Origin of the sequence: Bartonella sp. 220B (assembly GCF_026930205.1) — a bacterium.
Classification (GTDB): Bacteria; Pseudomonadota; Alphaproteobacteria; order Rhizobiales; family Rhizobiaceae; genus Bartonella.
Map to the genome: position 1 here is coordinate 1 of NZ_JANHOI010000005.1, position 57,671 is coordinate 57,671.

Below are 57,671 nucleotides of genomic sequence, written 5' to 3' on the forward strand. Positions count from 1 at the left end.
GCGTGACAAGGAAATAAGAGAGCATGAACAGTCAAAATATCCGCATTCGCTTGAAAGCATTTGACCACAGAATTCTTGATGCATCGACACGCGAGATTGTGTCGACTGCTAAGCGTACTGGTGCAAATGTCCGTGGTCCTATTCCGCTGCCAACGCGGATTGAGAAGTTTACAGTCAATCGTGGGCCGCACATCGATAAGAAGAGTCGTGAGCAGTTTGAAATGCGTACACATAAGCGTCTTCTTGATATTGTTGATCCAACACCGCAAACAGTGGATGCGCTTATGAAGCTCGATCTTTCTGCTGGTGTGGATGTAGAGATTAAGCTCTGAGGTTTGAGGACAGAAGGAACAGACCCGATGCGTTCAGGTGTAATAGCACAGAAGCTGGGCATGACCCGTATTTATAATGAAGCTGGTGAGCATGTGCCGGTAACAGTACTTCGTTTGGAGAATTGTCAAGTTATTGCTCAGCGTACAGTTGAGAAGAATGGTTATACTGCTGTTCAATTAGGTGTAGGCTTTGCCAAGGTTAAGAATACTACGCAAGCTCTTCGTGGACATTTTGCTAAGGCTTCAGTTGAGCCAAAAGCCAAAATAGCGGAGTTTCGTGTAAGTCCCGACAATCTTCTTGATGTCGGTACTGAGATTACCGTGGAACATTTTGTTCCAGGGCAGAGGGTTGATGTGACAGGTACGAGTATCGGTAAAGGTTTTGCTGGTGTTATGAAGCGGCATAATTTTGGTGGACACCGTGCTTCTCATGGTAATTCAATCACGCATCGTGCTCATGGTTCGACAGGACAGTGTCAGGATCCGGGTAAGGTGTTTAAAGGTAAAAAAATGGCTGGCCATATGGGACAGGTTCGTGTAACAACACAGAATATTGAGGTTGTTTCTACGGATGTTGAACGCGGTTTGCTTTTAGTGCGTGGTGCTGTTTCTGGCTCTAAGGGCGCTTGGATTTTGGTGCGGGATGCCGTAAAAAGACGTCTTCCTGATAATGCGCCTAAGCCTGCTGGTATTCGCCGTTTTGCGAAAGAGAAAACAGAAATGGTTGCTCCAGTGATGGAAACCTCTGAAACTGAGGGAGCCGAATGATGGATCTTGTAGTTAAAACCCTTGATGGTAATGAAGCTGGTAAATTAAAGGTTTCTGAGGGTATTTTTGGTCTTGTTCCGCGTGAGGATATTTTGCAACGTGTTGTTCGTTGGCAGCTTGCGCGTCGTCAGCAGGGAACGCATCAATCGCAGGGGCGATCTGATGTGTCACGAACAGGGGCGAAGATGTTTAAGCAAAAGGGAACAGGGCGTGCTCGTCACTCATCTGCTCGTGCGCCGCAGTTCCGAGGTGGTGGTAAAGCGCATGGTCCGGTCTTTCGTAGTCATGCATGCGATCTTCCTAAAAAGGTTCGTGCACTTGGAGTGCGTCTTGCATTATCAGCAAAATTAAAGGCAAATGATTTAATTGTTGTTGATGATCTGAGTGTTAAAGATGCTAAAACAAAGATGCTTGTTTCCAGTTTTTCTAAGCTTGGATTTAATAATGCTCTCTTAGTTGGTGGCAAAGAGATTGATATTAATTTTTCTCGCGCAGCATCTAATATTCCTAATATTGATGTTTTACCAATTCAGGGGATTAATGTTTATGATATTTTGCGTCGCAGCAAACTTGTTTTATCAAAAGCAGCTGTTGAGGCTCTTGAGGAGCGTTTTAAATGACAGATCTTCGCCATTATGATGTAATTGTTAGTCCAGTTATTACTGAAAAGTCGACTATGATTTCTGAGTATAATCAAGTTGCTTTTAATGTCGCGCCGAAAGCGACAAAACCTGAAATTAAAGCTGCTGTTGAAGCGCTTTTTAGCGTTAAAGTTAAAGCGGTTAACACGATAGTCCGCAAGGGTAAAGTGAAGCGTTTCAAGGGTGTTGTTGGTCGGCAGAGTGATGTCAAAAAAGCGATCGTGACACTGGCCAGTGGTCAGTCTATCGACGTTTCGACAGGTCTTTAAAGAGGCTCGGAGATAAGAATAATGGCACTTAAGCATTTTAATCCAACTACAGCCGGGCAGCGTCAACTTGTTATTGTAGATCGTTCTTGCCTTTATAAAGGTAAACCTGTAAAAGTGTTAACTGAAGGTTTATCGTCGAAGGGTGGGCGTAATAATCGCGGCCGAGTTACTGCTCGTTTTCAAGGTGGTGGACATAAGCGTAGCTATCGGTTTGTTGATTTTAAGCGTTTTAAACGTGATATGACTGCAAAAGTAGAGCGTTTGGAATATGATCCAAATCGGACTGCTTTTATTGCGTTAATTCGCTATGAGGATGGACAATTAGGCTATATTATTGCGCCACAGCGTCTTGGTGTTGGCGATTCGGTTATAGCTGGTTCAAATGTTGATGTTAAGCCAGGGAATGCTATGCCACTTGGTAATATGCCGGTGGGTACAATTATTCATAATGTTGAAATGAAACCCGGCAAGGGTGGTCAAATTGCTCGTTCAGCTGGTACTTATGCGCAATTGGTTGGACGAGATCAGGGGATGGCTATTCTTCGTCTGAATTCTGGAGAACAGCGTTTGGTATCTAGTAGTTGTTTTGCAACTGTTGGTGCTGTTTCAAATCCTGATCATGGGAATATTAGTGATGGTAAGGCAGGTCGGTCACGTTGGCGTGGTAAACGCCCACATGTTCGTGGTGTTGCTATGAACCCAGTTGATCATCCACATGGTGGTGGTGAAGGTCGTACATCAGGGGGACGTCATCCAGTGTCTCCTTGGGGTAAACCTACGAAAGGCAAGCGTACGCGCTCCAATAAAGCCACTGATAAGTTTATTATGCGTACGCGTCATCAGCGCAAGAAATGAGAAAGGTAGTCTGAAGTGGTTCGTTCAGTTTGGAAAGGTCCGTTTGTTGACGGCTATCTTCTTGGAAAAGCAGAAAAGGTTCGTGCAAGTGGGCGCAATGAAGTTATTAAAATATGGAGTCGTCGCTCTACTATTTTACCACAATTTGTTGGCTTAACTTTTGGTGTTTACAACGGCAATAAGCATATTCCTGTTTCTGTTTCTGAAGAGATGGTTGGGCATAAATTTGGTGAGTTCGCTCCCACCCGGACTTATTATGGGCATGGTGCAGACAAGAAAGCGAAGAGGAAGTAGGAATGGGAAAAGCTAAAGTTCCGCGCCAGCTTAAGGGTAATGAAGCAAAAGCCGTTACGCGGACAATTCGTGTTAGTCCGCAAAAGCTTAATTTAGTTGCTGCGATGATTCGTGGTAAGAAAGTGAATATGGCACTCGCTGATTTGACGTTTTCACGTAAACGTATTGCTGGGACTGTGAAAAAAACTCTTGAATCAGCGATTGCAAATGCAGAGAATAACCACGATCTTGATATTGATTCGCTCGTTGTTGCAGAAGCCTATGTTGGTAAGTCGATAGTAATGAAGCGTTTCCATGTTCGTGGTCGTGGACGTGCCAGTCGGATTGAACGTCCGTTTTCGCATCTTACTATTATTGTTCGTGAAGTTACCGAAAAAGTGGAGGCCGCATAATGGGTCAGAAGATCAATCCAATAGGACTTCGTCTTGGAGTTAATCGGACCTGGGATTCCCGTTGGTATGCTGATAGTGGTGAGTATGGACGTCTTCTTCATGAAGATTTAAAGATTCGCTTATATGTGCTTGAAGAGTTAAAACAAGCAGCTATTTCTAAGGTTGTTATCGAGCGTCCTCATAAGAAATGTCGTGTGACGATTCATTCAGCTCGTCCGGGTTTAATTATTGGTAAAAAGGGTGCTGATATCGAGAAGCTTCGTCGTAAGCTTTCAGAAATGACAAATGCTGAGACGTCGTTGAATATTGTGGAAATTCGTAAGCCAGAAATTGATGCTACGATTATTGCACAGTCAATTGCTCAGCAGTTAGAGCGTCGTGTTGCTTTTCGGCGTGCAATGAAGCGGGCAGTTCAATCAGCTATGCGTCTAGGAGCCGAAGGAATTCGTATCAACTGTTCTGGTCGTCTTGGTGGAGCTGAAATTGCTCGTATGGAATGGTATCGTGAAGGTCGTGTTCCACTTCATACCTTGCGTTCTGATGTTGATTACGGTACAGCAGAAGCTAAGACTGCTTATGGTATTTGTGGTGTTAAGGTGTGGGTCTTTAAGGGTGAGATTCTCGAGCATGATCCGATGGCTTCAGAGCGTCGTGCTACGGAGGCTGATCATTCTGGTTCTTCATCGAATCGTCGCCGCGAAAGTGCTTAGTTTTTGTGATTGAACTAGAATTTGGAGTAGAGAGCAATGTTGCAGCCAAAGCGCACAAAGTTCCGTAAACAGTTCAAAGGCCGTATTCACGGTGTTTCGAAAGGTGGTACGGATTTGAATTTCGGTGCTTACGGTTTGAAGGCTGTTGAGCCGGAGAGAATTACTGCCCGCCAAATTGAGGCAGCGCGTCGTGCGATTACGCGTTATATGAAGCGTTCTGGTCGTGTGTGGATTCGTATTTTTCCGGATCTTCCGGTTACATCTAAGCCGACCGAGGTCCGTATGGGTAAGGGTAAGGGAAGCGTTGATTATTGGGCTACGCGTGTTGCACCTGGACGTGTCATGTTTGAGCTTGATGGGATTCCTGAAGATGTAGCGCGTGAAGCATTAAGATTAGGTGCTGCAAAATTGCCTATTAAAACGCGTTTCGTACAGCGTATTGCTGAATAAAGAGGTTAAGCGATGAGAGCCACAGAATTACGGGCGCAAACGCTCGACCAAATGAAAAATGAATTGGCTAAGTTAAAGAAAGAGCAGTTTAATTTGCGCTTTCAGAAGGCAACAGGTCAATTAGAAAAGACTGCACGTGTTAGGCAGGTTCGTCGTGATATTGCGCGTGTTAAAACTTTTCTTCGTCAGAAGATAAACGAAAGTAAGGTTTAAGGAAAGAAGAGATGCCTAAACGCATTTTGCAGGGTGTTGTCGTTAGTGACAAGAGCGATAAGACTGTCGTTGTTAAAGTGGAGCGCCGTTATTCTCATCCACTTCTTAAAAAGACTGTTCGGCAGTCTAAGAAATATAAGGCGCATGACGAGAACAACCAGTTCAAGATTGGGGATCGAATTTCTATTCAGGAATCTAAACCAATTTCGAAAGATAAACGTTGGATTGTTATTAAAAGCAGTGTAGCGTAGTTCATTAGGTTTATTGTTGTAAAATTTGACAGTGGATTTGTTTCCATTGGTAAATTTAGGGCAATAGATTTATCGTTATTTGGCAGGCGAATCCGGGGTGTTAGAGACATGACCGGGTATAAATGTTAAGAGAAGGTGGCCAGTCATGATTCAGATGCAAACAAACCTCGACGTTGCCGATAATTCTGGTGCCCGTCGTGTCATGTGCATCAAGGTGTTAGGCGGTTCAAAGCGAAAATATGCTTCGGTCGGCGACATTATTGTTGTTTCGGTTAAGGATGCTATTCCTCGTGGCCGTGTTAAAAAAGGTGATGTGATGAAAGCTGTGGTGGTTCGTACTGCTAAGGATATTCGTCGCGCAGATGGCAGTGTTATTCGTTTTGATGGGAATGCTGCTGTTTTAGTGGATAATAAGAAAGAGCCGATCGGTACACGTATCTTTGGACCAGTTCCTCGCGAACTTCGCGGTAGGAATCATATGAAGATCATTTCGCTCGCTCCTGAAGTCTTATAAGGAGTGTGTGTTATGCAAAAGATTCGAAAAGGTGATAAAGTCGTTGTTTTATCCGGTAAGGATAAAGGGTGTAGTGGTGAAGTAATTAAGGTAAATCCAAAGGAGAATAAGGCTTTTGTTCGCGGGGTTAATATGATTAAACGTCATCAACGTCAAACGCAAAAGCAGGAAGCTGGAATTGTTTCTAAGGAAGCTCCAATTCATCTCTCTAATTTGGCGATTGCTGACCCTAAAGATGGTAAGCCTACGCGTGTAGGTTTTCGTATGAATGCAGATGGTAATAAAGTTCGTTTTGCCAAGCGTTCGGGAGAATTGATTAATGGCTGAGGAAAAACAAACGCCGCGTATGAAGGTGCATTATTTTGAAGTGGTTCGTAAAATCCTTCAGGAAAAGTTTAATTACAAAAATGTGATGCAAATTCCACGGGTTGATAAAATTGTAATTAATATGGGAATTGGCGAAGCAACGGCCGATTCTAAAAAGCCTTCTATTGCTGCTGAGGATTTGGGGTTGATAACAGGTCAGAAAGCTGTTGTTACCCGTGCGCGTAACTCTATTGCGACCTTTAAGGTTCGTGAAGGAATGCCACTTGGAGCTAAAGTTACATTGCGTAAAGATCGTATGTTTGAGTTTTTAGATCGTCTTGTTACGATTGCGCTTCCACGGGTTCGTGATTTTCGTGGTCTGAATCCAAAAAGCTTTGATGGTCGTGGCAATTTTGCTATGGGTATTAAAGAGCACATTGTGTTTCCAGAAATCAACTATGACAAAGTTGATCAAATTTGGGGCATGAATATTATCGTTTGTACGACAGCAAAAACGGATGATGAGGCGCGCGAGTTGTTGCGTGCTTTTAATTTTCCTTTTCGTTCGTAACGGCAAACGTAGCGAGGTAAGGTTATGGCCAAAGTCAGTGCCGTTGAAAAGAATAAGCGTCGTGAACTGATGGTAAAGCGTTATGCTGCGCGTCGTGCACGCTTGAAAGCAATAGTTATGGATCAGAAGGTTTCTCTCGAAGAGCGTTTTAAAGCTTCTGTTCAATTGGCAGAGTTGCCACGTAATTCTGCAAAAGTTCGCGTCCGTAATCGCTGTGAAGTTTCAGGGCGTCCACGGGCTTATTATCGTAAATTAAAAATGTCGCGAATTGCATTGCGTGAACTTGGTTCAGTGGGCCATATTCCAGGCATTGTTAAGTCGAGTTGGTAAGAGGAGATTATTTAATGTCTATGTCAGATCCTCTTGGTGATATGCTCACGCGTATTCGTAATGCACTTGGTCGTAAAAAAAGCAAAGTGGTTACGCCTGCGTCTAAGCTTCGTGCACGTGTTCTTGATGTTCTTCAGTCTGAAGGTTATATTCGCGGATATAATCAAATCGATTTAGGTGATGGGAAGTCTGAAATTGAAATCGAGTTGAAGTATTTTGAAGGATTAGCGGCTATTCGTGAAGTTGCACGGGTTTCAAAACCTGGTCGACGTGTCTATGTTTCTGCTAAGTCGATTCCTCAAGTGGCAAATGGTCTTGGTATTTCGATTTTATCAACTCCTAAGGGCGTTATGGCGGATCATGAGGCACGTGAACAAAATGTCGGTGGAGAGCTCCTTTGTCGTGTTTTCTAATGAGTGTTAAGAAAACAGAAAAAATGTAGGTTAGAACAATGTCTCGTATTGGTAAAAAGCCCATTTCAATTCCTTCTGGGGTTACCGCAACTGTTGAAGGACAGCTGGTTAAGGCAAAAGGTCCGAAAGGTGAACTGAGCTACGTCGTTAATGATGAAGTTTTAGTGAAGTTTGAGGAAAATTTTATATCTGTTTCGCCACGGGATCAGTCAAAAGATGCACGCTCTAAATGGGGTATGTCGCGTTCAATGATTGAAAATATTTTTTGTGGTGTAAAAGATGGTTTTGAAAAGCGACTAGAGATCAACGGGGTTGGTTATCGTGCCGCTTTGCAGGGTAAAGATGTTCAGCTATCGTTGGGTTTTTCTCACGATGTGATTTATAAAGTTCCAGCTGGGATTACTGTAACGATTCCTAAACCTACAGAAATTGTGATTTCTGGAATTGATAAACAGCAAGTTGGGCAAGTTGCAGCAGAAATTCGCGAATATCGTAGGCCTGAGCCTTACAAAGGTAAAGGCATTAAACATGCAGATGAGCGCATCTTTCGTAAAGAAGGTAAGAAGAAGTAAGGATTTTGTATTATGGTTTCATCTAAGGACATTATCCAACGTCGTGCGCGGCGTGTGCGGCGTAGAATCAAAATGGTTTCTAGTGATCGTCCGCGGCTTAGCGTTTATCGTTCAAATCAGAATATCTATGCTCAAATTATTGATGATTTGCGTGGGTGTACGCTTGTTTCCGCATCTACCCTTGAAGGAGATTTGAAAAAAACGTTAAAAAGTGGTGCTGATAAAGAGGCGGCTTTTGCTGTTGGTAAATTAATTGCTGAGCGTGCAAAACAAGCTGGTGTTAATCAGGTAGTTTTTGACCGTGGGGCATATGTTTACCATGGAAGAGTAAAAGCTTTGGCTGAAGCTGCTCGTGAAGGTGGTTTAAACTTTTAAAATGCCTTATTTTTATTTATAAGGTAGTTAAGATATTTCGTATAAGTTTCTATGATTTATGGTGGAACTTTGTTGGAGTGCTTCCGGAAAAGAATAAAGGAATGAGGAATGGCACAGAAAGAACGTGGTGAGCGAGAAGAACGTGAGAATGAATTGGTTGATAGACTTGTTCATATTAATCGTGTTGCTAAAGTTGTAAAGGGTGGGCGACGTTTTGGTTTTGCCGCTCTTGTTGTTGTTGGAGATCAAAAAGGTCGTGTGGGCTTTGGCCATGGTAAAGCACGTGAAGTACCAGAGGCTGTGCGTAAAGCTACAGAAGCAGCAAAGCGCGGAATGATTTATGTTCCGCTTCGCTCTGGGCGTACATTGCATCATGATCTTGAAGGTCGTCACGGGGCTGGTCGTGTTTTGTTGCGTTCAGCTTCTGCTGGTACTGGTATTATTGCTGGTGGACCGATGCGTGCTATTTTTGAAACTCTTGGTATGCAAGATGTTGTTGCAAAATCATTGGGGTCATCCAATCCTTATAATATGGTGCGTGCAACATTTGATGCTTTAGCACATCAAATGCATCCTAGAGATATTGCAGCTCAACGTGGCATCAAATATTCAACTTTACAGGCACGTCGTCGGCATTTAGTCGATGTGGAAGGGTAGTTTCTGAGATTATCAGAAAAGGAATTAGAAAATGGTTCAGAAAAAATCTCAGAGTGGCAAAACTGTGACGGTAGAACAAGTTGGGAGTCCGATTCGGAATTCGCAGATTCAGCGTGCGACTTTGAAGGGGCTTGGATTAAATAAAATGCGGAGACGGCGTGTTTTAGAAGATACACTTTGTGTGCGAGGTATGATTGCTCGTGTTCGGCATCTTGTTCGCGTTATAGATGAAGATTAGAGGTTGCGGGAGTATAAAATATGAAACTCAATGAACTGCATGATCGCGAAGGCGCAACAAGAGATCGCAAACGTCTTGGACGTGGTATTGGTTCAGGTACTGGTAAAACTGGTGGTCGTGGTGTAAAGGGACAAAAATCACGTTCTGGTGTTTCACTTAATGGTTTTGAAGGTGGGCAAATGCCTATCTATCGTCGTTTGCCGAAACGTGGATTTAGGAATTTTTTTGCAAAAACTTACAACGAAGTTTCACTGGGACGTATTCAGTCGGCAGTTGATGCAGGGAAATTAAATATTGAAAAGCCTATTGATATTATTGCCTTGAAAGAAGCTGGTATTATTCGTCGTATGAAAGATGGCGTGCGTCTTCTTTCTGGTGGTGAATTGAAAGCAAAGATTATCGTTCATGTTTCTGGTGCTTCTGAAGCTGCTCGTGCTAAGGTTGAAAAAGCTGGGGGGCAGGTTACTTTTCTTGAATCTGCTCAGTGAGCTTATTTTGATATGAATGATATTCTAAGGAGATTCGTATGCTTTCTTTAGAATATCTTTTGTGGAGAGTTGTTTGAGTTCTGCATTTTTTTATGTATAACGATATGGATTTTAAAAGCTATATTTCTGTGCTTTAAAGAACTGGAGTGTGGATGGGAGAGGTTTTATGGCATCAGCAGCAGAGCAATTTGCTTCCAATATAAACTTTAGCACTTTTTCACGTGCAACTGAATTGAAAAAGCGCATTTGGTTTACCCTCGCTGCGCTTCTTGTTTATCGCTTTGGTACTTATATCTCCCTCCCCGGTATTAATATTGATTCTTTACGGCAAACATTTGAACATCACGCCTCGGGTGTTTTGGGATTATTTAATATGTTTGCTGGAGGTGCTGTTAGCCGCATGGCAATTTTTGCACTGGGAATTATGCCTTATATATCGGCATCAATTATTGTGCAGTTGCTCACTTCAGTTATCCCTTCCTTGGAAACTCTCAAAAAAGAAGGGGAACTCGGTCGTAAGATTATTAATCAGTATACCCGTTATGTAACGGTAGTGTTGGCAATTCTACAGGCATTTGGTATCGCAGTTGCGCTTGAATCTGGTATAGGAACAGGACTTCAAATTGTTGTAGAGCCGGGTCTTATGTTTCGTATTTCTTCTGTTATTACCCTTGTTGGTGGAACAGTGTTTCTCATGTGGCTTGGTGAACAGATTACTTCACGTGGTGTTGGTAATGGGGTATCCCTTATTATTTTTACAGGTATTGTTGCTAATCTCCCTTCCACTTTTGCTCAGCTGTTGACTGCTCATAGTCAGGCTGATTTGTCAACTTTTTTGCTCATAGGAATTGTTCTTATCGCAGTTTCTGTTATTGGCATTATCGTTTTTGTAGAACGTGCACAACGGAGAATTCTTATTCAATATCCGAAACGTCAGGTTGGTAATCAAATTTTTCAAGGTGATATGTCGCATTTGCCTTTAAAATTGAATACTGCTGGTGTTATTCCACCAATTTTTGCTTCATCTTTATTATTGTTGCCTGCAACTGTTAATAATTTTTCTGACAAAATGCCCCAATGGGTTCAAGCTATCTCTTATTCTCTTGGTCATGGACAACCTCTTTATATGATTATTTATGCACTTTTGATGGCATTTTTTTGCTTTTTTTATACGGCAATTGTGTTTAATCCGAGTGATACAGCCGATCAATTAAAAAAACATTCTGGTTTTATTCCTGGTATTCGTCCTGGTGAACGTACGGCTGAATATATTGATTATGTTTTGACACGTATTACTGTTGTCGGGGCGATATATATTATTTTGGTCTGTCTATTGCCTGAATTTATGATATCTGCGTTACAGGTTCCTTTTTATCTTGGAGGAACGTCTTTGTTGATTGTTGTTACTGTTACGCTTGATACAGTCGCTCAAATTCAGGGGCATCTTGTTGCCCATCAATATGAAGGTTTGATTAAAAAATCGAAACTTCGTGGAGGCAGAAGGAATCGATGAGAATTATTCTTTTAGGACCTCCTGGGGCTGGAAAAGGTACACAAGCTAAAATGTTGACTGAGAGGTATCATATTCCTCAGTTGTCAACAGGTGATATGTTGCGTGAAGTGATTGCTAAAGAGACAGAAATTGGAAAAAAAGCAAAAGCTATTATGTGTTCTGGTGCTTTGGTTTCGGATAATATTGTTAATCAAATTGTCTCAGATCGAATTGATGAAAGTGATTGTATAAACGGTTTTGTTTTGGATGGGTATCCGCGGACTGTAGGACAGGCAGAAGCATTGCAAAGGATTTTGCAGTCAAAAAATATGCGACTTGATGCTGTTATCGAGTTGAGGGTTGATGAGGATGCGCTGATTGAGAGAATGAAGAAGCGCGTTGAGGAAACAATAGCTGCTGGTGAAAAAGTTCGTTTAGATGATAATTCTGTTGCATTTGCGAAGCGATTGGTGGAATATCGTGAAAAAACAGCTCCTTTATCAAAGTTTTATTCAGAAAGAGGATTGTTGAAGGTAATTGATGGGATGATTGGTATTGATGAAGTATCACGCGTAATTAAGGAGTTTCTTCAATAATATTTTTTAGAAATAAATGAAAAGTATTGACTTTTTTTGTAATATCTATCAAAAGAAACCTAATTTATTTCAGTAAGGTATTAAGATTCGGTGTGCGTTTGTATCGGATCGTTTTTTTTCTGTAAAGTGCATCAGGTGCTTTGCAGCTAGTGTCAATATAAATCAAGGAGAGTGGACGTGGCTCGTATTGCTGGCGTCAATATCCCGACAAATAAGCGTGTTATTGTTGCGCTTCAGTATATTCATGGGATTGGACCAAAATTTGCTCAAGAAATTACTAAAAAGGTTGGTATTCCTATAGGGCGCCGCGTTCATGAGCTTTCTGATGCAGAAGTGTTGCAAATTCGTGAGGCGATAGATCAGGGTTATCAAGTGGAGGGTGACCTTCGGCGTGAAGTTGCTATGAATGTTAAACGTCTGATGGATCTTGGTTGTTATCGTGGTTTGCGCCATCGTCGTTCTTTGCCTGTTCGTGGACAAAGGACGCATACAAATGCGCGTACTCGTAAGGGACCAGCTAAGGCAATTGCCGGTAAGAAAAAATAACAGTCTTTTAGAAAAAAAAGGATTTGTTTTTTTAAATGTTTTGTTTCTTGTTTATTCATTTTTAATGAAGACGAGGAAGGTGGAGCTGCTGGTATTACGGCAGTGAAGAGATCGTTGAAAGGAAGATTATGGCAAAGGAAGCCACACGTGTTCGTCGTCGCGAGCGCAAAAATATTTCATCGGGTGTTGTTCATATCAACTCAACATTTAACAATACAATGATTACGATTACGGATGCACAGGGTAATACAATTGCATGGTCGTCTGCTGGTGCTCAGGGGTTTAAAGGCTCACGTAAATCGACACCTTTTGCAGCTCAGGTGGCTGCTGAGGATTGTGCTAGAAAGGCGCAGGAGCATGGTATGCGTTCGTTAGAAGTTGAGGTTTGTGGTCCGGGATCGGGGCGTGAGTCCGCTTTGCGTGCATTGCAGTCTGTTGGTTTTGTTATTACTTCTATTCGTGATGTAACACCAATTCCTCATAATGGATGCCGTCCACGAAAAAGACGACGTGTTTAATTGGGTGTTTTTTTTGTTGTCAGAGATTTCTCTGATGTTCACATTGGCCGTTACGATTGAATGGTAGCGGAACTAAAGAACGGGAATAAAAATATGATCCAGAAAAACTGGCAGGAACTGATTAAGCCCAGTAAGGTTGAGTTTGCTGCGCATGATAATCCGAATGTTTTAAGTGTGATTGCGGAACCTCTTGAGCGTGGTTTTGGTTTAACGTTAGGAAATGCACTTCGGCGTGTGTTGTTATCATCACTTCGCGGTGCTGCAATTACCGCTGTGCAGATTGATGGTGTGTTACATGAATTTTCCTCAATTCCAGGTGTTCGTGAAGATGTGACAGATATTATTCTTAATATCAAAGAAATTGCACTTCGTATGGAGGAAGAAGGACCTAAGCGTGTTGTTATTTGTAAAGAAGGTCCTGGTGTTGTAAAAGCTGGAGATATCAATACCGTTGGAGATATGGAAATTCTGAATCCGGAGCATGTTATTTGCACTCTGGATGAAGATGCTGAGATTCGTATGGAATTTATTGTCAATACAGGGAAAGGTTATGTTCCTTCTGATCGCAATTGTGCTGATGATGCACGGATAGGTCTTATCCCTGTTGACAGCCTTTATTCACCAATTCGTAAAGTATCTTATAAAGTAGAGAATACGCGTGAAGGTCAAGTGCTGGATTATGATAAATTGACCCTTACCATTGAAACGAATGGTGCTGTTAATGGAGAAGATGCTGTTGCTTTTGCCGCACGTATTCTTCAGGATCAATTATCATTATTTGTTAATTTTGAAGAGCCACAGAAGGAAGTTGTTGAAGAACCTGATTCTGAACTTGCTTTTAATCCTGCACTTCTCAAGAAAGTCGATGAGCTAGAACTCTCAGTTCGTTCGGCAAATTGTCTTAAAAATGATAATATTGTCTACATTGGTGATCTTATCCAAAAAACAGAAGCTGAGATGCTTCGGACACCGAATTTTGGACGGAAGTCGTTAAACGAGATTAAAGAAGTTTTGGCATGTATGGGGTTGCATCTTGGTATGGAAATTTCCGCGTGGCCGCCTGAAAATATTGATGATCTTGCTAAACGTTATGAAGATCAGTATTAAAATTTAGAATTTAAAACTTAAGGAGAAGACTCATGCGCCATAGTAAGTCAGGTCGCAAGTTGAACCGGACCGCCAGTCACCGTAAAGCGATGTTTGCTAACATGGCGGTTTCGCTGATTGAGCATGAGCAGATTGTGACGACTCTACCAAAAGCGAAGGAAATTCGCCCTATTGTTGAAAAACTGGTTACACTCGGTAAACGTGGAAGCTTGCATGCACGTCGGCAAGCAATTGCAGCGCTTCATGATGCAAGTAAAGTTGCAAAATTATTCGATACACTTGCACCGCGTTATGTATCGCGCAATGGTGGATATTTGCGTATTATGAAAGCGGGCTTTCGTACCGGTGATAATGCTCCCATGGCTGTTATAGAGTTTGTTGATCGTGATGTCGAGGCAAAGGGTGCGATAGATCGTGTAGCCACAGAAAATGCTGCAAATGAAAAAGAAGTTTCTTCATAATAACACATTTTTTCTATTAAATTCTAGAGAGCCGCCTTCTAAGGGCGGTTTTTTTTATGATTCTTTTTTCTTAAAGGATAAATATGGGGGAAGATTATAAAATGATTATAAAATATTGAATTATTTTGTTTTTATAATATTTGCTGTTCAAATAGTTGTTTTTCTTCTTTATTTTAAATATTAATAAAAACTTTTAGCTTATGGAGGATAAGAGGAATCCTTATCTTATTAATATGAAAGTGGTTTAGTTTTTTAGGAGTGAGTTATGAAATATTCTCTTTTGGTGGGGCTTTTTTTTGTTATTATGATACAGATGTCCTCTCATTATGCGTGTGCTCAAATTCCGCAAACAAAAGAAGAAATCACTCTTTCATTTTCTCCTTTAGTTAAAAAGACTGTTCCATCTGTTGTAAATATTTATGCAGCGCGGCAAATCAGAGCGCGTTCTCCTTTTGAAGGAGATCCATTTTTTGAACAATTTTTTGGACGTTTCCAAAATAATCGTCCTTTGCGTAGACAATCATCATTAGGGTCAGGAGTGATTGTTGATGCGCGTGGTTTGATCGTTACCAATTACCACGTTATTAAGGATGCCGATGAAATTAAAGTTGCTCTTTCTGATGGACGGGAATTTGAAAGTAAGGTTAAGTTAAGAGATGAAGAAACAGATATTGCTGTTCTTGAAATTGATGCAAAGGGGGCATTGTTTCCTATTCTTCCTTTGGGAGATTCTGATGCAGTTGAAGTTGGTGATCTTGTTTTAGCAATAGGTAATCCTTTTGGTGTTGGTCAAACAGTTACAAGTGGTATTGTTTCAGCGCAAGCACGTACGCGAGTTGGTATTTCTGATTTTGATTTTTTCATTCAAACAGATGCTGCCATTAATCCGGGGAATTCTGGTGGAGCTTTAATTGATATGAAAGGGCAGTTGATCGGGATTAATACGGCTATCTATTCGCGTTCAGGTGGTTCTGTAGGGATTGGTTTTGCTATTCCATCAAATCTTGTAAAAGTGATGCTTGATACTGTTAAACGTGGTGAAAAATATTTTGTGCCGCCTTATATTGGTGCATCTTTTCAAAATGTTACACCTGATATTGCAGGTGGTTTAGGTTTAGAACGCCCCTATGGTGCTCTTATTATTGAAGTTATCAAAGATAGTCCTGCTGGAAAAGCTGGTTTGAAGGTAGGTGATGTTATTTTGAGTGTGCAGGGGGTGCGTGTTGATAGTCCAGATGGTCTTGGATATCGTTTGATGACAGCTGGTATTGGACAAAATCTTGTTTTAGAATATTTACGAAGTGGAAAAATTTTAAAAACACAAATAGCTGTTTCATCAATACCGGAATCTGCATTTTTGAAATCTGAAAAAATTATTGGTGAAAGCCCTCTTGCTGGTGCTGAGATATTGGATTTAACACCACAAAATAGTCGACGTTTTCATCTTCCTATATCTGCACGAGGAGTTGTGATTTCCAATCTTGATGAAATGAGCAATGCTGCTGGAATTTTTCGCCCAGGAGATATCTTGCGTGTTGTTAATGGACATAAGATTCAAACAGTTGGTCAGTTGAAAAAGATTCTTATGCAAGGTCGTCCAAATATTTGGCAATTAGAATATGAACGTGATGGCATGTACATTCGCCAGTTTATTCGCTGAGGTTTTTTTTGAATAAAGATTTTTTTACTTCGTCTTTTGATCGCCAAATTCATAAAAATCAACCACTTGCAGAAAGAATGCGTCCTCATTCTCTTCATGATGTTATAGGACAAAATCATTTGCTTGGAGAAAAGGGGGTGCTTTCACGTATGCTGGAAGCTAGTTCAATGCATTCTATGATTTTTTGGGGACCTCCAGGGACAGGAAAAACAACGGTTGCGCGCTTGTTAGCTCTTGAAACAAATTTTGCTTTTGAGCAAATTTCTGCTATTTTTACAGGGGTTTCTGAACTTAAAAAAAAATTTGAAGTTGCTCAGACTCGTTTTATGTCTGGAGTCCAGACGCTTTTATTCGTCGACGAAATTCATCGATTTAATCGTGCGCAACAGGATAGTTTTCTTCCTGTCATGGAAAATGGGACTATTATCCTTATAGGGGCAACAACCGAAAATCCTTCCTTTGAACTGAATGCGGCACTTCTTTCTCGTGCACGTGTTTTGACATTTCTGTCACATGACAATGAAAGTTTGCGTATGCTCTTGAAACGTGCTGAAGAAGTAGAAGGAAAACTTCTTCCTTTGGATGATGAGGCCAGAGATGTTTTGATTGGGATGTCTGATGGTGATGCACGAGCAGCGTTAACATTGGCAGAGGAAGTTTGGTGTATGGCTCAATCGGGAGAGATATTTGATGCTGTTGCGTTGCAAAAAATCATTCAACGTCGTGCTCCAATTTATGATAAAGGGCGAGAAGGTCACTATAATCTCATTTCAGCATTACATAAATCCGTTCGTGGGTCTGATCCTGATGCTGCGCTTTATTATTTAGCTCGTATGTTTGATGCTGGTGAAGACCCTCTCTATATTGGACGAAGGTTAGTTCGCATGGCTGTTGAAGATGTTGGTTTGGCAGATCCGCAAGCTCTTGTCGTTTGTAATGCTGCTAAGGATGCTTATGATTATTTGGGATCACCAGAGGGAGAATTAGCTTTGGCGCAAGCATGTCTTTATGTTGCGACTGCACCAAAATCAAATGCAACATATCTCGCTTATAAAGCAGCACTGCATTGTGCGCGTAAAAACGGCTCTTTGCCTCCTCCTCAACATATTCTTAATGCGCCTACAAAATTTATGAAGGAAGAAGGGTATGGACATGGTTATCGTTATGACCATGATGAACCAGATGCTTTTTCAGGACAGGAATATTTTCCCGAAAAACTTGGACGTCAGAGCTATTATAAACCACGGGAGTGTGGCTTTGAACGTGAGATTGCAAAGCGTCTTGAGTGGTGGAAGAAATTACGCCAAAAACGGGCTAACCAAAAGTAAAGTTTAAATTGTTTTTTTTCTAGAGCAAAGATATAACTATACTAAGTTTTCCCCTTTATATCGGCGGATTATGTGATAACATAAGAAATATGCTCTCTTTCTCTTATGGGGATGATGTTGGGGATACGATGTGGAAATGCAAATGGAAATAGTCTGTGAAAATCTAAACTCAAGACTTTAGTTCAGCTAAAATAACAGTGTACACTCAATACTGGATTATTGTGAATCGATCAAGGATATTATCGTGGATAAAGCAAAGGCTCTCGATGCAGCTCTCTCACAAATTGAACGTTCTTTCGGTAAAGGCTCTATTATGCGTCTTGGGCAAAAAGAGCAAGTCGTTGAAATTGAAACAATTCCAACGGGTTCACTCTCCTTAGATATTGCTTTGGGTGTTGGTGGGTTGCCTAAGGGGCGTATTGTTGAGATTTATGGACCAGAAAGTTCTGGAAAAACAACATTAGCTCTTCATGCTATTGCTGAGGCACAAAAAATTGGTGGAGTCTGTGCTTTTATTGATGCGGAGCATGCTCTTGATCCTATTTATGCGCGTAAGCTTGGTGTTGATTTAGAGAATTTGTTTATTTCTCAGCCGGATACTGGTGAGCAGGCATTGGAAATTACAGAAACATTGGTTCGTTCTGGTGCTGTTGATGTGCTTGTTGTTGATTCCGTAGCTGCTTTGACACCACGTGCGGAAATTGATGGTGAAATGGGAGATGCTTTACCTGGATTACAAGCACGATTAATGAGTAAAGCATTGCGAAAATTAACAGCAGCAATTTTTCGCTCTAATTGTATGGTTGTCTTTATTAATCAAATTCGCATGAAAATTGGTGTGATGTTTGGTTCTCCTGAAACAACAACAGGTGGAAACGCTTTAAAGTTTTATGCTTCTGTTCGTTTAGATATTCGTCGCATTGGATCTATTAAAGATAGAGATGCAATCGTTGGTAATCAGACGCGTGTTAAAGTGGTGAAGAATAAACTCGCACCTCCATTTAAACAGGTTGAGTTTGATATTATTTATGGTGAAGGCATTTCCAAAGTAGGTGAATTGATTGATTTAGGTGTTAAAGTTGGGATTGTGGAAAAATCTGGAGCGTGGTTTTCTTATAATTCTCAGCGTTTAGGACAGGGGCGTGAGAATGCAAAGCAGTTTTTACGTGAACATGCGGAAATAGCTACAGAAATTGAAGCAGCTTTACGGCAAAATGCTGGTTTGATTGCAATTGAGTTGTTAGAAAATGTGGGAACAGAAAATATAGAGAGCGACGAAACAATATGATGGAGTGCTTTGCGACAGTAACTCATTCATGTGAAATCTTTCTGTTTTTATTTTAAAATTTTAAGTATTGAAATTATTTATTTTTTGATTTTTTTGAAAAAATTCTACTTTTTAATTAAATTGACTCTGTGCGTGTAGCAAAGAGGATGTTTAATGGGAGGGATTGTGTTTTTATGATTTTGCGCTGTATTCTACAGGTATCAATATGAATAGTGTCAATAATATTCGTTCAACTTTTCTCGATTATTTTCGTATTAATGGACATACAATTCTTTCTTCTAGTCCGCTTGTTCCACGGAATGATCCTACACTTATGTTTACAAATGCAGGAATGGTGCAGTTTAAAAATGTTTTTACTGGATTTGAACAGCGTTCTTATAAACAAGCCGCAACGGCACAAAAATGTGTCCGAGCGGGTGGAAAACATAATGACCTCGATAATGTTGGCTATACGGCGCGCCATCATACTTTTTTTGAAATGTTAGGGAATTTTTCTTTTGGTGATTATTTCAAAGAAGAAGCCATTTTTTTATCTTGGAATCTTTTAACAAAGGAATTTCGTCTTCCAAAAGAGAAACTGTTAGTGACAGTTTATCATAGTGATGATGTTGCTGCTGAATTATGGCGTAAAATTTCAGGTCTTCCGGATGAAAAAATTGTTCGTATTGCGACAACTGATAATTTTTGGGCAATGGGGGATACAGGTCCTTGCGGTCCTTGTTCAGAGATTTTTTATGATCATGGTGATAAAATCTGGGGCGGACCACCTGGCAGTGCTGATGAAGATGGTGATCGCTTTATTGAGATTTGGAATCTTGTCTTTATGCAGTATGAACAGGTTTCTAAGGAAGAGCGTATTGAATTGCCTCATCCTTCTATTGATACAGGTATGGGGTTAGAGCGCATTGCTGCTGTTTTACAGGGGGTTCATGATAATTATGATATTGATCTTTTTCGCACATTAATACATACCTCACAAGAGATAACAGGCGTTAAGACAACGGGTAATTTTATTGTAAGCCACCGTGTGATTGCTGATCATCTTCGCTCTTGTGCATTTTTGATTGCTGATGGTGTTCTTCCTTCCAATGAAGGAAGAGGGTATGTTTTACGTCGTATTATGCGTCGTGCTATGCGTCATGCTCATCTTCTTGGCACTAAAGAACCCTTGATGTGGCGCCTTTTACCCGCTTTAATTCATGAAATGGGACAAGCTTATCCTGAATTGGTACGTGCTGAAACTTTGATTTCAGAAATTTTAAAGTTAGAAGAAATCCGTTTTCGGAAAACTCTTGAACGGGGACTTGGTTTGTTGAATGAAGCAAGTAGCAATCTTAAAGAAGGAGATTGTTTTAATGGTGAAATTGCCTTTAAACTTTATGATACCTATGGTTTTCCGCTCGATTTGACGCAAGATGCTCTTCGGTGTCGTGGGATATCCGTTGATGTTGATGCTTTTGATAAAGCAATGGAGCACCAAAAAGAGGAAGCGCGTGCTCATTGGTCTGGGTCTGGTGAAATGGTAACAGAAAAGATCTGGTTTTCTGTGCGTGAGAAAGTAGGAGTTACAGAATTTTTAGGTTACGAAACAGAAAAAGCTGAAGGTATTCTTACAGCTCTTGTACATGATGGTCATATTGTTAATCATATTTCTTCAGGGCAGAATGCTGTTCTTGTTGTGAATCAGACACCTTTTTATGGCGAGTCCGGTGGGCAGGTTGGTGATAGTGGTATCATTTCTGGTGAAAATTTTGTTTTTGAGGTGCATGATACTCAGAAAAAAGCTGATGGTGTTTTTGTTCATATTGGAGAAGTGAAGTCTGGTCAGGCAAAAACGTCTGATTGTGTAGAACTCATTGTTGATTCTGCTCGTCGTAGGAAAATTCGTGCGAACCATTCGGCTACCCATTTATTACATGAAGCTTTACGTCAAGTATTGGGGACTCATGTTACACAAAAAGGCTCTCTTGTCTTACCAGATCGGTTACGTTTTGATTTTTCTCATCCAAAATCCGTTTCTTCTGAAGAATTGAAAACAATAGAAGATTTAGCAAATGATATTGTTTTACAAAATAGTGAGGTAACAACACGCCTCATGCTTGTAGATGATGCAATTTCTGAAGGAGCAATGGCACTATTTGGAGAAAAATATGGTGATGAAGTACGCGTTGTCTCTATGGGAAACCAGCTTGAACAGACAGAATTAGAAAAGAAATGGTCAATTGAGCTTTGTGGTGGAACGCATGTAGAGAGAACAGGGGATATTGGTTTGATTCATATCATTTCTGAAAGTTCTGTAGCAGCAGGGGTTCGTCGTATTGAGGCTTTAACAGGTACAGCTGCGCGTCTTTATCTTACTTGCCAAGATGAGCGTATCCATAAAATTGCTCATCTTTTAAAAGCTTCTTCTGTTGATGTGGAAGAACGAGTTCAAATTTTACTTGATGATCGTCGCAAACTTGAAAAAGACTTGAATGATGTACGCAAGAAAACAGTGTTGAGTGGTGGGGCGGTCCAAAGTGGTCAAGAAGATGTTACCATTATCAATGGCATTTCTTTCATGGGATGTGTTGTTCAAAATATTTCACCACGAGATCTTAAGGCGTTAGTGGATTCTGGAAAAAAACAGATTGGATCTGGGATAGTTGCTTTTATTTCTGTTTCAGAAGATGGCAAGGGGAGTGCTGTTGTTGGTGTGACGAATGATTTAACAGATAAATTGAATGCTGTTGATTTGGTGCGTATTCTTTCGGGTGTTCTTGGTGGTCAAGGTGGTGGTGGACGTTCTGATATGGCGCAGGCTGGTGGTCCTGAAGGGAAGAAGGCAGTTGATGCACTTGCAGCGTTAAAGGCTTTTCTTAAAAGATAATTTCTGATTTCTTCTTTGTATTTTGTGGCTTTGATCTCTTTTAGAGAATTTTTTAATTGAAGCGGAATATTTATTGAAAGAAGGGGAATTCGTTTTACGAGGCCATAGCTTCGTGCAAAGGAATTACATTTTGATCATCTATCGTTGATTGATTGAATGGTAAACTACCAGTTTGTAAGAATTGATAGAAGCGACCACCCTTATCGATCAATTCTTGAAAGCTTCCTTTTTCAATTAAGTGACCATGTTCTAGAAATAGCACAATATCAGCATTGCGTATTGTTGAAAGGCGATGTGCTATAATAAAAGTGGTGCGGTTGTAGCTTATGCAATCGAGAGCATCTTTTACGCGCGCTTCTGTCTCGACATCAAGAGCGCTTGTTGCTTCGTCTAAAATAAGAATAGGTGCATTTTTTAAAACAGCACGTGCGATTGCTAATCGTTGCCTTTCTCCACCTGACAATTGGGTTCCTCGCTCTCCAACCATTGTGTTGTAACGATCAGTTTTTTTCAAAATAAAATCATGGGCGGCGGCTATTTTTGCTGCTTCATAGAGTTCCTTATCTGTTGCGTTTGTTCTTCCTATTGAGATATTATCGTAAATACTGCGATTGAAAAGGTTTGCGTCTTGAAACACTGTTGCTAAAGATTTACGTAAGGATTCTCGATTAACAGAGCGTATATTTATTCCATCGATAGAGATATGTCCAAATGTTGGGTCATATACACGCTGCAACAAATTGATTAATGTTGTTTTTCCAGCACCTGTTGGTCCTATAATAGCTACAGTTTGTCCTGTTTTCACTTCAAAGGAAATATCAAAAATACCTTGAGAAGAATTTGGAAATTTATAGGTAACATGATGAAATTCTATTGTTCCCTTAACATTTGGAAGAGAAGGAAGATTTTCAGGTTCGTTGATATGAAAAGTTGCGTCTTCCATGACAAAGAATTCTTGTAATTTTGCTTGTGAGCATACGGTTAAATTAATAAAATTGCTCATTTGATCTAGACGACTGATCATTAATTGTGCAAATCCGATAAAAGCAACGACTTCACCTACACGTAATTGACCTTTTGCTACAAAAAAAGCTCCAAGAAGAAGAACACAAACTATTGAAATGGTTGAAGCTATCCGGTTTAAGCCGCTCGCAAGAGCCCACCAATTGAGAACAGGGTTTTGTGCTTTAAGAAGACTTTTTGTATGTTGATGTAATATGGAAGTTTCTTCTTTTATTCGGTTGTAACTTTGTACAATGGAAACGTTGGAGATTGAATCGCTAATATGCTTAAAAACATTATGATGATAGCATTCTACAGCGGCTTGTCCGTCTTTTGTTTTGCGCATGACTAAACGTGCAATCAATACATAGATTATGGCAAGTATAACCAAGACTGTTGAAAGACGCCAATTCATGTTAAAGGCTGTAGGAATGAGAACGAGTAACGCAACAAGAGTTGAAAGATGTTGACGCATAAAATCAAGCCATATGGTTGACATAGAATCTACAGCGCGCAAAAGTATATGAAGGGCATTAGATGTTCCCCGTTGTTGATGCCAAATGAGGGGCATGGCGATGATACGCTCAAAGGATTCAGTTAAAACAGCTAAGCGGCGTCTATGTGCTAAGCGATCAGCACTGCGGGCAACAAGAATATAAGCAATAATATGGGAAATACCAAAGCATACCCAAATCGTAAGGGTAGGAATAATAGCTAATTTTTCTGCAATAGAGTCAATGACACGTCCAAATAAAATAGGTTCTGCGATGGTAATAATAGCCAATATAACATTAGCAGTACAGATTAAAATAGATGTCTTTTTTTCTTTGTTGAGATAGTTAAGAACACGAGCATATGTTTTGAATAAGGACACAGATGATTATCTCCATTAGCTTGCAAGCGTAAAGGTTACGATTTGTAATCGTTACACTTTGAGCTAATAAAATTTGAACAGTAAGAAAATACAATTTTGGATACTCATTGTAATATGGTGTGATAAAGCCCTAGGTAGATTTTTATGTTTATAAAGATAGAGTACAAAATTGGTAAATGAAATTATATGGGCTAGGAAGTTTTTATGGCAGGCATAGAAATAAAAAAAGTTAAGTCAGATGAAAATGGAATGCGCTTAGATCGCTGGTTTAAAGTGCATTATCCAGGGCTTGGATTTGGATATTTACAAAAATTGCTGCGTTCTGGTCAAATACGGGTTGATGGTGGACGTGTGAAAGCTGATACGCGTCTTCTCATAGGCCAATCTGTTCGTGTGCCGCCTCTCCCTATTGATGACAAGAAGAGTTTTTCTGTAACGAATAAAACACTTCGTGAACAGAATGATGAAACTCTTTTGAAAAAAATGTTGCTCTATGAGGACCCAAAAGTTTTCGTTTTTAATAAACCGGCTGGATTAGCTGTACAAGGTGGTTCTGGCTTGACGCGCCATATAGATGCTATGCTTGAGGTATGGCGCAATAAGAAAGGTGAAAAACCACGTTTGGTTCATCGGCTTGATCGTGAAACATCTGGAGTGCTTGTTGTTGCTCGATCAAGAGGGGCTGCACAGGCTTTAACAGCTGCTTTTAGAACACGAGAAACAAAAAAGACGTATTGGGCATTGGTTCGAGGAGTGCCTAAAAAAAAGCAGGATAAAATTTCAACATGGATGGTTAAGGATATCACAACACAAGGTGACAAAATGCGTGTTTGTGAACATGGGGAGCCTGATGCTGACCATGCAGTTTCCTACTACCGCGTTTTAGACACTAGGGGGCGGGCTCTTTCATGGCTTGAAATGGAACCCTATACAGGAAGAACACATCAGCTACGTGTGCACGCTGCTCATATAGATCACCCTATTATTGGTGATTCAAAATATTTTTTTTCTGATAGTAATTGGACGTTACCAGGGGGAATTCAAAACCGCCTGCACCTTCATGCGCGCCGTATTCGTATTCCTCATCCTTCAGGAGGGATATTGGATATTGTTGCACCTTTACCTTCTCATATGGTACAAAGCTTTAATCTCTTGGCTTTTAATGAGAATGATGGTGAGACAGAATAAGAGAAAATTTTTACAATTTGTCCTGTTTGATTTGGCACATTTTGTATAAAGATTAAGAAGGTATAGTATTTGTTATGAAAAGAGCTTTTGGTTACCGTTATTTGAGGACTTGTATTTTTTAGTTATCAATTTGCCACTATCCTTCTTCATAAATTCTCTTATTTATAGTTTCTTTATCATCGTTTAACCCAAAATGATCAGTTCCATATAAACGACTATTTTCACTATAACTTAATCTTTGAATTTTTTTAATTCACCACGAACAGGGTCTGCATAATCTATAAGAAATGAATATGGTAAAAATTAACTTGGATTTTTGTCAATGATTATCTTCAGGTGATTAAAGATCTGGTCTAAGGCTTTTTAATCCAGTGGACAAACACGAATAATATGGCCGTCGGGATCTTTGATTAAGAGGTTACAGAGATTGCTTATTACGAGGAGAGCTCTGGATAAGCTGTTTATTTATCCTATTAAGAGGTAAAATATCGTTTTTAAAGGGAATATAAGATGTAAGATAGTGATCAGAAGGCTGTTGTTCTATAATTTTCTTTGAGTGATAAGTGTGTTTTTTTCCTTAGCGTTCTTCTGGAAAGATCTCTTAGACTGTTGATGAGTATAGATGTTACTACTTTAGGTGGTATTTAGTTTTATCAATATAATGAACCAACTGAAACAAATACTTCTTCAAAATAGAAAAACATAGTTTTAATCTTTTATTAAGATCGATGATGCTTTAAATTCGCATTTATATATTGTTTAGTGTACTAATTTAAAGTGTAAATATTAAGAATATGATTTGATTCATTGTGTTTGGTTCTGTTCTGTATATTTTGGTAATTTAATTGTGTAATTGAAGGAATAGGGATCATGCAATGTGAAAGAGGGGAGGTTATCTATACACTTGTCCCTTCTGAGACTAACTGCGCAGCTGCGGCTCAGTGGTGGTTTGATAATCGTAATCGAAATACTTCTTCAGCTGATTCTATATCACGCATTGTTTTACATGTAACTCTTGAAGAAGCCTTTAATGAACTCTCTCAGAAAAAAGATGGTTATCTCCTAAGCTGTGCTGCTTACCCTGATTTACATACGCTCATATTCACTCGTTTAAGTGATATGCAATTATTTGATAGTTTTATTATGCCTACCTATCCTATGGTGTTAGCTAAACGCAATAACTCTGATGAAATTAAAACTGTAGCCACTCATCCTGCCCCACAATCTCTGGTAGCTCATCAGTATGACAGAATATTTGCCAACAGCAATGCTGATGCAGCGGTTCTTTGCAAAGCTGAGAGAGCAGATGCTTGTATCACGACGTCAGTTGCTACAAAGCACTATGAGCTGAATATTATCAAAAATTTTGGAAAAGTACCAATGGCCTTCTTGCTCCACTCGCTAAAGTCGGCTCATTATGAAACAATCTGAAGCACTTCTTTTTATTGTTAACCTCGTTGACAAAGTTCGTGTACGCCAAGAGCTTGATGGTAGCATTAAAGAACCAACTTCAGCAGATAGTTACATAATCAATGAATTAATCAGTTTTTTGAACCATCAAGCAGATATTATTGACGGATTATCTCCAGAACTTTTAGCTGCCACTTCTGATGACCTTAACCGATGGATGCTCAGTGGTTTAAATACCTCTCCTAAATTTGATAACACTTTGGCTGCATTCAAAGCTCCGTTACCAGATGCTCCTTTATTTTTCTTGGCTCCAATGCGCGCAACTAATGGTCCTGATCCAGAAGAATTTCGATTGGAATTAGTTACAGGTTACCGTTGTGAAACAGTCTATCTTGTTGACGCCTCAAAATATACAAAAAATTATATAGCACCGTTTCAATGTATAAAAATGGGAATAGCATCAAAAGGTTTTTTAGAAGGCAACTGCCTTGTTCTGTTTCCAGAATCTGTGGCTACTGCTAAGAAAATTGATAAGCAAGCATTTGCTTTGTTTTTTTTCAGAAAATTCTTTGATATTTACAATGAGCAAACAATTGTGGAAGCCGAACGTTTGCTTGGTCGAGATAGTAAATTCCTATTCGGTCAATTAAGTAGTCGTAATCTATCTAAAGATAATGTTTATAATGCTCGCTGTTTGTGGGGCTATTATCATGACTATGCACACCATACTGGACCGCGTCCATTAGATAAGAATCTCTACATAAAATTAAATTGGTTTACAGGTCTTCTTGAAGAAACTAAAGTCGACTTAATTACAGTGCGTATTTTACTACAAAATCGTCCAAAGTTTTGGAAAGAAATATCTGAGTTTGTTCTCTTAGAACGTATATTTCGTTATCCAAAGGGTTCTGATAAGTATATGACATTCGATGCTGGTACAGGTATCGTACTTTTTGAAATATTGATACGTAACAAAGCATTGATCGAAACAGATCAAGGTTATCTTCAATTTGATTTGGAACGTCTTAAAGAAGTAATATCATTGATAATTGCGGATATAGAAGCACTTGAAGCGTTAGATGATAACGCTTATTTAGTAGGTGCTAAGAATTATATCCAAAATAACCTTGGAAAGCCGCAAACTCCAAAAGCGCGATTTAATTTTTCAACATCATATTATGCGCGGCGAGTAATTGGAGGATTAAGTCATTGAGTTTCTTAAAAGGGCGATTATTATTCTTTACTTTTGTCATTCTGGTGTTGTTTTCCATAAGTTGGTTATTATCTAAGAATTTGATTAGCAGTATACCGGTAATGCATGCGGTTGGACTTAGGTTGTGTGCTACTGCTGCTGCCTTATGGTTGATTGCAGTATTTCGCGAGAGAACCGTTTTAAAATCCATACCATTGCTTTCAATGATACCTTTTTTTTTAATTTTGTCAGTATTAGGATTCTCATTGTATTTTATATGCAGCTTCGGCGCATTAAAATCGCTCAAAGCAAGTGATTTAACTATGCTTTTAGCCACTATTCCAGGCGTTACTATATATTGGGTATACTAACTAATAGCCTTATATTCTCATGGCTGAAGCTTAGCGGTGTAATAATTGTCAGCGTCGCAGCTATGGCATTTAATATAAACAGTGTGGAATATGGATATTATAACTTTATAGGAATAAGTCTTGCTTTAACAGCAGCGCTTTCTTACTCTATTTATGGCTTATTGTCTAAACGTTATCTTAAAAATTTACCTTTGCTAACCTCACTGGCTTGGATCATTACAATGTCTTCAGCATCGTTTATGCCATTATTCATTTTTGATCCTACCCCCCTATTACATCTTAAGTTATACCCCCCTATTACATCTTAAGTTAGAAGATATATTTAAGATATTGATTTTAGGTGCTATTTTTTCTGCGCCAGGTTATGTATTGTACCAAAAAATTTTAGCAGATGGAGGCGTATTATATGCCAACGCTATCGGCGTACTAGCTCCTTTTGCAGTAGTGGCATGTGAATGGATAATCGATTCTAACACTTCTCTAAGCGCTATCAAAATAATTTCTATGATTATAGTTGTGATAGGGATGATACTATTATTTATAGACGCATCAAAGATATCTGGATGGCAACTCAATTCGAACAAAGGGGGAAAGAAATGAAAAAATTAGCGTTAGTTTGTCAGCGCAACACAAAATTACCATTTATATTTGAAGCTGCAAAAGCTGCTAACATCGAATTAGTAATGATTTATGATACCACTGAAAATGTACCTAATAAGCTACCTGTGGCGGTAACTTCAACTTGGCAACTTCCTGTTTTTGATAATCCAGATTTAGCCCTAGACGCTTTTGCAGCTGGAGTGAAAGAACGCAATATTGGTGGGGTTATGACTCTGTGCGAAGAAGCTATCATATGGACAGCTTTAGCTGCAAAAAAAATCAATACGCCTGGCATTGAGCCAGATGTAGCGGCATTAACCCGAAATAAATATCTCATGCGTCAAGCTTTTGCTAAAGCAGGGCTGAGAACACCGAGATTTTTGTATATAGATAATCCAGAAAGACTATCACAAACATATGCTTTGGGCTTTCCTTTAGTCATTAAGCCTATTTTGGGAGCGGGCAGTATAGGTGTTATGTTAGCTAAAAATTTTGATGAACTTACTGACCTCATCAAAGTGGTATGGAATGTTCAGCATAAAGATATGGCACGTTTCAATTATAAAAATAAACCTGTAGGTTTAGTAGTAGAGCAGTATTTGCCAGGGAAAGAGTTTGTTGTAGAATGCTTTGTTGATACAGCAGGTGTGCACGTTTTGGCCGTTGGAGACAAAGGACAACCTGAAGGACCATGGTTTGAAGAAACAATTTATCGTCAACGCAGTGATATAGACAATCCTTTAATTGTTTCTTTATGTGAAGTTGCATGCTCTGGGGTCGAAGCTCTTGGTATAAACATGGGCGCTGCCCATGTAGAATTACGCCTAGATGCCAATAATTTACCTTATATAATTGAGATTGGTGCTCGTATAGGTGGATCCGGTGTTTCACATTTTATTGTGGAGCAAGGCACAGGGATTTCATTTGGAAAACTATGCATGAATGCTGCTTTAGCTGAAAAAAACTCAGATCTCCCTGAAGTACTTCCAGCTGACAAAGTAGCTGCAAATTACATTATTCCTCTTCGAGGTCATGGACAGTTCTCTGGATTTTCGGGTCTCAATAAGGTTGAGCAGCATCCATTAACAGCTAGAACTATAATTTTCTTTGAAACCAATCATATTTCACCACCTCCACCAGCGTTTGGTGGATATCCTGGTTTTATTTTCTCTGTTCATGCCTCAAATGAAGAAGCTCGCGATTATCATAAATGGCTTGATGAAACTTTAAAAATTATATGGAAATGACATGCTTAGCAATAGCTCGATAAAGATTCCAATTTCCCTTAATTTTGATATATCTCATAGATAAAGATAGAACTCGAATGTAGTTTTATAAAATTTTGTAAACACTATGGACAACAATGGTGGAAAGAAAAAATTCTTTAAATTCAATATATTCACCTTTTTAATCAAATCCAATACTTTAAAAGATTGTTCTGGCAGTGGTAGCTAGATAGAAGAATAAGGCATTGCCTATTGCCTTTTTTGTAAAATAAACATGAAATATAGTCTTAAATCATATGAATGCTGGTAAGATTTTTCCTTCTTTAGGGCGAGAAGGAGGTCAATAAAAATATTAAAGGTGAACAATATGCGTGAAATTTTGAATCATTTTGAAATGCCATTGAATAGAAATCACTCTGTTCAGAAGCCTCAAAAACTTTCATGTTCGCCACTTCCCAAACGATTTTATAAAGAAGTGAAAACTTTGCGTGAAGAAGGAGGCTTTTCTCTATTATTGGATGGATGCCCAGTAAAAACACCGGCAAAGCGCTTTTTTATAGTGCCAACAGAAGCTTTTGCTATGCTCGTGGCAGAAGAATTTGAGAGCCAAAAGCAAATTATTGATCCAGCAAAAATGCCGATTACACGTCTTGTTAACACTGTTATTGATGGCATAGCTAATGATATGCAGAGTGTTTTTGAAGATTTATTGCGTTTTGTTGCATGCGATATGATCTTTTATCGTGCTCAAACACCAAAAGAATTGGTACAGCGACAATATGAACAGTGGGATCCTTTATTGGATTGGGCAGAAGAAAAACTTGGTGCACGTTTTCATTTGACAGAAGGGCTTATGCATGTTGAACAACCACGAGAAGCTATTCAAGCGGTAAGCAATTATTTACGTAAAGTTGAATCTCCTTATATGCTTGCTGCACTTCACGTCATGACAACTTTAACAGGATCAGCTCTTATTGCTCTTGCTGTTTCTGCTAGGAGAATTAATGCGGATTATGCTTGGAATATTGCCCATTTAGATGAAGATTGGATGATGGAGCAATGGGGTAGGGATGAAGAAGCAATAGCACGTCGTGCTCATAAGAAAATTGAATTTAATGCTGCTGCTACAATCATTACAACGTGTTTTTAAAGTTAAATCCCCTTTTATTTTACGTACATCTTTTTCTTCATTAGAGTATTTTTGTGATTTTCTGGGGATTAACTTTTATTTTTTCAAGTCCAGGAAATGCCTCACTGGTTATGTTTAAGAGTGTCTCATCATTCCCACGGATAAAATACCACTGGTTATTGTCAAAAAGAGCAATAACCTCAGTTTGAATAGAGCACCTTTTTCCAGCATTTGTTGTCGTTATGAACTCAACAGGTATAACAAAATAAGGAATACCATTCTCAAGTTTTCCTTCACGTTTTTGTTTGTGGTTGATGTGGATACTCTCAATTTTATAATTTTCTGACAATCGCTCTATTTGGCCTTTCATGATTTGTTGAAATTGTGATTTACTGAGATTTTTTTTGGCAGTTAAACTGTTGATGATTTGGGGAGGGATAGCATTGAAGATGGCATTGGCATCGCCATTTTGAATTGCTTTGCTGTAAGCAAAAGCTGCTTTTTCAAGATCTATAAGTGTTTGGTTTGCAACTGTATAATTCTGAATTGTTGGAAGAATAAAAGCAATACATAAAAGGATGGGGAAAAGAAAACGAATTCTCAGCATTAGAAGCCTAGCCTTTTAAATTGATTTGAATGGATTCCAATTAAACTTATAAAGGAAAAGTACATAAGCAAAAAGCCACCTATGCTCTTATATAAGAAGGATATCCACAAAAATGGAGGTTAATGCCTCCATTTTTAAATCAAAAGAATGTCCTATTATTCTTTAAACAGAATAGTACATATCAAACTCGACAGGATGGGGCGTTGTTTCGTAGCGCAAAACTTCTTGCATTTTTACTTGGATGAAGGAATTAATCTGATCATCATCAAAAACGTCGCCGGCTTTAAGAAAACTACGATCTTTATCAAGTGCTTCAAGTGCTTCACGCAGACTTCCTGAGACTGTGGGGATTTCTTTGCGTTCTTTTAAGGGAAGATCGTAAAGATCTTTATCCATAGCATGTCCAGGGTGAATTTTATTTTTAATGCCATCAAGACCAGCCATTAAGAGTGCTGCAAATGCTAGATAGGGATTTGCTGTTGGATCTGGAAAACGCACTTCTACGCGTTTTGAATTTGGCGAAGAACTCATCGGAATACGGCAAGATGCAGAACGGTTACGTGCAGAATAAGCAAGAAGGACAGGCGCTTCATAACCAGGTACTAAACGTTTATAGGAGTTTGTTGATGGATTAGTAAAGGCGTTGAGTGCTTTTGCATGTTTGATGACACCACCTATAAAGAATAAGCAAGTTTCTGATAGTCCAGCATATTCATTGCCTGCAAAAATTGGTTTGCCATCTTTCCAAATAGACATGTGAACATGCATGCCTGAACCATTATCACCAAAAACCGGTTTTGGCATGAAAGTTGCTGTTTTTCCGTAGCTATTGGCTATTTGGTGCACAACATATTTAAAAATTTGCATTTTGTCTGCTTCGCGAACGAGCGTATCGAAGCGAATACCCAATTCATGCTGTCCTGCTGCTACTTCGTGATGATGCTTCTCAACGCGGACTCCCATATCTTTGAGTGCTGTGAGCATTTCAGAGCGCATATCTTGGCAAGAATCGATAGGGGGAACGGGAAGATATCCTCCCTTCATTCGTGGGCGATGGCCAAGATTGCCCGTCTCATATTCCGTATCATCATTGGAGGGTAATTCACTTGAATCGAGTTTAAATCCTGTATTGTAAGGATCTGTCTTATAGCGTACATCATCAAAGATAAAAAACTCTGCTTCTGGACCTACATTGATTGTATCTCCGATACCTAGAGATTTCATATAGACTTCAGCTCTCTTGGCAATAGAACGAGGATCTCTGCGGTAAAACTCTCCAGAGACAGGATCGAGCACATCACAAAAGATAACCAGAGTAGATTGAGCAAAAAAAGGATCTATATGTGCTGTCTCTGGATCTGGCATTAAAACCATGTCAGACTCATTGATTGTTTTCCATCCAGAAATTGAAGAACCATCAAACATAACGCCATCGCTAAATGTATCTTCATTGATTTCTGCGATATCCATTGTGACGTGATGCAATTTTCCTCGTAGGTCGGTAAAACGCAAATCGACAAAACGGATTTCGTTATCTGCGATCTGTTTGATAATATCTGATGCGGTTGTCATATTCAATTTCCTTATGTGGGATTGAGGAGGATAAAAGAGATAAAAATTTTGTTATTATTTATTAAAGGGCATCAATTCCGGATTCATCAGTGTCGATACGAATGGCATCATCAATGGAAAAAACAAATATTTTTCCATCTCCAATATGCTTTGTTTGAGCCGCTTTACGTATTGCATTAACGGTTTGTTCCAACTTTTCATCAGCAACAACAATTTCAATCTTTACTTTAGGTAGAAAATCGACAACGTATTTAGCACCGCGATAAAGTTCTGTATGCTCTTTTTGTCGGCCGAAACCTTTAGCTTCTGTTACTGTAATACCATGTAATCCAATTTTTTGAAGCGCTTCTTTCACTTCATCAAGTTTGAAAGGTTTTATAATGGCTTCAACTTTTTTCATGCTGAAATTATCTCCAACGTTATTTTGTCTTTCTAGACTGGATCACATTATATTGACAACAGAGAGAAGTCCAACAGATACTTTGTGCACAAAAAGTCAAAATTATATGATTCAATATTTTTTGCAAAGTTCCTCTTAATGGCATAAAATGAAATGCTATGATTCTTTGAGTAAAATCCTACAAGTTTTTTTAGAATAAAAAATAATACAATGAATGAGGAATATTGGGGAACAAGGGGTATTTTTCTTTTTTATTGCGCTATACCAATTTTATATTCTGCTTTAGGAAGAATTATGTAAAGGGCGGCGCAGTAAAATTTCTTTCAGAAATTTTCCCGTATAGGAAGAGGAAACATGAATAATATCTTCAGGACGCCCAACTGCCACGACTTCACCACCACGATCTCCCCCTTCTGGTCCTAAATCAATAATCCAGTCGGCTGTTTTTATAACTTCAAGATTATGTTCTATGACGACAACTGTATTGCCTTGCTCGACGAGTTCATGCAGCACTTCAAGGAGTTTAGCAATATCATGGAAATGCAAACCTGTTGTTGGTTCATCCAAAATATAGAGTGTACGGCCTGTTGTTTTGCGTGAAAGTTCTTTCGCAAGTTTTACACGTTGGGCTTCACCACCGGAAAGTGTTGTGGCTTGTTGTCCTACTTTGATATAGCCAAGACCAACTTTAATGAGAGTCTTCATTTTGTTATGGATGGTGGGAACAGCTTGGAAAAATTCTTCAGCTTTTTCGATTGTCATATCCAAAATATCGGCGATGGACTTCTCTTTAAATTTTACTTCCAACGTTTCTCTATTATAGCGTTTTCCTTGGCAAACATCACAAGTAACGTAAACATCAGGTAAAAAGTGCATTTCAATTTTGATGACCCCATCTCCTTGACATGCTTCACAACGTCCTCCCTTAACATTGAATGAAAAGCGTCCTGCTTGATAGCCACGCGCTTTGGATTCTGGAAGTTCAGCAAACCACTCCCGGATTGGGGTAAATGCACCTGTATAGGTTGCTGGGTTGGAGCGTGGGGTGCGTCCAATAGGGGCTTGGTTGATATCAATGACTTTATCAAGAAACTCTAATCCTTCAATTTTGTCATAGCTTGCGGGGCTATGATGACTTCCCATGATAGAGTGTGATGCAGCTTTGAAAAGAGTTTCAATGAGGAATGTTGATTTTCCACCGCCTGATACGCCAGTGATGCATGTGAAGGTTCCAAGAGGAATATTTGCACTAATATTTTTTAGGTTATTGCCTCGTGCACCAATAATTTTCAGTGTTTTTGATTTTGATATTTTGCGTCGTTGAGCAGGTACTGGAACAGCCATTCTCCCTGAAAGATATTGGCCTGTGAGAGAGGATGCATTTTCTATAATTTCTTGCGGAGTACCTTGTGCTATGATTTCTCCCCCATGAACGCCTGCGGCAGGGCCCATATCGACGACATGGTCTGCAGTAAGGATAGCATCTTCATCATGTTCAACAACAATAACGGTATTGCCAAGATTACGCAGATGGTGCAACATTTTCAGAAGGCGTTCATTATCGCGTTGGTGTAAACCAATAGATGGCTCATCTAAAATATAAAGGACTCCTGTAAGACCAGAACCAATTTGAGAGGCTAACCGAATACGTTGGCTTTCTCCTCCTGAAAGGGTGCTTGAACTTCGAGATAAGGTAAGATATTCGAGTCCTACATGATTTAAAAAAGCGAGGCGTTCACGAATTTCTTTTAAGATACGTACAGCGATATTTTGTTGTTTTTCAGTGAGATATTGGTGAATATTGGCAAACCAATCATCTGCTTTTAGGATAGAAAGTTCTGATATTTGTCCAATATGCATCCCATGGATTTTGACAGCGAGCGCCTCTGGTTTTAGGCGATACCCCTGACAAGCTGGACAGGGTGTGGAAGACATATAACGCTCAATTTCTTCACGTGACCACGTAGAATCGGTTTCTTTCCATCTTCTCTCCATATTGGGGATGATTCCTTCAAAAGATTGAGTTGTTTTATGCGAACCGGAATCATTTTTATAAATAAAGGGGATTTCTTTGTTTTTTGTACCATAGAGAATAGCGTGTTGCGCCTCATTTGAAAGGACACACCATTTATCCGTTAGTTTAAATTCGTAAACTTTACCCAATGCTTCTAAGGTTTGGCTATAATAGAGTGAAGATACTTTAGACCAAGGGGCAATTGCACCATCCTTTAAAGTAAGATTTTTATTGGGCACGATTTTTATCGGGTCTACAGCCTTTTTAATGCCAAGTCCGTCGCAAAGAGGACAAGCACCAAAAGGATTATTGAATGAAAAGAGGCGCGGTTCAATTTCAGGGATAGAAAATCCAGTTATGGGGCAGGAAAATTTTTCTGAAAAGATAAGTCGTTTGTGTGTTTCATTTTTCGATTTATGAGCAGATTCTTTTGTGGTTTCTTTTTGTGCTAAGGGTTGGTCAGCCATTTCGGCAACTGCAAGCCCATTTGCTAACCGTAGACAGGTCTCTATACTGTCCGCTAGGCGAGAGGTAATGTCACTATGGACAACAATGCGGTCCACCACGACATCTATGTCATGTTTATATTTTTTATCAAGAGGTGGAATATCCGGAATTTCATAGAATATTCCATCAACTTTGGCGCGCTGAAATCCTTTTTTTAAAAGCTCTATGAGCTCTTTTTTATATTCTCCCTTTCGTCCTCGGACAAGAGGCGCCATAATGAAAATCCGCGTACCTTCTGGTAAGGACATAATTTGATCAACCATTTGGCTTACTGTTTGACTTTCAATAGGAAGTCCCGTAGCTGGAGAATGGGGAACACCAATACGTGCAAAGAGAAGACGCATATAATCATGAATTTCAGTAACAGTTCCTACTGTTGAACGAGGATTACGGCTTGTTGTTTTTTGTTCAATAGATATCGCTGGAGAAAGACCATCTATTCGGTCGACGTCTGGTTTTTGCATGACTTCCAAAAATTGACGTGCGTAGGCAGAAAGGCTTTCAACATAGCGGCGTTGACCTTCGGCGTAAAGCGTATCAAAAGCTAAAGATGATTTCCCTGATCCAGAAAGTCCTGTGATAACAATCAGCTTGTCACGAGGGAGATCGAGGTCAATGTTTTTAAGGTTATGTTCACGTGCACCGCGAATGGATATGTATTTTTGATGAGCCATCTTTTATCCTTGGCATATGTAACAAAAATTAATCCCTAACGTAGAATAAAACTGCTTTCTAGAATTACAACGTTTAACAGGGATAAAGAATACAAGTTTTGTGAAAAGAAAAATATAAAAAAACAGCTTTTTATTCTCTGATGACGGAATAAACTATGCGTGGTTATGATCTTTTGTTATAATTGCACGATATGATATTTTAGAAGAGGTAGCAAAATTCACATTGAAGGTCAATTGCGGAGATGCAAATGATAAGGTCAAGAGGGGAATGACTTCTATATAATAAAGATTGTTTACAAGTTAAAATTTTGGAGTTTATGCGATGGCTGGTAGCCTTAATAAAGTTATTTTGATTGGTAATCTTGGTGCGGATCCTGAAATCCGCCGTTTGAATTCTGGCGATCAAGTGGCAAATCTGCGTATTGCTACTTCAGAAAGTTGGCGCGATCGGAATACAAATGAGCGTAAAGAGCGCACAGAGTGGCATAGTATCGTTATTTTTAATGAAAATCTTATCAAGGTTGTGGAACAATATTTAAAAAAAGGAAGCAAGATCTATATTGAGGGGCAATTGCAAACACGCAAATGGCAAGATCAAAATGGCAATGATCGTTATACAACAGAGATTGTTTTGCAAAAATACCGTGGTGAATTGCAAATGCTTGATGGGCGTGGAGCTGCTGGTGGAGAGCATATGCAAGGAGCCAATCAGTCGAGCGGTAGTTATGGGAGCAGTGGTTTTGGTAACAGTAATTCAGATCAGAGGGATGATTTTGGTCAAAATAATAATAGAGAAGATTTTTCGCACAAATTAGATGATGATGTTCCTTTTTGATTCTCCTTGGTAACATTCTTCTTCGTTTTTTTCAGTTGTTTTTTAGTTTGGAAAAATCAATCTTGTTTATTTTATTATGTTTTTGAATACATATAAATAACATGTTGAAAATAATTGTTAAATTTCTTCCTTTGTTGCGGATGAGAAATTAGCATTTTGATGTTTTTTTCGATATAAAAGAGCAAAGTGATTCTTTATTGAAAGTTTTGAAGCTGTGACCGATCTTACTCCACACCCAGAACGTGATGTGCTGACCGGTATTGAGCCCATCAGCATTGTTGATGAAATGCAACGCTCTTATCTCGATTATGCGATGAGCGTGATTGTTTCGCGTGCACTTCCTGATGTCCGTGATGGACTCAAGCCCGTTCATCGGCGTATTCTTCATGCCATGAATGAGATGGGGCTTTCTTTTAACAAGTCTTATCGTAAATCTGCGGGTGTCGTTGGTGAGGTTATGGGAAAGTTCCATCCTCATGGTGATGCTTCAATTTATGATGCGTTGGTGCGTATGGCACAGGACTTTTCTTTGCGAAATCCGTTGATTGATGGTCAAGGAAATTTTGGTTCTGTTGATGGTGATCCGCCTGCGGCGATGCGCTATACAGAGTGTCGTTTAGAAAAAGTTTCGGAAGAACTTTTAGCTGATATTGATAAAGATACCGTTGATTTTCAGGATAATTATGATGGACGTGAGCGTGAACCTGTCGTTTTACCGGCGCGTTTTCCTAATCTTTTGGTTAATGGGTCAGGTGGGATTGCTGTGGGTATGGCAACCAATATTCCGCCCCATAATCTTGGAGAAGTCGTTGATGGTTGTATCGCCTTGATTGATAATCCAGATATTACGCTTGATGAGATCATTCAAATTATTCCTGGTCCTGATTTTCCTACAGGGGGTATTGTTCTTGGCCATTCGGGTATTCGTTTGGCTTATGAAACAGGGCGCGGTTCAATTGTTATGCGTGCTAAAGTTGATATTGAAGAAATTCGTAATGGTCGACAAGCAATTATTGTAAGTGAAATACCTTACCAAGTTAATAAAGCAACAATGATTGAAAAAATGGCCGAATTGGTACGTGATAAACGTATTGAGGGAATTTCCGATTTGCGTGACGAGTCTGATCGTGATGGGTATCGCGTTGTTATTGAGCTTAAGAAGGATGCTGTAGCAGAAATCGTTTTGAACCAATTATATCGTTATACGCCGCTGCAAACTTCCTTTGGTTGTAATATGGTTGCGTTGAACGGAGGAAAACCTGAACAGATGACGTTGCTTGATATGCTTCGCGCATTTGTTTCTTTCCGAGAAGACGTCGTAAGTCGGCGAACAAAATATCTTTTGCGTAAAGCGCGTGAGCGTGCTCATGTTTTGGTTGGTCTTGCAATTGCTGTTGCCAATATTGATGAAGTTATAGCGCTTATTCGCAAAGCTCCTGATCCACAAACAGCACGTGCTCAGTTAATGGAGCGGCGCTGGCCAGCTTTTGATGTGGCACCTTTGATTAAACTTATTGATGATCCCCGTCATGTTATTCATGAGGATGGTACTTATAATTTATCTGAAGAGCAGGCGCGTGCTATTTTGGAGTTGCGTTTGCAGAGGTTGACCGCACTTGGGCGAGATGAAATTGCTGATGAATTGAATAAAATTGGCGTGGATATCACCGATTATCTTGATATTTTGGCATCTCGTGCACGTATTATGGGTATTGTGAAGGATGAACTCAGAACCCTTCGTGAGGAGTTTGCAACGCCTCGACGCACAGTATTTGGTTTTGGTAGCGCTGAGATGGATAGCGAGGATCTTATTGCTCCAGAAGATATGGTGGTAACAGTTAGTCATGGTGGCTACATTAAGCGTGTTCCTCTCAATACATACCGTGCGCAACGCCGTGGTGGTAAAGGGCGTTTTGGTATGTCTACGAAGGATGAAGATTTTGTAACGCGATTGTTTGTGGTGAATACACATACCCCCGTTCTTTTCTTTTCATCGCGTGGAATTGTTTATAAGGAAAAAGTTTGGCGTTTACCACTTGGTACGCCGCAATCGCGTGGACGCGCTCTGATTAATCTCCTTCCTTTACAGCAAGGTGAGCGCATAACAACTATTATGCCTTTACCAGAAGATGAAGCGCGTTGGAGTGCATTGGATATTATGTTCGCAACGACACGTGGAACTGTACGTCGTAATAAATTATCAGATTTTGTTCAGGTTAATCGTAATGGCAAAATTGCAATGAAACTTGATGAAGAAGGAGATGAAATCCTTTCGGTCGAAACCTGTACAGAACATGATGATGTTGTTTTAACAACGGCTAATGGACAATGTATTCGTTTTCCAGTTGTTGAGGTTCGTGTTTTTGCAGGGCGTAATTCTATAGGAGTGCGTGGTATCAATTTGGCTAATGGTGATAAGGTCATTTCGATGACAATCTTAGAACATGTTGAGGCTACGTCGATTGAACGTTCTACTTATGTCAAACGTGTGATTAATGAACGGCGTGCTGCTGGTGTTGATGCTGAAGATATTGTAACTCTTGATGAAGAAGATGGAGGAGCAGAAACAGAGTTGACAGAAGAACGCTATGCAGAACTTAACGCTCGCGAACAAATGCTTTTAACAGTGAGTGAATTTGGTTATGGAAAGCGATCTTCTTCATACGAATTCCGGATTTCAGGACGTGGTGGAAAAGGAATTCGTGCAACAGATCCCTCTAAAACAGCTGAAATTGGTAAATTGGTAGCAGCTTTCCCAGTGAAGGCGCAAGATCAAATTATGTTGGTATCAGATGGGGGACAGCTTATTCGTGTTCCGGTTGATGGAATTCGTATAGCTGGTCGTTCAACAAAAGGCGTAACGATTTTCAATACAGCTGAAGGCGAGAAAGTCGTATCGGTTGAACGTATTTCTGAATCTGAAGATGATGATAACCCATTCAATGATGAAGCTGGAAAACATTCTGATAGAGTTGATGTGAGTACAGAGTAATTCTAAAGGATTCGGAGTAAAACAATGAAAATTGCTCTTTATGCGGGTTCCTTCGATCCTTTTACAAATGGTCATCTTGATATTTTACAAGGCGGTCTCGTTTTGGCGGATAAAGTGGTTGTAGCTATAGGTGTACAGGCTAATAAAAAATCACTTTTTAGTTTTGAAGAGCGTGTTGATTTAATTATTGAAGCAGGAAAAGATTTATTAAATGTAGGTCCTGATCAGTTGCAGGTTATTTCGTTTGATACTCTTTTGATTGATAAGGCTCGTGAAATGGGTGCTTCATTGCTTATTCGTGGATTACGTGATGGTACTGATTTTGATTATGAAATGCAAATGGCAGGGATGAATGGTATCATGGCTCCTGAATTGCAAACTGTTTTTTTACCAGCAAGTCTTTCTGGGCGTGCAATCACTTCTACGTTGGTACGCCAGATCGCCTCTATGGGGGGGGATATAGAACCCTTTGTACCTTCAAATGTTGCTAGAGCTTTGCGCTTAAAATTTCAATCTTCATAGGAGTATGATTGTGTATCTTAGATTTTTTGCTGTTTTGACATGTCTTTTTTGCTTTTTTTCATTGAATGTTGTAGCGGACGATTCTCACACAGCTGGTGATTCTGATGTTCTTGTCTTATCTCTTAAAAATGGAGATGTGGTTATTCGTCTTCGTCCTGATCTTGCGCCAAGACATGTTCTACAAATCAAAAAGTTAACAAAGGAAGGTGCTTATGACAATGTTGTCTTTCACCGTGTTATTCCAGGCTTTATGGCACAGACTGGTGATGTACAGTTTGGAAAAAAGGGGAGTGCAGATTTTGATGTGAAACGCGTTGGTACTGGAGCTTCGAATTATCCTAATATTCCAGCGGAGTTTTCAAAGCAGCCCTTTAAACGTGGTACTGTTGGGATGGCACGTGCACAAGATCCAAATTCTGCCAATTCCCAATTCTTTATTTGTTTTGATGATGCTTCTTTTTTAAATGGTCAGTATACTGTTGTTGGAGAGGTCATAAAGGGAATGGACGTTGTTGATAAAATTAAAAAAGGCACCTCAAGTAATAATGGATCTGTAAAAGATCCTGATATTATTAATACTGCCACTTTACAAGCTGATAGATAAATCAAAGGAGTTTAGCTGTATGGCCGAGATTAAAGATTTAGAAAATACCTTAATTCTTGAAACAACAAAGGGCAGAGTCGTTATTGGGCTTTTTGCTGAATTAGCGCCTTGTCACGTTGCGCGTATTAAAGAGCTTGTGCGTGAAGGTGCTTATGATAATGTTATTTTTCATCGCGTTATTGAGGGGTTTATGGCTCAAACGGGGGATGTGCAATTTGGAAAAAAGGATGGTGCAGATTTTAATTTGTCACGTGCCGGTATGGGGGGCTCAACGAAGCCTAATTTGACGGCAGAGTTTTCAAATCTTTCTCATAAGCGTGGTACAGTTTCTATGGCACGTAGCCAGAATCCAAATTCTGCTAATTCACAGTTTTTTATTTGCTTTGCGGATGCTCCTTGGCTTGACCGTCAATATTCCATATGGGGACAAGTTGTTGAAGGTATGGAAAATGTTGATAAAATTAAGCGTGGTGAGCCTGTTATAGAACCTGATACAATCATTAAAGCTACAATTGCTGCCGATGTGAAGGAATAATGATATCACTTTCAACTTTAAGAGCGTCAAGTAAAGATAGCGCTGTCTTTTTGTTGTCTTAAACAGGGTGAAGGTTCGTTATTATGGTTTGAATTCATAAGAGTATGCTATTGTTATGCAATTATTCTCTGCATTAAATTTTGTATTTATAAATTGCATAGATTTATGGTATGTTGTTTGCCGTTGTTGCTCATAGGGTTTTTACGCTCGAATTGGATACTTCGTAGGAACAAGCCAGCACCATCATTTATTTGCTAGCTCCCAATGTTGCGACAGCCCTTGCATTAAGATGATTCATTAAAGGCACTTTTACTCCTTTTCTTGTACAGTTTTTACCCACACATCAGCCTCGCTTGTGACATACAAGAAAGTGATTTTAATTGATTGAACATAAGAGGGGGTGAGAGGAGAGAATCTTACAATATTCGGGGGGCTCATTCAATATGTAAAACGATAAATTATCATTATAAATCAATACATTGTTATACTACTACTTGTTCATAACTACGAGCGTGAATAACCAATTTCACTTATGTTATTAAGTATTGCAGGATTCATTGCTTTTTAGAGTTGTTTTACAATTCATGCGTGTTGGTCTGAGTCTTATATTTTTATGTAAGTATAATTAGGGGAATACTTATCTAGTGTCATATTTTGCATTAGAGCTTATTTCTGTATTCAAAATATTGAGAAATTCCTTTTATAGGAAGCCAAATTTTCTGGGAATTATTGGTCATAAAAGCATGTGAAAGATAAGGTCGTTGTTGGTGGAAAGAACGGCTTTAAAATTCTGATAGGTGAGTGTATTTTGTTCGATATATCGGCTATTTTGTGAAATAAGTCTGTTGCTTTATTTATGATAATTATTTGGTAACAAAATTGCATTTACGCTATTTAATTTTTTTATGCTGGTTACAATATTAAGCGAATCAGAAATCAATCCATAAAGCTTGTGACGGTACCATAAGGAAAGTTATAGCTTTTCTTTCTATGGTGCTATGAGTTTATAGAATCAAAAAGACAAGAGTGATGATAAAGACATTTCATTATAGAAAAATTGCTCAAGATGGTTATGCGCGTCGTGGTGAAATTATAACGGGTCGTGGATGTGTTCGTACACCTGCATTTATGCCAGTGGGGACGGCAGGAACTGTTAAAGCTATGTATATGGATCAGATACGTGCTCTTGGTGCAGATATCATTTTAGGCAATACTTATCATTTAATGTTGCGTCCGGGAGCAGAGCGTGTTGCTCGTTTAGGAGGCTTACATGAGTTTTCACGTTGGTCTGGGCCTATTCTAACCGATTCTGGTGGATTTCAAGTTATGTCATTGGCGGGGATTCGTAAAATTACAGAACAAGGTGTTATTTTTCGCTCTTATATAAATGGTGCCTACTATGAGATGAGTCCTGAGCGTTCTATCGAAATTCAAGGGCTCCTTAATGCAGATATCCAAATGCAATTGGATCAATGTATTGCACTTCCTGCAAGTGAAAAAGAAATAGAAGCTGCTATGGAACTTTCATTGCGGTGGGCACAGCGCTGTAAAACAGCTTTTGGTGATCAGCCAGACAAAGCACTATTTGGCATTGTTCAGGGTGGTGATAATATGAAACTACGTGAACGTTCTGCTCACGCTTTAAAAGAGATGGATTTGAAAGGCTATGCTATTGGAGGGCTTGCTGTTGGCGAACCACAGAGTGTTATGACAGCTGTGCTAGATACTACTTGTCCGATTTTGCCAGAGGATAAGCCACGTTATCTCATGGGTGTGGGAACGCCTGATGATATTTTACAAAGTGTTGCGCGTGGTGTTGATATGTTTGATTGTGTTATGCCAACACGTGCAGGACGCCATGGTTTAGCTTTTACGCGTTTTGGAAGAATTAATTTGCGCAATGCGCGTTATGCAGAGGATCCACATCCTTTAGATCCACAGTCGCTTTGTCCTGCTACAAGTGATTATAGTTGTGCTTATTTGCACCATTTGATCAGATCTGGCGAATCTCTTGGTGGCATGTTGTTAACTTGGAATAATCTCTATTATTATCAACAGCTTATGCAAGGGATTCGTGATGCTATTGAAGAAGGATGTTATACGGATTTTTGTGCTGAAACATGTGCTTTGTGGAAGCAAGGTCGTTAAAACGCTAATTGTAAAATATAGCATTTGCTTTTATTAAATTGCTCAATTTATTTTTCAGCAAGAGCTTTTGCTAAAAACAAAGTGAAAATGTTTTTTAAAAAACGTAAAATTATACTAACCTAAAGAGCAATATATAATTTTATTGCTCTCTATTTTTTGTAACAGTAATAGTAAACAGAAACTGTTACTCCGGTACGCGCTACCTGATCCGGAGAAAAACAGTTTGTTTCTGTTTCTGGTGATTGTTTAGATTAACAATGTTAATGAGGAGTTATCGAACCCTTAAAGAAGTATGAAAATTGCATTTTTATAGGATAATTTGTATTTTTTTTGTTAAATAGTGAAGTTCTCACATAAGCTGTCTCATGTAGGAGTAGATAAGAGTGTGATTTGATCTCAATTGAAGGTTTAGAAAACACAAACGGTTGATAGTTTAAAGTGCGAAGCTTATTTTTTGCGAGTAACGGTATTTTTATAACTGAAGTTTCATTTAAATGATAAAATATTGTAAATTCTTCCATGCTGTTTAAAAAATCTCTGACAAAGAAAATGAAAACACCAACAGTTTTCATTTTCTTTGTAGAAGATGTTTTAATGTTTCATTGAGAAATGCTTAAGAATAGACAGAGGAAGATTTTGAATTCATTTAGGCCATATTACGGATATTTGCGATTAAGGTATCGACTCAATGATGACAATGAGGAATTTTCATAGAAAAAACACTCTTGCTTTAAGAATTGATTTGAGAACACGGTGTTTAGCAACTTTAGCTCTTGCCGTGGGGAGTTTTTCTATTGGTACTGCAGAGTTTGTTGCCATGGGTTTACAGCCGGAGATGGCACGAAGCTCGTTTGTTGATATTCCTACAGCTGGTCAATACATTTCTGCTTATGCATTGGGTGTTGTGATTGGAGCACCTCTTTTAGCTGTTGCAACAGCGCAGTTATCACGCAAAACTGTTCTGATAGGATTGATGTTTTTTTATGCGCTGGCAAATATTGCAAGTGCTTTTTTTTCTGATTTTAACATATTGGTAGCATTGCGGTTTATCAGTGGTCTTCCACATGGCGTCTATTTCGGTCTTGCAACTATGGTTGCTGCTTCCATGGTAGAAATGAATGAACGTTCCAAAGCTGTTGGATATGTCATGCTTGGTTTAACAATTGCAACTGTTTTGGGAGCACCAGGAGCGACTTGGATTGGGCAACTTGTTGGTTGGCAGATTGCTTTTGTGCTTGTAGGTGCTCTTGCTTTATTGTGTTGTTTGCTTATTTGGAAATTTTTGCCTTCTGGTTTGGAGACGCAAAAAACAAATCCTCTGCGCGAACTTGATGCATTAAAACAAAGGCAGGTATGGTTTCTTTTGATGATGGTTTCAGTTGGAGCCTCAGGATTATTTTCTGTTTTCACTTATATTAAGTCAACACTCATGCATATTTCTGGTGTTTCGCTTGATTTTGTACCATTTATTATGCCGTTAGTTGGATTAGGGATGGTGATCGGGAATCTTTTGGGACCTAAATTTGCTGTTAGAGTTGGTACTTCGCCGATGATATTTTTTGCTATGCTTTGGAGTGCATTTGTTTTTTTTCTTTTTTTCTTTTTATCTCATACTCCTTTAACAGCAGCATTAGGATGCTTTTTTGTTGGTACTTCTTTCGCAGCTATGCCTTCTATACAAACAAAGATTATGGATGTGGCTCTCCATGGACAGATTTTAGCAGGAGCGTTAATGCAATCTGCTTTTAATGTTGCTAATGCTCTTGGAGCAGAATCTGGAGCGTGGGTTTTAAAGTTGGGCTATAGTTATGAATATACTGCTGTTCTTGGGGGTATCTTAACTCTATGTGGTTTACTGATTTTTTGTTTTTCATGGCATTTGGAAAAGCGTAACTAATATTGCTTTTCGCTATTGAGAGAAAAAATATTTTCTCGTTTATTTAGTTATTTGATTGTCCTGTTGGGTTTTTAAATATCCTATAAGAAACGCGTAGAGAAAGTGGAATACCAAGACAAAATAAAAGACTGATGAGTACTACAAGAAGAGTTTTTGCGGCTAAAATCATTCCTATTATTCCTCCAGGATTTAAAAGGCCCGCAAAATTGGTAATTGTTCCTGCAAGGGTTGCACTCAATGCTGCTGAAAATAGCTGTACAGAGGTAAGGGATTCACTCGCACGTAGGGCATCTTCATTATTTGCACATTGTAAGATCCGAGTTAGTAAATGCGGCCATGCTATGCCAGCGCTAATCCCTATAGCAAACAATGCTAAGCAGATGATAAAGATATGTCCAGATGTGGAGTCTGTTATTGGAACGAGCCATAAAAGACTGCTTATACCCAAAAGGCTCAATATGGGAGAGTATACAATAATACTGCGAATTTTTTTTGCATTTACACCAGCACTTGATAGGGAACCACATGTCCATCCGAAGCTCATGAGTGACGCTATATAACCGGCAACAAGTGGAGCTTGACCATGAAGCTCTTGAAGAAAAAGTGGAAAATAAAGCTCTATACTGTATACTACTATCGTCATAACAAGTATCAAAGCATAAATAGAAAAAAACTCAGAAGAGAAGGAAAAGGATTTATGCGGCAACATAGGATGAAGTGTGGACGATTCGATTTTTGCTAGAACAAAGAGAAGACTCAATCCGATAATTAATCCGCCAATTTGCGCAATAGTGGTATTTATAGCACTACCAGCAGAAATGATAATAATCAAAAAGGTGAGTATGAAGAGCTGTAGAAGAGGAAGTGGGGATGATGGAACAGTGTTTTCATTTTCTTTTGGTAAAACTTTAAGGGCTATGAGCAAGAAGATTATCGCCAAGACACCTATAATCCAAAAGGATGCTCTCCACATACCATAGTGTACAGAAATGCCACCGATAGCTGGTCCTAATAAGGTTGATATTCCCCACATTCCAGAGATAATACTTAACGCATATGACCATACAGATGGATTGAGAATAATACGAATCATAGAATAAGATAAAGATAATAAAGAACCGCTCCCGAATCCTTGAATAAAACGTCCTATTAAGAATAATGGCATAGTTGAAGCTATGGCGCATATGAAGGTACCAACAGTAAAAATGAAGCCTGAAATCAAATAAGCTTTACGAGGACCTATTTTCCCTAATATTTTTGTTGCAAGCGAAGTACCAAGGAGTGATGCTGTAATAAAGATGGTTGCTACCCAAGAGTAATAAAGCTCACCACCGATATCATTCATAAGAGAAGGCAAAATAGTAATAACAACATAAATGTTGGTGGCGTGTAACACAACACCACCCGTAAACGTCAAAAAACGAATACCATTTTTACCCAATAAAAGCGCAGACCAGCTTTGTTTTTTCACTGTTTTTGCTATTTAGTAAAGAGTTGACCTCTTTTATTTATAAGATAGTTCTTTAAATTTGCCAAGAGAAGATTCAAAGCTCTGCTTTTACAGAGCTTTGAAATTTAAATGAAGTGATAACTTAATTATTCATTGCTTGTTTGAGATTTTCATTAATTTTATCAAGGAAATCTGTTGTGGAAAGCCATTTTTGTTTTGGTCCAATTAAAAGTGCAAGATCTTTGGTCATAAAACCTTCTTCAACGGTCTTAATACAAACTTCTTCTAATGTTTTGGCAAAGTTTTTTAATTTCTCATTATTATCCAGTTTAGCACGGTGTGCTAGTCCCCGTGTCCATGCAAAAATAGATGCAATAGAATTTGTTGATGTTTCTTCACCTCTTTGATGCTGACGGTAATGACGTGTTACTGTACCATGTGCTGCTTCTGCTTCAACAATTTTACCGTCTGGTGTCATGAGAACAGAAGTCATGAGACCAAGGGAACCAAAGCCTTGAGCAACAATATCAGACTGAACATCACCATCATAGTTTTTACATGCCCACACATAGCCACCTGACCATTTAAGGGCAGAGGCAACCATATCATCAATGAGGCGGTGTTCGTAATATAGTTTATGATTTTCAAATTCAGTTTTAAATTCTGCATCAAATATTTCTTGAAAGATGTCTTTAAAACGGCCATCGTAAGCTTTTAGAATGGTATTTTTTGTTGAAAGATAGACTGGAACATTTCGTTGTAGCCCATAATTAAAAGATGCTCTGGCAAAATCACGAATTGATTCATCAAGGTTGTACATAGCCATAGCAACCCCTGCGCTTGGAGCATCAAAAACGTCATGTTCGATAATTTGATTGTCATCTCCGACGAATTTAATACTTAATTTCCCTTTGCTAGGAAATTTGAAATCCGTTGCTTTATATTGATCACCAAAAGCGTGCCGTCCAATAATAATTGGTTTTGTCCAGCTAGGAACGAGGCGTGGGACATTTTTACAAATAATAGGTTCACGAAAAATAACGCCCCCTAAAATATTACGGATCGTGCCATTGGGTGATTTCCACATTTTTTTAAGGTTAAATTCTTTAACTCGTGCTTCATCCGGTGTGATGGTTGCACATTTTATACCAACCCCGTATTTTTTGATAGCATTGGCAGAATCAATGGTTACCTGATCATCGGTTGCATCTCGATTTACAACGGAAAGATCGTAGTATTTAAGCTCAATGTCGAGATAGGGATGGATCAATTTATCTTTAATATATTTCCAGATGATACGGGTCATTTCGTCCCCATCGATTTCAACAACGGGGTTTTCCACTTTGATCTTTGCCATGCTAAGTCCTTTTTGTTTAAGTGATATTATTTTTTATAGCATTTTCAGCTTTACAATGAAAAGTAAAAACAAGAATGATATAAGGAACTGTTAAAACAGTGAGTTATCAATAGGATAAAAATTATTTTTAAACTAATTCATTAAAAAATAATATTCATTTTTTAATGTGATCATTGTATCGTTGATAAAAAGCTGATGCAAGAGAAGGATCAGTGAAATTTACTACAGGGTGTAGGGAATCTTTGTTTTTTGTAAGATGTTTTATTTAATTATTTGATAAATTTATATTATTATGGCGTTCGTTACGGTTTTTAGAGATATTATGTTCGGAAAATCAATTGATAAATAAGGTTATATATACAGCTCTTTCAGCTCTCAGGTAGTGATCTGTTTGTCTAAAAAATTGAATGTGATAGACAAGGATCTGTAATCAAGAAGAGGCGGTATAAACCGAGTTTTGAATTAGCCCTTAGAACGTCTTAAAAATTGTTCTTAAAGCTCTTCTGGGAACTCAATAGAGTTTTATAAAGAGTGACAGCTGTGTTTGCTAGAAAATACAGCTTACGTGTTAATGTGCCTTACAAATTTTAAACATTACGAAATAACACTATTCCATAGATCTATAGTTAACGCGTCTTCTTTTTCTTATAAGCATAAGTGATATAGCATTCTCTTGGGGATATAAAAATCACCCACACAGAAACTTTAGCAATTCTCTTCACAGGATAATTGCAAAGATCCTATTCCCTAACCTTTATTCATGCACCCCGCACCTTAAAAAAACATATGAAAAAACAATAGGTTATTTGGGGAAAAAAGTGATATGGTACGCCCAAGGGGAATTGAACCCCTGTTTCCGCCGTGAAAGGGCGGCGTCCTAACCTCTAGACGATGGGCGCGAACCAATGATGAGGCTTATAGAGAGGATCTTTTTACTTCGCAAGCCCTCTGCGTAATTTTTTTTAAAAAAACATATTTTATTGCATTATTTTGGATATGTTATCGTCACTCTTGTCCGGATTATTCTACTTTCTAGAGTTGGCGTGAGAAAATAGAGAGAATAATTCATTGGTTGATCATTTTTTATGTTAGCATGAATGATAATCGAATGATATTTTTCGTGCTTACTTTTTTGGGAAATAAAAAGCAATTAAATCAGAATATTAAATGTTATAGTATTTTACTTGTCTAAAAGTCCTCTATGAAGGAAAATAATCATCCAAGATTTTGGCTAAAACCATAAGCGGTTATAGATCAGTTTCCTGAAATAAAACGACAAACATATCATTAATGAGCTAAAAAAAATGACACGAATCATATAAGATTGCCTCTGCGATTAGGTGCGCTTTCCTTTCGTTTAATAAAATGTTCGCTGTAAAAATGAAAAAAATATTGCAACAAATCCAAAGTAAAATGAAAGCTAATAATCATTTTTTCAGATGCTTATTTAAGCTCCATTCTTTGAAGCAGTCGTTTTAAAAGGATATTACTCTTTAAAAGAGATAAATTTTGTATTCTGAGAGATTTTGATTGAACGAACAGTTTTGTTGTACAAGAGGACAAATTGGGTTGAATAGAGTGGGGGACTTCTTTAGATTATATTTGGTTGTAAGCATTGTTTTCATTGATTTGCACATCATGTTTTTTAAAAGAAGAGAGGGATAAGCAGTTAGAGAATGGCAGAAGCTTTAAGAGTTGGCATTGCGGGTCTTGGTACGGTTGGTAGTTCAGTTATAAAAATTCTGCAGGAAAAAGCGAGTAGTTTAGCTTGCCAATGTGGACGATCAATCAAAATTGTTGCTGTTAGTGCACGTGATAGAAGCCGTAATCGTGGAATTGATCTGAGTGATGTAAAATGGTTCGATTCACCAGTGGAGTTAGCGTCTTCTGATGAGATTGATGTTTTTGTGGAATTAATTGGTGGTGAATTAGATATTGTACATCAAGCTGTTAAGAAGGCGCTTGAGGGGGGGAAACATGTTGTTACTGCCAATAAAGCACTTCTTGCACGACACGGGGTAGCACTTGCTATGAGTGCAGAAAAAAAAGGTGTTTTTTTTCATTTTGAAGCTGCTGTTGCTGGGGGAATTCCTGTCATCAAAGCGATGAGAGAATCACTTTGCGGTAGCCGGATATCGCGAATTTATGGCATTCTCAATGGAACCTGCAACTATATATTAACACGTATGTTTAATGAGGGACTTTCATTTAAAGATTGTTTGACGGATGCACAGAGACTTGGTTATGCAGAAACTGATCCAACTTTTGATATTGGTGGAAATGATACTGCTCATAAATTGGCTTTATTGACAAGTTTAGCGTTCGGAACGGCCATTTCGTTAGATGATGTTTATGTTGAAGGAATTAGCAATATTTCGCAGATTGATGTCCGTGCAGCTGATGAATTGGGTTATCGGATTAAGCTTTTAGGGGTTGCATTAGAAACCGATTCCGGAATTGAGCAGCGTGTTCATCCAACAATGGTACCAACATCATCAATGATTGCACAGATTCATGGCGTAACAAATGCCCTTTCTATTCAAAGTGATTTATTAGGTGAATTGCTCTTTTCTGGTCCTGGTGCTGGAGGAGTGGCAACAGCATCAGCGGTTATTGGTGATTTGGCTGATATAGCGAAAGCACATACTGGTTTTCAGTATGCACCTGTTTTCAGAAATCCAGCATTGGGGCTTGCTCCTCATAAAAAAGCACGTATTTCGCATCATGCAGGTGGGTATTTTATTCGTTTGAATGTTCATGATCGTGCTGGTGTTTTTGCTGCAGTAGCACAGCATATGGCTGATAATCACATTTCATTAGAGTCGATTGTTCAAAAACCTTTTGTAGAAAGCCAGATTGTAAAAACAATTATTTTAATAACGCATGAAACAACGGAGGTGAATGTACGAAAAGCACTTGCAGCAATTGAAAAAGATGGTCATCTTGTTGCAAAGTCTCAATTTATTCGTATTGAATCTATGGCATAAAATTGAGAAGTTGTTTAATGACAAAGAGAGAAATTTTAATGTTTTTTCTTTTGTGGAAAGTTTTCATCTTTGCCAAAAGCTTTCTTCTTAATGTTTAACGATAAATGCTAATGCTTTTTTTAATACTCATTCAGTAGGATTTTTTATATGCCCGCATCTCAGAAAAATTTAAATGGACTTGATCGTATTTTAACACTTGAATTGGTACGTGTCACTGAACGTGCTGCTGTTGCAGCTGCACGTTGGCGCGGACGCGGTGATGAAAAGGCCGCTGATCAAGCTGCTGTAGATGCAATGCGTCAGGAGCTTAATCGGTTGCCTATTGATGGTACAGTGGTGATTGGTGAAGGGGAACGCGATGAAGCTCCTATGCTTTATATTGGAGAAAAAGTAGGGCTTCAAGAGGGAACAGCGATTGATATTGCACTTGATCCACTTGAGGGAACGACAATTTGTGCTAAAAATCTTGCTAACTCTCTAGCTGTGGTTGCAATTGCTGAAAGGGGTAATTTACTTTACGCTCCTGATGTTTATATGAAAAAAATTGCTGTTGGTCCTGGTTATCCCAAGGGAGTTGTTGATATAGATGCTTTGCCTGCTGATAATATTCATGCCCTTGCAAAAGCTAAAGGAGTAGCCGTTAATCAGGTAACTGTTTGTATTATGGATCGTCCTCGTCATGAAAAACTGATTGAGGAAGTGCGTGCAACGGGAGCATCAATTCGTTTAATTGGCGATGGAGATGTCGCGGCTGTTATCGATACAACAGATCCAGATGAAACGGGTATTGATATCTATATGGGGACTGGTGGAGCACCAGAGGGTGTGTTAGCTGCTGCAGCCTTGCGTTGCATTGGTGGGCAGATGCAAGGCCGTTTGCAGCTTGATACAGAAGAAAAAATCGCACGTGCAGCCAAAATGGGAATTGATAACCCCAATAAAGTTTATACAATGGAAGAAATGGCAAAGGGTGATGTGTTGTTTTCTGCAACAGGTGTAACGGATGGCAATATGCTTTCAGGTGTTAGATTTACGCCTCGTTATATTCAAACAGAAACACTTGTGATGCGTTCACATACCGGTACAATCCGTCATATTAAAGCGCAACATAGAGATTATTCAAAATTTGATTAAAAGAATGCTTTCTTTTTTGCAGAATCTGTTAAGAAAGTGAAAAAGTATTATTGGGAGGGGAACTGTGCTTCCATAAAAACTCTAAGAGATGTTTTCATGGAAGTATTGATAGAGTGATTTGTAGAAATATCTTCTTATTGTTATGAGAGCTGGACAGAGTGTACCCAGTCATTTTTATCTTCTATATTACCTTTTTGAAGGTCAACCAGTTGCATGCGAAGTTGTCTTGTAATTTCACCAATCGTTTCATTTCCGATAATAGCTTCTCCATCTTTGTATTTAAAACGGCCGATTGATGTAATAACGGCTGCTGTACCACAAGCAAAAACTTCTTTAAGATGACCACTTCGTGCATCTTCTTTGAGCGATTCAAAAGAATAAGGGCGTTCTTCTATCGTTAATTCCATTTGTTGCGCCAATTGTAAAATTGAGTGACGTGTTATTCCTGGAAGGATAGTGCCATTCAGTGTAGGTGTTACAAGTGTATTATTTTCCATAATAAAGAAAACATTCATGCCACCGAGTTCTTCAATCCATTTATGCTCAACCATATCCAGGAAAAGTACTTGGCTACAATTATTTTGTGCTGCGCGGCTTTGTGCCAGTAAGCTTGCTGCATAGTTTCCACCACATTTTGCCGCACCTGTGCCTCCTGGACCAGCACGGCTATAATCCGTTTCGATCCATACGCTAATAGGCTTTTCTTCTCCTTTAAAATAGGATGCAACGGGAGATGCTATGATACAAAAAAGATATTCTTGAGAAGGGCGAACACCTAAAAAGGCTTCATTACCAAACATGAATGGACGTATGTAGAGGCTCGAATTTGGAAGATCTGAAACCCATTTTTGATCAATTTTTATCAATTGATTAACGGCATCTAAGAAAATGTCTTTTGGCAATTCTGGCATAGCCAAACGCTTTGCTGATTCTATCAAACGTTGTGCATTGGCATCGGGGCGGAATAACAAGATGCGTCCATCTTTTGCGCGATAGGCTTTTAAACCTTCAAAAATTTCTTGCCCATAGTGCAAAACGGTGCTTGCTGGATTAATCTCTAAAGCTTTGTATTGAGAAATAACAGCGTTATGCCAACCTTTGTCTTTAGTCCATTGGATGGTACACATATGATCTGTAAAAAATTGACCAAAACCAGGATTTTTTAGAATTTTTTCACGATTCTCGTCTGATAAAGGAGAGGGATGCTCTTCTATTTTGAACGGAAGTGGTGATGTGGAAGTTTTCATAATTAAAACCTTTTAGGATATGCTTTGCCGCGACGTACTTTTTTATTAAAAAGATAATGAGATATTTCCATTATAACTTTATTATTAGCAAAACATTTGTGTCAATGCTTTATTATAGAATTAATTGTAAAGACTATTGAGAAATCTTTTTGTTTTCATGTTCCTTCTTCTTGATTAAGTAATCTGGAACTTTTCGTGATATTGAGCGTTTTTCAAAATAAATATCTGAATAATTTTATCTATGTCTATGGATATTTTGTAACTTAGATAGGGGAATTGAAAAAAGGAATTCACTATGATTGACAGAAATTACCACACATATGAGAAACGTATAGCTGATGAAAAAAAAGAGCGTGAACAGCTTAATTCAATTGGTAGAGGTATTCTTGCTATCCTTCTTGGAGTTTTTATTATTTGGTTCGTTTTTGGTTTTTTAGGATCTTTTTTTGAAAAATCTCCAGAACATGTATCTCATCATAATGCTATACAATCAAATCACATGATCACAGATCCGAAAAAAGATTCAAATTCGACATCTCAAATACCTGATACATATAAAAACACGACATCATCTTTACCCTATGAGTAATTCCTCAGATAAAAAATTTCATGAATCATAGATTAAGGTATAAAATTTTTTAAATGTATAAGCTTAAAAAATTGAAGAGATTTTAATTCCTGAAATTAACCAATAAACTCAATCATTGGTATTAAATAAATCATGCAGTAGTCATTAAAGCTGTTGCATGATTTATTTAGCGCGTGATAAAGCAATTTCCTCCAGAGCTTTTGATGTTTTCACAAAGGCTTACAGCGTCATTCCGATTTTGCGTCTGTATACGAACACGATAGTAGGTTCCTTTACCTGGTATGAGTGCAGATTGAATATTTAAAGGACGAGTACCAATAAGGAATCCAAATCTAGACTTTATGTTTTCCAAAGAATCTTTGGCTAACGCATGGGTTGGTTGGGATGCAAGCTGTACGTAATAACTTTCTGCATTTTGTGTGACTATTCGGTTTGGTGAAGCTGTTCGAGAATCAGCACGCAGTTGTCGTTCTGAATTTTTTTTTGCATACGAAGGAAGAGGTATAACTTTTCCTTCAATCTTAGAGGGAGAGGTGCTTTCAGCTATTATTTTATCGATGGCACTCGTGAAGTTATGTTCTGTTCCTTTATTATTTGTATTGGAATCTTGAGAAGAAACAGGCGAAAAATCTTGAGATTGATCTACAGTGGTGTGATTAGTTGTTTCTTGGGGTTCGTCAGCAGTTTTTTTCTCTGTGTGATCCATTGGTGCCAGTACAACGGTGCCATCTTGGTTTACAATAACAGTTTGCACTTCTCGTGTTGGAATGGTGTGATTGATAGCTTCTGTTACTGCATCTTCAACATCAGATTCATGAGGAGAAGAGGATGAAAAACTTGTAGATTTTTGTTGGTTTAATTCTGTTAAGTCTTCAGGTTGTTCAGAATTATCAATAAGCGATTGCTGTGTATTTTCTTGTTTTTCATTTTGTTCAGTTGTTTGTTTATAAATATCTAAATTATGTGCAACATCATTTTTCGTTTCAGTTGTTTCTTGTTTAAATTTGAAAGGTGTATTGTCAGCATGGATAATGGGCACATTTCCATTTTTTTGTGATGGCATAAAGAAATGAGAATAACTGAAGAAACCCATTGTTATTAAGATGAGAAGAACAATAGTTTTAGTAAGCGTTTTACCAACAATAGAACTTTTCACGGGAGGGTGAGATGATGCATGCATGGGGATTTCATCTATACCTTTGTATAATGCATTCTCTGTAGAAAAGGAGGAATTGTACCCTACATTGTTGGCGGGAGCATAGTTAGCATTTTGATCTTGTAAATTTGTATATGCATCTTCTTTTGGAATATCCATGGTTTGATGAAAGATTTCATTGAAGACTTCACTTTGCTGTTGTTGCTGCAAAAAATTTTCTGCTGAAACATTTCCTACATTGAATATATCAGCAAATTCTTCTTTCAAATCATCAGTTGGTACATCATATTCTGGGGCTTCATACGGGACTTCAGGAACCATAATGGGGCCAGTTTTTTCTACGATTTCCTCTGCAAATTTATGAGTATTAACATTTGGAGGAGGAGTATCTCTGTGCATATAGTTATGAGCAAAAAGGCTTTCTCTTTGTTTTGTGCTAAGAGGTTCTGATGAGGGGTGCATATCATTTAAATTATTTTGATACGACGCTTCTTTATTATTTCGCTTGGAGCTATTTTCAGTGCTGTTGATATATTGGTTTTGAGCGTCACGATATTTTGGAGTTGTTCCAGCATAAGTTTCTTGTTTTACGGATTCCTCTTCATAAAACTGTGGATAATCGGCACTATAGCGCTCCTGTGAAACGCCTTCTAAATAAGACTGTTTGTCCATTTGTGTTGAATTGAAAGATGATGGAAAGCCAATTTCTGTTTCATTTTTTGCAATATCTTTTTTCTCTGAAATAAGGTCAGAAGATGAGGGAAATATATTCGTATCCGTAGAAGAGGAGACATTATTGTAATATTCTGTAGCCCATTTCTCTTGATCAGCTGAAACTTTATATGGGTGGTTTATGGAAACGTCGTGAAAGCTTTGATTGTCATCATAATTTTGTTTTATAGAAGTATTTTTTTGTTGTGAGGTTGTTTGTGCAAAACGGCTAGCTTTTTCAATGGGTTCTGATGTGATTTCTCTATGATCGTGTTTATCCGATTCATTGAAAAAGAAATTTTCTGATTGTACGTTAAAATCACGTTTTTCAAAAAAAGGATCAGCACTGATGGGGGGAGTTTTCTTTTGAGATGATTGATTCTTTGGGATAGGTAATGGAGAAAGTTCATCTAAAATTTGCTCTTCATCATGATTCAGAGTTGAAGAGTATAGCTCTTCAGACGAAAAGTTGTTTTGTTCTGATTTGTTGAAAAAAGTTGTTGGTTCAGCATTTGATGTTGGTTCATTTGGCAAGTCATTTGTTAAATTATTTTCAAATTCTGTTTCTAGAAAGGACAAATCAAAGTCATCTTCATAGGATGAAGCTTTAGGAGTGTGAGCTATGGATTGATCCGTCTGTAAAGAAGATTGATCATTTTGATGTCCACGTTGTTTATTTGGATTAAAAATGCGCGTAAGCCTCTCTAAAGGATCATTGTGTTCATGATCTTGTTTTATTTCGCGTGAATTTTTGCGATCATTATCGCTCATAGCTTTTCTCACATAATGATTTGCATATGCATTCAATAAATGGTTAATTTTAATTTGTTATATTTTAAAATTACAAACTTCCCCCTTTTGCCACAAGGATATATGAAAAATATCAACAAACCACCTATTTTATGTATTTATAGAACTTTTTCAACGCATTTCTGTCGGTGCTTCAACTCCTACAATTGTAAGTCCTGATGATAAAATATTTATGATAGCTTGTATCAAGCCCAATCTGGCAAGTGTAAGTTCTTTATCATCAGGCTGGATGAAACGCAAAGCAACATTATCACTCCCTTTATTCCAATGAGCATGAAAGCTGGAAGCAAGGTCATAGAGATAAAACGCCAATCGATGTGGTTCTTTATGAATTACAGCTTGTTCAATGATACGTGGGTATTCAGAAAGTTTGCGTATGAGGGATATTTCATTATCGTCTATTAATCGGTTGAGGTACGCAATCATT

The 57,671-nt window shown here is 38.6% G+C and carries 58 protein-coding genes and 1 tRNA gene (1 of these 59 running past the window's edge); 48 read left to right on the forward strand and 11 right to left on the reverse strand.

Features of this window, described 5'->3' with window-relative positions:
* The first annotated feature begins 23 nt into the window (after positions 1–23).
* The 31 genes from rpsJ (at position 24) to alaS (ending at position 21,504) form a co-directional block, all read left to right on the forward strand.
* On the forward strand, positions 24–332 hold the full coding sequence (gene rpsJ, locus NPX99_RS04600) for a 30S ribosomal protein S10 (protein ID WP_004855744.1): 309 nt from the start codon (positions 24–26) through the stop codon (positions 330–332).
* Between the two features lie 27 nt (positions 333–359).
* Positions 360–1,100 carry a 50S ribosomal protein L3 gene (rplC, locus tag NPX99_RS04605; RefSeq protein ID WP_269030730.1) on the forward strand — a complete coding sequence of 247 codons (741 nt, stop codon included), beginning with the start codon at positions 360–362 and terminating at the stop codon, positions 1,098–1,100.
* Positions 1,100–1,720 (forward strand): 50S ribosomal protein L4, encoded by a 621-nt coding sequence (rplD, locus tag NPX99_RS04610; RefSeq protein WP_269030817.1) that lies wholly within the window; start codon positions 1,100–1,102, stop codon positions 1,718–1,720. The genes rplC and rplD overlap by 1 nt, the downstream gene beginning before the upstream one ends.
* On the forward strand, positions 1,717–2,010 hold the full coding sequence (locus tag NPX99_RS04615; protein WP_126603507.1) for a 50S ribosomal protein L23: 294 nt from the start codon (positions 1,717–1,719) through the stop codon (positions 2,008–2,010). The genes rplD and NPX99_RS04615 overlap by 4 nt, the downstream gene beginning before the upstream one ends.
* 21 nt (positions 2,011–2,031) lie before the next feature.
* Positions 2,032–2,865, forward strand: a complete 834-nt coding sequence (rplB, locus tag NPX99_RS04620) for a 50S ribosomal protein L2 (protein WP_269030731.1) — start codon at positions 2,032–2,034, stop codon at positions 2,863–2,865.
* Positions 2,866–2,880: 15 nt separating this feature from the next.
* Positions 2,881–3,159 (forward strand): 30S ribosomal protein S19, encoded by a 279-nt coding sequence (gene rpsS / locus NPX99_RS04625; RefSeq protein WP_004855734.1) that lies wholly within the window; start codon positions 2,881–2,883, stop codon positions 3,157–3,159.
* Positions 3,160–3,161: 2 nt separating this feature from the next.
* Positions 3,162–3,551, forward strand: a complete 390-nt coding sequence (gene rplV / locus NPX99_RS04630) for a 50S ribosomal protein L22 (protein WP_269030732.1) — start codon at positions 3,162–3,164, stop codon at positions 3,549–3,551.
* Positions 3,551–4,261 (forward strand): 30S ribosomal protein S3, encoded by a 711-nt coding sequence (gene rpsC / locus NPX99_RS04635; protein ID WP_004861864.1) that lies wholly within the window; start codon positions 3,551–3,553, stop codon positions 4,259–4,261. Before rplV ends, rpsC begins: the two co-directional genes overlap by 1 nt.
* 36 nt (positions 4,262–4,297) lie before the next feature.
* A complete protein-coding gene (rplP, locus tag NPX99_RS04640) occupies positions 4,298–4,711 on the forward strand; it encodes a 50S ribosomal protein L16 (protein ID WP_269030733.1) in 414 nt (137 codons plus the stop codon).
* A gap of 12 nt (positions 4,712–4,723) precedes the next feature.
* On the forward strand, positions 4,724–4,924 hold the full coding sequence (gene rpmC, locus NPX99_RS04645) for a 50S ribosomal protein L29 (RefSeq protein WP_269030734.1): 201 nt from the start codon (positions 4,724–4,726) through the stop codon (positions 4,922–4,924).
* Positions 4,925–4,935: 11 nt separating this feature from the next.
* The gene (gene rpsQ, locus NPX99_RS04650) at positions 4,936–5,175 is read left to right on the forward strand and encodes a 30S ribosomal protein S17 (RefSeq protein ID WP_269030735.1); all 240 of its coding nucleotides are present in this window, start codon (positions 4,936–4,938) and stop codon (positions 5,173–5,175) included.
* Positions 5,176–5,320: 145 nt separating this feature from the next.
* The gene (rplN, locus tag NPX99_RS04655) at positions 5,321–5,689 is read left to right on the forward strand and encodes a 50S ribosomal protein L14 (protein WP_004859184.1); all 369 of its coding nucleotides are present in this window, start codon (positions 5,321–5,323) and stop codon (positions 5,687–5,689) included.
* A gap of 12 nt (positions 5,690–5,701) precedes the next feature.
* Positions 5,702–6,016 (forward strand): 50S ribosomal protein L24, encoded by a 315-nt coding sequence (gene rplX / locus NPX99_RS04660; protein ID WP_004861873.1) that lies wholly within the window; start codon positions 5,702–5,704, stop codon positions 6,014–6,016.
* Positions 6,009–6,566 (forward strand): 50S ribosomal protein L5, encoded by a 558-nt coding sequence (rplE, locus tag NPX99_RS04665; protein WP_269030736.1) that lies wholly within the window; start codon positions 6,009–6,011, stop codon positions 6,564–6,566. Before rplX ends, rplE begins: the two co-directional genes overlap by 8 nt.
* Before the next feature lie 24 nt (positions 6,567–6,590).
* Entirely contained in the window at positions 6,591–6,896 is a 306-nt protein-coding gene (gene rpsN / locus NPX99_RS04670; protein ID WP_126603504.1) for a 30S ribosomal protein S14, read from the forward strand.
* A gap of 14 nt (positions 6,897–6,910) precedes the next feature.
* Positions 6,911–7,309: a 30S ribosomal protein S8 gene (gene rpsH / locus NPX99_RS04675; RefSeq protein WP_269030737.1), complete on the forward strand. Its 399-nt coding sequence runs from the start codon at positions 6,911–6,913 to the stop codon at positions 7,307–7,309.
* A 38-nt stretch (positions 7,310–7,347) separates the two neighbouring features.
* Positions 7,348–7,881, forward strand: coding sequence for a 50S ribosomal protein L6 (rplF, locus tag NPX99_RS04680; RefSeq protein WP_269030738.1), 534 nt, complete (start codon positions 7,348–7,350; stop codon positions 7,879–7,881).
* Positions 7,882–7,893: 12 nt separating this feature from the next.
* A complete protein-coding gene (gene rplR / locus NPX99_RS04685; protein ID WP_269030739.1) occupies positions 7,894–8,256 on the forward strand; it encodes a 50S ribosomal protein L18 in 363 nt (120 codons plus the stop codon).
* Positions 8,257–8,364: 108 nt separating this feature from the next.
* Positions 8,365–8,913, forward strand: coding sequence for a 30S ribosomal protein S5 (gene rpsE / locus NPX99_RS04690; protein ID WP_010705121.1), 549 nt, complete (start codon positions 8,365–8,367; stop codon positions 8,911–8,913).
* Between the two features lie 31 nt (positions 8,914–8,944).
* The gene (rpmD, locus tag NPX99_RS04695) at positions 8,945–9,151 is read left to right on the forward strand and encodes a 50S ribosomal protein L30 (RefSeq protein ID WP_126603500.1); all 207 of its coding nucleotides are present in this window, start codon (positions 8,945–8,947) and stop codon (positions 9,149–9,151) included.
* Positions 9,152–9,171: 20 nt separating this feature from the next.
* Positions 9,172–9,639 carry a 50S ribosomal protein L15 gene (gene rplO, locus NPX99_RS04700; protein ID WP_269030740.1) on the forward strand — a complete coding sequence of 156 codons (468 nt, stop codon included), beginning with the start codon at positions 9,172–9,174 and terminating at the stop codon, positions 9,637–9,639.
* A 166-nt stretch (positions 9,640–9,805) separates the two neighbouring features.
* Positions 9,806–11,152 (forward strand): preprotein translocase subunit SecY, encoded by a 1,347-nt coding sequence (gene secY / locus NPX99_RS04705; protein WP_269030741.1) that lies wholly within the window; start codon positions 9,806–9,808, stop codon positions 11,150–11,152.
* Positions 11,149–11,727 (forward strand): adenylate kinase, encoded by a 579-nt coding sequence (locus NPX99_RS04710; RefSeq protein WP_269030742.1) that lies wholly within the window; start codon positions 11,149–11,151, stop codon positions 11,725–11,727. Before secY ends, NPX99_RS04710 begins: the two co-directional genes overlap by 4 nt.
* Before the next feature lie 177 nt (positions 11,728–11,904).
* Positions 11,905–12,273: a 30S ribosomal protein S13 gene (rpsM, locus tag NPX99_RS04715; protein ID WP_241438666.1), complete on the forward strand. Its 369-nt coding sequence runs from the start codon at positions 11,905–11,907 to the stop codon at positions 12,271–12,273.
* 128 nt (positions 12,274–12,401) lie between these two features.
* Positions 12,402–12,791 carry a 30S ribosomal protein S11 gene (gene rpsK, locus NPX99_RS04720; RefSeq protein WP_005865097.1) on the forward strand — a complete coding sequence of 130 codons (390 nt, stop codon included), beginning with the start codon at positions 12,402–12,404 and terminating at the stop codon, positions 12,789–12,791.
* A 93-nt stretch (positions 12,792–12,884) separates the two neighbouring features.
* Positions 12,885–13,898, forward strand: a complete 1,014-nt coding sequence (locus NPX99_RS04725) for a DNA-directed RNA polymerase subunit alpha (protein ID WP_269030743.1) — start codon at positions 12,885–12,887, stop codon at positions 13,896–13,898.
* 32 nt (positions 13,899–13,930) lie between these two features.
* Entirely contained in the window at positions 13,931–14,359 is a 429-nt protein-coding gene (gene rplQ / locus NPX99_RS04730; RefSeq protein ID WP_269030744.1) for a 50S ribosomal protein L17, read from the forward strand.
* 265 nt (positions 14,360–14,624) lie between these two features.
* The gene (locus tag NPX99_RS04735) at positions 14,625–16,019 is read left to right on the forward strand and encodes a DegQ family serine endoprotease (RefSeq protein ID WP_269030745.1); all 1,395 of its coding nucleotides are present in this window, start codon (positions 14,625–14,627) and stop codon (positions 16,017–16,019) included.
* An 8-nt stretch (positions 16,020–16,027) separates the two neighbouring features.
* Positions 16,028–17,347, forward strand: a complete 1,320-nt coding sequence (locus tag NPX99_RS04740) for a replication-associated recombination protein A (RefSeq protein WP_269030746.1) — start codon at positions 16,028–16,030, stop codon at positions 17,345–17,347.
* Between the two features lie 244 nt (positions 17,348–17,591).
* Positions 17,592–18,635, forward strand: a complete 1,044-nt coding sequence (gene recA / locus NPX99_RS04745) for a recombinase RecA (protein WP_269030747.1) — start codon at positions 17,592–17,594, stop codon at positions 18,633–18,635.
* Between the two features lie 205 nt (positions 18,636–18,840).
* Positions 18,841–21,504 (forward strand): alanine--tRNA ligase, encoded by a 2,664-nt coding sequence (gene alaS / locus NPX99_RS04750; RefSeq protein ID WP_269030749.1) that lies wholly within the window; start codon positions 18,841–18,843, stop codon positions 21,502–21,504.
* 94 nt (positions 21,505–21,598) lie between these two features.
* Here alaS and NPX99_RS04755 read toward each other — a convergent pair whose 3' ends face one another.
* Complete coding sequence (locus NPX99_RS04755; protein WP_269030750.1) at positions 21,599–23,380, reverse strand: glucan ABC transporter ATP-binding protein/ permease; 1,782 nt, start codon at positions 23,378–23,380, stop codon at positions 21,599–21,601.
* A 204-nt stretch (positions 23,381–23,584) separates the two neighbouring features.
* Here NPX99_RS04755 and NPX99_RS04760 point away from each other — a divergent pair, with 204 nt between their 5' ends.
* From NPX99_RS04760 to NPX99_RS04785, 7 genes are all read left to right on the forward strand, one after another.
* Positions 23,585–24,568 carry an RluA family pseudouridine synthase gene (locus NPX99_RS04760; protein WP_269030751.1) on the forward strand — a complete coding sequence of 328 codons (984 nt, stop codon included), beginning with the start codon at positions 23,585–23,587 and terminating at the stop codon, positions 24,566–24,568.
* An 870-nt stretch (positions 24,569–25,438) separates the two neighbouring features.
* The gene (locus NPX99_RS04765; protein ID WP_269030753.1) at positions 25,439–25,999 is read left to right on the forward strand and encodes a hypothetical protein; all 561 of its coding nucleotides are present in this window, start codon (positions 25,439–25,441) and stop codon (positions 25,997–25,999) included.
* Positions 25,986–27,191, forward strand: a complete 1,206-nt coding sequence (locus NPX99_RS04770; RefSeq protein WP_269030754.1) for a DUF6421 family protein — start codon at positions 25,986–25,988, stop codon at positions 27,189–27,191. The genes NPX99_RS04765 and NPX99_RS04770 overlap by 14 nt, the downstream gene beginning before the upstream one ends.
* Positions 27,188–27,541: an EamA family transporter gene (locus NPX99_RS04775; RefSeq protein ID WP_269030755.1), complete on the forward strand. Its 354-nt coding sequence runs from the start codon at positions 27,188–27,190 to the stop codon at positions 27,539–27,541. Before NPX99_RS04770 ends, NPX99_RS04775 begins: the two co-directional genes overlap by 4 nt.
* A 62-nt stretch (positions 27,542–27,603) precedes the next feature.
* Positions 27,604–27,849: an EamA family transporter gene (locus tag NPX99_RS08765; protein WP_329957937.1), complete on the forward strand. Its 246-nt coding sequence runs from the start codon at positions 27,604–27,606 to the stop codon at positions 27,847–27,849.
* A gap of 255 nt (positions 27,850–28,104) precedes the next feature.
* Positions 28,105–29,388 (forward strand): ATP-grasp domain-containing protein, encoded by a 1,284-nt coding sequence (locus tag NPX99_RS04780; protein WP_269030756.1) that lies wholly within the window; start codon positions 28,105–28,107, stop codon positions 29,386–29,388.
* 346 nt (positions 29,389–29,734) lie between these two features.
* The gene (locus tag NPX99_RS04785; RefSeq protein ID WP_269030757.1) at positions 29,735–30,517 is read left to right on the forward strand and encodes an ATP12 family chaperone protein; all 783 of its coding nucleotides are present in this window, start codon (positions 29,735–29,737) and stop codon (positions 30,515–30,517) included.
* Positions 30,518–30,557: 40 nt separating this feature from the next.
* Here the strand turns inward: NPX99_RS04785 and NPX99_RS04790 are convergent, their stop codons facing one another.
* The 4 genes from NPX99_RS04790 to uvrA all read right to left on the reverse strand — a co-directional run bounded on the left by NPX99_RS04790 (position 30,558) and on the right by uvrA (position 36,270).
* Positions 30,558–31,103, reverse strand: a complete 546-nt coding sequence (locus NPX99_RS04790) for a hypothetical protein (protein ID WP_269030758.1) — start codon at positions 31,101–31,103, stop codon at positions 30,558–30,560.
* Between the two features lie 162 nt (positions 31,104–31,265).
* Positions 31,266–32,675 carry a type I glutamate--ammonia ligase gene (gene glnA, locus NPX99_RS04795; RefSeq protein ID WP_269030759.1) on the reverse strand — a complete coding sequence of 470 codons (1,410 nt, stop codon included), beginning with the start codon at positions 32,673–32,675 and terminating at the stop codon, positions 31,266–31,268.
* A 61-nt stretch (positions 32,676–32,736) separates the two neighbouring features.
* Entirely contained in the window at positions 32,737–33,075 is a 339-nt protein-coding gene (locus tag NPX99_RS04800; RefSeq protein WP_269030760.1) for a P-II family nitrogen regulator, read from the reverse strand.
* Between the two features lie 282 nt (positions 33,076–33,357).
* Positions 33,358–36,270 carry an excinuclease ABC subunit UvrA gene (uvrA, locus tag NPX99_RS04805; RefSeq protein ID WP_269030761.1) on the reverse strand — a complete coding sequence of 971 codons (2,913 nt, stop codon included), beginning with the start codon at positions 36,268–36,270 and terminating at the stop codon, positions 33,358–33,360.
* Between the two features lie 322 nt (positions 36,271–36,592).
* On the opposite strand from uvrA, the gene ssb reads away from it, so the two are divergent.
* From ssb to NPX99_RS04840, 7 genes are all read left to right on the forward strand, one after another.
* Positions 36,593–37,105, forward strand: coding sequence for a single-stranded DNA-binding protein (gene ssb / locus NPX99_RS04810; protein WP_269030762.1), 513 nt, complete (start codon positions 36,593–36,595; stop codon positions 37,103–37,105).
* A gap of 214 nt (positions 37,106–37,319) precedes the next feature.
* Positions 37,320–40,097, forward strand: coding sequence for a DNA gyrase subunit A (gyrA, locus tag NPX99_RS04815; RefSeq protein ID WP_269030763.1), 2,778 nt, complete (start codon positions 37,320–37,322; stop codon positions 40,095–40,097).
* Positions 40,098–40,121: 24 nt separating this feature from the next.
* Positions 40,122–40,619: a pantetheine-phosphate adenylyltransferase gene (gene coaD, locus NPX99_RS04820; protein ID WP_269030764.1), complete on the forward strand. Its 498-nt coding sequence runs from the start codon at positions 40,122–40,124 to the stop codon at positions 40,617–40,619.
* A 10-nt stretch (positions 40,620–40,629) separates the two neighbouring features.
* Positions 40,630–41,223: a peptidylprolyl isomerase gene (locus tag NPX99_RS04825; RefSeq protein WP_269030765.1), complete on the forward strand. Its 594-nt coding sequence runs from the start codon at positions 40,630–40,632 to the stop codon at positions 41,221–41,223.
* 19 nt (positions 41,224–41,242) lie between these two features.
* Positions 41,243–41,758: a peptidylprolyl isomerase gene (locus tag NPX99_RS04830; RefSeq protein WP_269030766.1), complete on the forward strand. Its 516-nt coding sequence runs from the start codon at positions 41,243–41,245 to the stop codon at positions 41,756–41,758.
* Positions 41,759–42,787: 1,029 nt separating this feature from the next.
* Positions 42,788–43,906 carry a tRNA guanosine(34) transglycosylase Tgt gene (tgt, locus tag NPX99_RS04835; protein WP_269030767.1) on the forward strand — a complete coding sequence of 373 codons (1,119 nt, stop codon included), beginning with the start codon at positions 42,788–42,790 and terminating at the stop codon, positions 43,904–43,906.
* Between the two features lie 688 nt (positions 43,907–44,594).
* Positions 44,595–45,803: an MFS transporter gene (locus NPX99_RS04840; RefSeq protein WP_269030768.1), complete on the forward strand. Its 1,209-nt coding sequence runs from the start codon at positions 44,595–44,597 to the stop codon at positions 45,801–45,803.
* 43 nt (positions 45,804–45,846) lie between these two features.
* Here NPX99_RS04840 and NPX99_RS04845 read toward each other — a convergent pair whose 3' ends face one another.
* The 3 genes from NPX99_RS04845 to NPX99_RS04855 all read right to left on the reverse strand — a co-directional run bounded on the left by NPX99_RS04845 (position 45,847) and on the right by NPX99_RS04855 (position 49,509).
* Positions 45,847–47,274 (reverse strand): MFS transporter, encoded by a 1,428-nt coding sequence (locus NPX99_RS04845; protein WP_269030769.1) that lies wholly within the window; start codon positions 47,272–47,274, stop codon positions 45,847–45,849.
* Between the two features lie 121 nt (positions 47,275–47,395).
* Positions 47,396–48,610 (reverse strand): NADP-dependent isocitrate dehydrogenase, encoded by a 1,215-nt coding sequence (locus NPX99_RS04850; RefSeq protein ID WP_269030770.1) that lies wholly within the window; start codon positions 48,608–48,610, stop codon positions 47,396–47,398.
* Between the two features lie 824 nt (positions 48,611–49,434).
* A tRNA-Glu gene (locus NPX99_RS04855) sits at positions 49,435–49,509 on the reverse strand.
* A 777-nt stretch (positions 49,510–50,286) separates the two neighbouring features.
* On the opposite strand from NPX99_RS04855, the gene NPX99_RS04860 reads away from it, so the two are divergent.
* Together NPX99_RS04860 and glpX are read left to right on the forward strand one after the other, a co-directional pair.
* On the forward strand, positions 50,287–51,597 hold the full coding sequence (locus NPX99_RS04860) for a homoserine dehydrogenase (protein WP_269030771.1): 1,311 nt from the start codon (positions 50,287–50,289) through the stop codon (positions 51,595–51,597).
* 147 nt (positions 51,598–51,744) lie between these two features.
* Complete coding sequence (gene glpX, locus NPX99_RS04865; protein WP_269030772.1) at positions 51,745–52,731, forward strand: class II fructose-bisphosphatase; 987 nt, start codon at positions 51,745–51,747, stop codon at positions 52,729–52,731.
* 140 nt (positions 52,732–52,871) lie between these two features.
* On the opposite strand, the gene NPX99_RS04870 is transcribed toward glpX, so the two are convergent.
* Complete coding sequence (locus NPX99_RS04870) at positions 52,872–53,978, reverse strand: branched-chain amino acid aminotransferase (protein WP_269030773.1); 1,107 nt, start codon at positions 53,976–53,978, stop codon at positions 52,872–52,874.
* A gap of 295 nt (positions 53,979–54,273) precedes the next feature.
* Between NPX99_RS04870 and NPX99_RS04875 the strand changes: the two genes are divergently transcribed.
* The gene (locus NPX99_RS04875; RefSeq protein WP_269030774.1) at positions 54,274–54,567 is read left to right on the forward strand and encodes a hypothetical protein; all 294 of its coding nucleotides are present in this window, start codon (positions 54,274–54,276) and stop codon (positions 54,565–54,567) included.
* 166 nt (positions 54,568–54,733) lie between these two features.
* On the opposite strand, the gene NPX99_RS04880 is transcribed toward NPX99_RS04875, so the two are convergent.
* Positions 54,734–57,205 (reverse strand): SPOR domain-containing protein, encoded by a 2,472-nt coding sequence (locus NPX99_RS04880; protein ID WP_269030775.1) that lies wholly within the window; start codon positions 57,203–57,205, stop codon positions 54,734–54,736.
* A gap of 150 nt (positions 57,206–57,355) precedes the next feature.
* A protein-coding gene (gene argS, locus NPX99_RS04885) for an arginine--tRNA ligase (protein ID WP_269030776.1) crosses the window boundary here: on the reverse strand, positions 57,356–57,671 show its end. The gene runs 1,442 nt beyond the window's last position; only the last 316 of its 1,758 coding nucleotides appear in the window; the start codon falls outside the window, past its right edge; it ends in the stop codon at positions 57,356–57,358.

Excerpts from the sequence above, each read along its gene's own strand:
- rpsJ (WP_004855744.1), top strand. The coding sequence starts at position 24 with ATGAACAGTCAAAATATCCGCATTCGCTTGAAAGCATTTGACCACAGA.
- rplC (WP_269030730.1), top strand. The coding sequence starts at position 360 with ATGCGTTCAGGTGTAATAGCACAGAAGCTGGGCATGACCCGTATTTAT.
- rplD (WP_269030817.1), top strand. The coding sequence starts at position 1,100 with ATGGATCTTGTAGTTAAAACCCTTGATGGTAATGAAGCTGGTAAATTA.
- NPX99_RS04615 (WP_126603507.1), top strand. The coding sequence starts at position 1,717 with ATGACAGATCTTCGCCATTATGATGTAATTGTTAGTCCAGTTATTACT.
- rplB (WP_269030731.1), top strand. The coding sequence starts at position 2,032 with ATGGCACTTAAGCATTTTAATCCAACTACAGCCGGGCAGCGTCAACTT.
- rplV (WP_269030732.1), top strand. The coding sequence starts at position 3,162 with ATGGGAAAAGCTAAAGTTCCGCGCCAGCTTAAGGGTAATGAAGCAAAA.
- rpsC (WP_004861864.1), top strand. The coding sequence starts at position 3,551 with ATGGGTCAGAAGATCAATCCAATAGGACTTCGTCTTGGAGTTAATCGG.
- rplP (WP_269030733.1), top strand. The coding sequence starts at position 4,298 with ATGTTGCAGCCAAAGCGCACAAAGTTCCGTAAACAGTTCAAAGGCCGT.
- rpmC (WP_269030734.1), top strand. The coding sequence starts at position 4,724 with ATGAGAGCCACAGAATTACGGGCGCAAACGCTCGACCAAATGAAAAAT.
- rpsQ (WP_269030735.1), top strand. The coding sequence starts at position 4,936 with ATGCCTAAACGCATTTTGCAGGGTGTTGTCGTTAGTGACAAGAGCGAT.
- rplN (WP_004859184.1), top strand. The coding sequence starts at position 5,321 with ATGATTCAGATGCAAACAAACCTCGACGTTGCCGATAATTCTGGTGCC.
- rplX (WP_004861873.1), top strand. The coding sequence starts at position 5,702 with ATGCAAAAGATTCGAAAAGGTGATAAAGTCGTTGTTTTATCCGGTAAG.
- rplE (WP_269030736.1), top strand. The coding sequence starts at position 6,009 with ATGGCTGAGGAAAAACAAACGCCGCGTATGAAGGTGCATTATTTTGAA.
- rpsN (WP_126603504.1), top strand. The coding sequence starts at position 6,591 with ATGGCCAAAGTCAGTGCCGTTGAAAAGAATAAGCGTCGTGAACTGATG.
- rpsH (WP_269030737.1), top strand. The coding sequence starts at position 6,911 with ATGTCTATGTCAGATCCTCTTGGTGATATGCTCACGCGTATTCGTAAT.
- rplF (WP_269030738.1), top strand. The coding sequence starts at position 7,348 with ATGTCTCGTATTGGTAAAAAGCCCATTTCAATTCCTTCTGGGGTTACC.
- rplR (WP_269030739.1), top strand. The coding sequence starts at position 7,894 with ATGGTTTCATCTAAGGACATTATCCAACGTCGTGCGCGGCGTGTGCGG.
- rpsE (WP_010705121.1), top strand. The coding sequence starts at position 8,365 with ATGGCACAGAAAGAACGTGGTGAGCGAGAAGAACGTGAGAATGAATTG.
- rpmD (WP_126603500.1), top strand. The coding sequence starts at position 8,945 with ATGGTTCAGAAAAAATCTCAGAGTGGCAAAACTGTGACGGTAGAACAA.
- rplO (WP_269030740.1), top strand. The coding sequence starts at position 9,172 with ATGAAACTCAATGAACTGCATGATCGCGAAGGCGCAACAAGAGATCGC.
- secY (WP_269030741.1), top strand. The coding sequence starts at position 9,806 with ATGGCATCAGCAGCAGAGCAATTTGCTTCCAATATAAACTTTAGCACT.
- NPX99_RS04710 (WP_269030742.1), top strand. The coding sequence starts at position 11,149 with ATGAGAATTATTCTTTTAGGACCTCCTGGGGCTGGAAAAGGTACACAA.
- rpsK (WP_005865097.1), top strand. The coding sequence starts at position 12,402 with ATGGCAAAGGAAGCCACACGTGTTCGTCGTCGCGAGCGCAAAAATATT.
- NPX99_RS04725 (WP_269030743.1), top strand. The coding sequence starts at position 12,885 with ATGATCCAGAAAAACTGGCAGGAACTGATTAAGCCCAGTAAGGTTGAG.
- rplQ (WP_269030744.1), top strand. The coding sequence starts at position 13,931 with ATGCGCCATAGTAAGTCAGGTCGCAAGTTGAACCGGACCGCCAGTCAC.
- NPX99_RS04735 (WP_269030745.1), top strand. The coding sequence starts at position 14,625 with ATGAAATATTCTCTTTTGGTGGGGCTTTTTTTTGTTATTATGATACAG.
- alaS (WP_269030749.1), top strand. The coding sequence starts at position 18,841 with ATGAATAGTGTCAATAATATTCGTTCAACTTTTCTCGATTATTTTCGT.
- NPX99_RS04760 (WP_269030751.1), top strand. The coding sequence starts at position 23,585 with ATGGCAGGCATAGAAATAAAAAAAGTTAAGTCAGATGAAAATGGAATG.
- NPX99_RS04765 (WP_269030753.1), top strand. The coding sequence starts at position 25,439 with ATGCAATGTGAAAGAGGGGAGGTTATCTATACACTTGTCCCTTCTGAG.
- NPX99_RS04770 (WP_269030754.1), top strand. The coding sequence starts at position 25,986 with ATGAAACAATCTGAAGCACTTCTTTTTATTGTTAACCTCGTTGACAAA.
- NPX99_RS08765 (WP_329957937.1), top strand. The coding sequence starts at position 27,604 with ATGGCATTTAATATAAACAGTGTGGAATATGGATATTATAACTTTATA.
- NPX99_RS04780 (WP_269030756.1), top strand. The coding sequence starts at position 28,105 with ATGGCAACTCAATTCGAACAAAGGGGGAAAGAAATGAAAAAATTAGCG.
- NPX99_RS04785 (WP_269030757.1), top strand. The coding sequence starts at position 29,735 with ATGCGTGAAATTTTGAATCATTTTGAAATGCCATTGAATAGAAATCAC.
- NPX99_RS04790 (WP_269030758.1), bottom strand. The coding sequence starts at position 31,103 with ATGCTGAGAATTCGTTTTCTTTTCCCCATCCTTTTATGTATTGCTTTT.
- glnA (WP_269030759.1), bottom strand. The coding sequence starts at position 32,675 with ATGACAACCGCATCAGATATTATCAAACAGATCGCAGATAACGAAATC.
- NPX99_RS04800 (WP_269030760.1), bottom strand. The coding sequence starts at position 33,075 with ATGAAAAAAGTTGAAGCCATTATAAAACCTTTCAAACTTGATGAAGTG.
- uvrA (WP_269030761.1), bottom strand. The coding sequence starts at position 36,270 with ATGGCTCATCAAAAATACATATCCATTCGCGGTGCACGTGAACATAAC.
- ssb (WP_269030762.1), top strand. The coding sequence starts at position 36,593 with ATGGCTGGTAGCCTTAATAAAGTTATTTTGATTGGTAATCTTGGTGCG.
- coaD (WP_269030764.1), top strand. The coding sequence starts at position 40,122 with ATGAAAATTGCTCTTTATGCGGGTTCCTTCGATCCTTTTACAAATGGT.
- NPX99_RS04830 (WP_269030766.1), top strand. The coding sequence starts at position 41,243 with ATGGCCGAGATTAAAGATTTAGAAAATACCTTAATTCTTGAAACAACA.
- tgt (WP_269030767.1), top strand. The coding sequence starts at position 42,788 with ATGATAAAGACATTTCATTATAGAAAAATTGCTCAAGATGGTTATGCG.
- NPX99_RS04840 (WP_269030768.1), top strand. The coding sequence starts at position 44,595 with ATGATGACAATGAGGAATTTTCATAGAAAAAACACTCTTGCTTTAAGA.
- NPX99_RS04850 (WP_269030770.1), bottom strand. The coding sequence starts at position 48,610 with ATGGCAAAGATCAAAGTGGAAAACCCCGTTGTTGAAATCGATGGGGAC.
- NPX99_RS04860 (WP_269030771.1), top strand. The coding sequence starts at position 50,287 with ATGGCAGAAGCTTTAAGAGTTGGCATTGCGGGTCTTGGTACGGTTGGT.
- glpX (WP_269030772.1), top strand. The coding sequence starts at position 51,745 with ATGCCCGCATCTCAGAAAAATTTAAATGGACTTGATCGTATTTTAACA.
- NPX99_RS04870 (WP_269030773.1), bottom strand. The coding sequence starts at position 53,978 with ATGAAAACTTCCACATCACCACTTCCGTTCAAAATAGAAGAGCATCCC.
- NPX99_RS04875 (WP_269030774.1), top strand. The coding sequence starts at position 54,274 with ATGATTGACAGAAATTACCACACATATGAGAAACGTATAGCTGATGAA.
- NPX99_RS04880 (WP_269030775.1), bottom strand. The coding sequence starts at position 57,205 with ATGAGCGATAATGATCGCAAAAATTCACGCGAAATAAAACAAGATCAT.